Here is a 57671-nt window from a genome sequence, read left to right as displayed (position 1 = left end):
CCGTCCGCATCCTTCTCTCCGTCCAGGTTCTGGATATAAAGAGCACCCGTAGGGCGTACCACATCGGCCTTTTCGTCCAAGAACAGCGGGGCATAGTTATGTCCCTGCACAGTCGCAGGTATGGAACCGGACAGTCCCGCCAATCCCAGCAAGGTGGGCATGATGTCCGGCGAGGAAAGCATCAGGTCGTCCAAACGTGGCTTGATCTTACCGGGGAAGCGGACGATGAAAGGTACATTCATGGACTCGGAGAACGGAGAGTTCTTCGGATCATCCGTATGCTGGCTGCACATCGTTTCACCATGATCGGAAGAGAAAACAACGATTGTATTCTCATCCAGCCCCAGTTCCTCCAAAGCATCGAGTATCTGCCCGAAAGCGCGGTCAACACCCGTAACCGAAGCAAAGTAGTAACGCGCACTCTCCGCCTTTGCCATTTCCGGATCGGCGTTGGGACGGATCAGCAGACTGTCCAATGGCCGGTCTTTGTAGAGGTTGAAGTCCTGCTCCATACAGTCGTCCAACGAACGGTACGGACTATGCGGCGGGTTCATACCTACCATGATGAAAAACGGCTTTTTCGGGTTGCGCACATTACCCTCATTCCTCAGATAGGAGACAACTTTGCCCGCCTCGTGCAGCGGAGACCATTCGTGCGGGTCGTGACGTTTGCCGTCCGTATCCCAGTAATGGGGGTTCTTATGCTCATCGAATGTACCGTAGGAGTACCAGTAATTAAATCCATGACGGCGCTCTTTCGGTGTGTAAGCGTCCCATGCCGGTATGCGGTCTTCCACATATTTCCCCGGCCGCTGGGGGTCGTTGGGAGTAGGAAAGTCGGTGTGCAGCTTGCCGAAGTAGGCACAATCGTAACCCGCACCGCTGAACACGTCGCTCACGCAATCCACATCCGCACGCAATGAACTGATAGGACGGTTGGAGTTGCAGTTCAAAGGGACGCCGCTTTTGTTGGGATACATTCCGGTCAACAACGAGCCCCGGTGCGGGCTACTCAGCGGACAGTTGCTCATGGCGGAAGTCAGCACCATGGACTCCCTCGCAAAATCATTCAGACGAGGGGTATGCACCGGGTCATTCCGGAAGTTCACCCGCTCACGAAAACCTTCCTGACCCCAAAATTCCATTGCCTGGTTACGATACTGGTCGGGAAAGACATAAATCACATTGGGTTGTCGGGCTTGTCCGCCCTGTGGAGCCTTGCAACCCTGCAAGGCGAACAACCCTAAACCACCTAACAATATATTCAACCGGTTTTTCATTTTTCCAAGTCTCTTTTACGCATTAAAGCCTCCAGAAAGTAATAGTCGGCATAGTTCAGAGGCACATCAATTTCCGCACCATGAGGAATACTGCCTACCGAATGCATCAGGATGAAGTTGCCGTTAGTCCCCACCTCGGCACGATAGGCCGGAGAAGCAAGGCTCTCCATAATCTTGTCCGCCTTTTCTTTATATCCCTTGCCCGGAATATAGGTGCTCAACTCATAGAGGGCAGAAGCCGTACATGCAGCGGCGGAAGCATCACGAGGTTCGTCAGGAATCTTGGGAGCATCGAAGTCCCAGTAGGGAACCAGATCTTCCGGAAGATTCTTGTTATTAAAGATAAAGCCGTATATTTTTTCAGCCTGCTCCAAGTACTTGACATCGTGCGTATAGCGGTAACACATCGTGTAGCCGTACAGAGCCCATGCCTGCCCGCGAGCCCAAGCCGACTCATCGGCATAGCCCTGCGCCGTCTGCTTCTTGCGGACTTCACCTGTTTCCGGATCGTAATCCACTACGTGGTAACAACTGTTATCCGCCCGGAAATGATTCGCCATCGTAGTGTCGGCGTGTTTTCTGGCTATATCATAGAAAGTAGAGTCGCCCGATAGTCTGGTGGCCTCAAACATCAGTTCAAGATTCATCATATTATCAATGATGACCGGGCATTTCCAGCCGCGTTTCGCCTGCCAGCCCTTATCGGCATCCCAAGACTGAATGACTCCCGGATTCGGACGGAAACGGGTGGACAATGACCGGGCCGTCTGGATTATTACGGGCTTGTACTCCTCCTTATTGGCAAAACGGTATCCGTTCAGATAACTGGAACCGATCATAAAACCTACGTCGTGATGCCAAGTCAGGTATTGCACAGAGTCCAGCGCTTCCGTATATTTCTCTGCCAGCGGCAACCACTTCTTGTCACCGGTCAGTTCATACGTATACCATATATTACCGGGAAAGAAACCCGAACACCAGTCATCAATGGGAATATAATGAATATTTCCCTCCTCATCAATAGTACGCGGGTTGAGGATTTCACCGGATTTCTCAATAATATCGGTCTGAAGCGTTTCCTGCGCCACCGCATTATCAATATTCTCCTGTATAAAGTCGTTTGCAGACTGCTTTTGTCCTGCACAACCTGCCAAAACAAAAAGGGAAATGCCCAATGTAGTAAGAGCTGTTTTCATAAGTAAGGGATTTATTTATTAATATTGTCGATTTTTCGACTGCAAATGTAGCGCGGCCCTTAGAAAATAACCCGCCTAAATTATCCAATTAAAGGCTAAAATATTACATTTGCGTCCAAAACAACCGGTTTTCCTTTGATAACAATCATAAATTGTAACCATTAATCATCAAAGCAATATGACTCCACAGGAATTTTTCAAGAAAGACCGCTTCGCCGACAATGTTGGCGTGGAATTGATAGAAATAAAAGAAGGGTATGGCAAAGCACGTCTGGTCATTACGGAAGAGCACCTCAATGCCGGCAACCGCACCCAGGGCGGGGCCCTCTTTACGCTGGCCGACCTTGCTTTGGCAGCCGCCGCCAACTCCCATGGCACACTCGCCTTCTCGCTCTCTTCCAACATCACATTCCTGCGCAGCAGCGGTCCCGGAGACACGCTGTATGCCGAAGCCCGCGAACGGTATGCCGGACGCAGCACCGGATATTACCAGATTGACATCACCAACCAAAAAGGAGAGCTGGTAGCCACATTCGAGTCCAGCGTTTTCAGAAAAGGGGATGCACTGCCGTTTGCCGTTCCCCTTTAGGAAGGCCGGGGTTACTTTTCCACTACGGATGTCATCGGGTAGCGGTTTCCCCTCACGCTCTTGAGAAAGGCTTTCGCAGAGCCAAAGTTCAGATACATATCCAAACGTATGGGGAGGTGGTTCTTGTCATCGGAAACAAAGAAAGTGATCACCTCTTTCTCTTTCCCTTTCTTGTATTCCACAAAAGAGAATACAAGACAGCGATAGATGGTGTCGTTATTCGCCTCTATCTCCTCCTTGCCGCGATAAATCAGGGTCTGCTCTTCCACTCTGCGCCCCGTTGCCATGGGAAAAAGTATCTTCTCCCCGACTTTGTAATCGCGGGGATCGTAGGAACGCGCCTGTGCCAAGATGCTCAACATGTCGAAAATGCAACGGCTGTCGCTATATTCCATTTCCTGCGGCTCGCGCACTGGATTGTGCCACGTTCGTTTCTGCTTTACGGTAGCCACACCGTCATTATAGGAAAACCACGCCTCATCCACCGTATAACGCTTCCCCTCCTCGGCAGCCTTACGGAAATAGAGCGGTTCAAGCTTGTCACTGACATAGCAGGTCAACGTATCGCGCATCTTAAAGAAAAAATCAGTTTTCTTGCTGCCCACAGAGAGAAGGTTGAAACGATATGCAGGCTTGGAATGATAGGTAGTGCCATTCGTGGTCAAACTTGCCAGTCCCACTTTCTTCCAGATAAATTTCCAGTTAAAATATAAATCATACATGACATGCTCACCCGACTGGAATGCTTCATTCTTTGCCACACACTGGGCCTGCACAGGCATCGTGCCGCCCAGCCATAAAAGCCCCGCCAGCAAAAGCAGGCCCAATGCCCGCTTCTTTTTAGTAACTGTATCCCCTGCCGCTGTTGCGGTTGCTGTCATTGTTGCGATTATTCCGGCTATTTTTCTTTTTCTTGTCTTCATCTGGTTTTTGTTTTTTTAGTTCATCCGGCTTCTGCTTATCCAGTGGCCTTTCTTTCACATTCCAATCCTGAATCAAATCAAAATTGGCCTTGAACTCCAGCACCTGCGGATAATAATAAACCATTTCCGGCTGGCGTTTGGCAGCATAATCACCGGTATCCCACACGCCGTTTCCGTTTGTATCGTTAATGAGCCGGGCTCCGTATTTTCCCGGATTCAGATAATAAAAGTCAGCCTTGCCCTCTACCACCGGCACTGTCCGTACCACCTTATCCTGAGTATCCAGCAATTCTACAAACGCCAAAGAATCGGCTCCGGTTATATTGAAGAATATCTGTCCGTACTCTTCCAGCTTCTTCACCGTAAACTCTTTCTTCACTTTATCGGTAAACAGGCCATAAAGCCCATGAAAAGCGGTGGAGTCCACTTCAAAGGCGTAGCTTTCACCCGGTTTCCAGTCGGCATACAGATTATACTGTTTCAAATCCAGCGAATCGCGCATAATGTCGAACGGGACATCCTGCCACAACGTATCCACCTTCTGCCTTACGTGCAAAGCAGTATCATTAAAGCTCGCTATCGGCTCTGTAAAACTCAGTGTGATATAGTCGTACACATCCATGGCCGAAGGCGCATACACATCCATCGACAGAAAAGTAGTCGGCTCCGGTTCTTCCTCACCCTTCTTCCTTTTTTTCTTCTTTTCCTTTTCGGCCTTCTCTTTCTCCTCCTGCTTCTTTTCCTGCAGCTTCTTCCAACTTACCTTCGACACGATTCTCAACGTATCCGTCCTGGGAACTAACTGTTCCAACGTATCTGTGTACAAATAAGTCAGGCTCATCCTCAATGTATCCTGCTGATAGAGTAAGGAATCTTTTATCCAATAATGAATCGTATCGTTCCGTCCGGTTGTTTGCTCTATGACAAAAGCATCCTTTTCATCGAAATTCAGTCCCTTCATCAGAGGCAGGCTGTCAGCCGGAGCTGTAAAATAGAAAGAAAACTTCTCCGGTATAAGGCGTTCCGTCTTCATAAGGCGCTGCGAGAAAGACTTCTGCTTGAAACTGCGCAACAGCACATCATCCGGCAAAAAGTGAGTATACCGCCTCTCCATAACCGTATCTATGGTCAGAGAGTCTTTCCACAAAGTATCCTGACGTGTACGCTCCTCCATGGAAGGAATAACGAGAGAGTCATTGAAAGCTATGATCTCCGTAGGTTGGGAGAACTTAAAATTCTGGTCGGCATCCATGAGGGCATACATGCGGTACTTGCCCGGGGCCACCCCGCGTATGGAGAACCGTCCCCGGCTGTCCGTACGTCCTACGCGGTCGAAAGGCTGTGTGGTAAAGGCCGAATCGGCCAGATTGGCATGCAAGCCAACCAACAACCCTTTCACCGGTTCCAGGTTCGATGCATCGAGCAGCGTGCCGGCAATGGCCATTGAGTCAAGCTCCGCCCCGGTGGAAAACGTGTAAGTAAAGCTTTCCATAGGATTGCCTTCATTATTATCTTGGATAGCGTCGGAGAAATCTATGGTATACGTGGTGTTGGCCTTCAGCGTATCTTGCAAATTAACCACCACTCTCTTGCCATTTGCCTTTATCTCCGGTTGTTGCACCTGAGGCGGTGAGATAACAACCTTCTCATTCGCCTTCTCCAACTTGATAAATTCATCGAATTCGATTGATATTTTTTTCTTCTTGTTATGGAGAGTGCCCGGCAATGGAGAACTCGTGACGAAACGCGGCGGTTCCTCGTCTATCGAGCCACCCTCCAGACGCCCCACACTGGCACAAGAATACAAGACAGCCATTCCTGCGACTGCCCCCAACAACCTACGTATAAACGGTCTCTTTTTATTATGACGCTTACAATCTAACATGATGCAAAAATAAAGGTTATCCGGCAATTAGCAGTATGCTTTACAGTATTTTAATCAAAAAACAAAGATTTCTCCCGACTATATATAAAACATAGTTAAAAAACAAGGATGTTCACACCTTATATACCGAGAAAAGAATAATTTTGCGACCGAAAACTAAATAGATACATTCAGTTTTCACGTCTACCTTTTTTCTTCTATGATTGACACACAAAAGCTTCCGATTAACTAGAATAAAATTATACAGAGAATTATAAAAAGTATGAAGAGTAGATTAGTATTATTGGCATGTTGCTTGGCACTGCTCAGCAGTTGTGGACAAGGTGACAAAAGTACGGGTAAAGCACCCGAATTCGCAGTGATTACGGTAGAGACCACCACTGCCAACCTGACAAACAGTTATCCGGCTACTATCAAAGGTAAACAAGATGTGGAAATCCGCCCTATGGTGAGTGGTTTTATCACTAAACTACACGTAGACGAAGGTTCTGTTGTGCGTAAAGGACAAGTTTTGTTCAGTATCGATCCTGTGCAGTACCAGGCTGCCGTAAATTCAGCCAAAGCAGCGGTTGAAACAGCAAAGGCCGCCGTAAATACGCAAGAGCTTACAGTCAGCAACAAGCGTACGCTGAATCAAAAGAACATCATCAGTGACTATGACCTGCAAATGGCCGAAAACCAATTGGCGCAGACCAAAGCGCAATTGGCACAGGCGGAAGCACAACTGGTCAATGCCAAGAACAACTTGTCGTACACCAGCGTAACAAGTCCCAGCGACGGTATTGTTGGCACTATCCCCTATCGTGTGGGTAGCTTGGTAAGCCCCTCTATGAGCACTCCGCTGACTACGGTTGCCGATATCTCCGAGATGTTCGCTTATTTCTCCATGACCGAAAGACAGCTCCTTTCACTGATACGTGAAGGCGGCAGCATCAAAGAAATCCTTGCAAAGATGCCTCAGGTGCAACTGCAACTGATTGACGGAACCATGTATGCCGACAGCGGACGTGTAGAAACCATCAGCGGCGTCATCGACCAGACAACAGGCGCTGTGAACATGCGCGCGCTCTTCCCCAACAAGCACAACATCCTGCGTAGCGGCGGTACAGGAAACGTAGTATTCCCCAACCCGATGGAAAACGTGATTATGATTCCGCAATCGGCCACTACGGAGATACAGGATAAGAAGTTTGTGTTCGTTGCCCAACCGGACAACACGCTGAAAAACACCGAAATCCAGGTATTCAGCCTGAACGACGGTAAATACTTCTATGTTACCGACGGCTTGAAATCCGGCGACAAGATTGTGATAGAAGGTGTGCAGAACCTGAAAGACGGACAAGTCATCACTCCTATCACTCCCGAAGAGAAAGAGGCCGAATATCAGAAAGCCATTAAAGACCAGAAGGAAGGTAATATCCAAACTGCGTTTAACTAACGTTTAACGATTAGTGATAAACAGCCTGCGGTATACCAACGCAAACTGCCAATCGCCAGTCGTTAACTCCTAATCAGTAAAAAGAACATGAAATTAGATAGATTTATTAATCGTCCGGTACTGTCAACGGTAATCTCCATCCTGATAGTGATCTTGGGACTTATTGGTCTGGCCACACTGCCTATCACCCAATATCCGGACATTGCACCTCCGACAGTGTCGGTACGTGCCACCTACCAGGGCGCCAATGCCCAAACGGTGCTGAATTCTGTCATCGCACCGCTGGAAGACCAAATCAACGGTGTGGAGAACATGATGTACATGACCTCCAATGCAGCCAATAACGGTTCTGCCGAAATCTCCATTTACTTCAAACAAGGCACCGACCCTGATATGGCAGCCGTCAACGTGCAGAATCGCGTGTCCATGGCTCAAGGTTTGCTGCCCGCCGAAGTAACCCAAGTGGGCGTTACCACGCAGAAACGGCAGACTTCCATGCTGATGGTATTCTCCATCTATGATGAGAAAGACCAATATGACATTGAATTCCTTGAGAACTATGCCAACATCAACCTCATTCCGGAAATCAAACGTGTGAACGGAGTGGGTGACGCCACCGTCCTCGGTCAGGATTATTCCATGCGCATCTGGCTGAAACCGGACGTAATGGCACAGTATAAACTGATACCCAGCGACGTAGCCGGCGCACTGGCCGAACAAAACATTGAAGCAGCCCCCGGCCAGTTTGGTGAACGCGGTAACCAAAGTTTCCAATACACCATCCGCTACAAAGGCCGTCTCCAACAGCCGGAGGAGTTTGAGAACATCGTTATCAAGGCTCTTGAGAACGGCGAAGTGCTTCGCATGAAAGACATTGCCGACATAGAGCTCGGACGTTTGTCCTATAACTTCAACAATACGGTAAACGGCCATAAGGCTGTGTCCTGTATCGTATACCAGATGGCCGGAACCAATGCAACGCAAACAATCAGCGACTTGGAACAAGTGCTCAGCAAAGCATCCGAAACGCTGCCTTCCGGTTTGAAGATAAATATTGCACAAAGTGCCAATGACTTCCTGTTCGCTTCTATCCACGAGGTTGTCAAGACCTTGATCGAAGCATTTATTCTCGTGTTCATCGTGGTGTATATCTTCCTGCAGGATATGCGTTCTACGTTGATTCCCGCTATTGCCATTCCGGTGGCCCTGATTGCCACCTTCTTCGTACTGAAGCTGATCGGGTTCAGTATCAACCTGCTGACCCTCTCGGCCATGGTGCTTGCCATCGCGATTGTGGTGGACGACGCCATAGTCGTCGTCGAGGGTGTTCACGCCAAGCTCGACCAGGGATATAAATCGGCAAGAACCGCCTCTATCGACGCCATGAGTGAACTGGGCGGCGCCATCGTCTCCATTACACTGGTAATGATGTCTGTGTTCGTGCCGGTAAGTTTTATGGGTGGTACAGCCGGTACGTTCTACCGGCAATTCGGTCTTACAATGGCCATCGCCATCGGTTTCTCCGCGCTGAACGCCTTGACACTGAGTCCGGCTTTGTGCGCCATCTTCTTGAAGCCGCACAACAGTGACGCCGGCATGAAAGAACGGATAGGCGTTGCCACCAAAGAAGCGCGTAAGATTATGATAGCCCGCTATGCCGATTCTATCGGTAAAATGATGCGCCCCGGTCTGACACTGCTCTTCACCACGATTGCCATTTTGGGTATGATCTTCGGTTTATTCAACTTTGAGAATCATCCTGTGCTCTGTCTGGTTATGATTGTAATCAGCGTACTGGCATTGGCCGGTATGACTACCGACAAGTTCAAGCACTCTTTCAACGCCTCCTACGACTCCATTCTGGGCAAATACAAGAAACAGGTGCTCCGCTTCATCCAGAAGAAATGGCTGTCGGGCGGTATTGTTGTGGGTTCCATTGTACTGCTGGTAGTATTTATGAACATCACACCGACGGGTATGGTCCCCAATGAAGACACCGGTACTATCATGGGTGTAGTGACGCTGCCTCCGGGCACTTCACAAGAACGCGCCATGGAGGTGCTGACTCGTGTGGACAGCCTTGTTGCAGCCGATCCGGCAGTAGAATCGCGTACGGTAATCTCCGGTTTCAGCTTCATCGGCGGGCAGGGACCTTCTTACGGCTCGCTCATCATCAAGCTGAAGGATTGGGAAGACCGTTCCACCATGCAGAATTCAACGGTTGTTTATGCCACGCTCTTCATGCGTGCCCAGAAGATCATCAAGGAAGCACAGGTATTGTTCTTTGCGCCGCCTATGATTCCGGGTTACTCGGCATCCAGCGATATCGAATTGAACATGCAGGACAAGACCGGTGGTGACCTCAACCACTTCTTCGAGGTAGTGAACCAATATACCGCCGCTTTGGAGGCACGCCCGGAAATCAACTCCGCAAAGACCAGCTTCAACCCGAACTTCCCGCAATATATGCTGGATATCGACGCGGCTGCCTGTAAGAAAGCAGGCCTCAGCCCAAGCGCCATCCTCAGCACCATGCAGGGATACTTCGGAGGTCTCTACGCCTCCAACTTCAACAGTTTCGGTAAGATGTATCGTGTCATGATCCAGGCCGAGCCGAATGCAACCAAGAATTTGGAATCACTCTCCAGCATCAAGGTGCGCAACGGTAACGAAATGGCTCCCATCACTCAATTCGTGTCAATCAAGAAAGTATATGGCCCGGACATCATCAGCCGTTTCAACCTTTACACATCCATGAAGGTAATGGTGGCTCCCGCCAGCGGTTACACTTCCGGTCAGGCATTGGCTGCCATTGCAGAGGTTGCCAAAGAAAGCCTTCCGACAGGTTTCGCCTACGAACTTGGAGGTATGGCCCGCGAAGAGGCTGAAACCAGCGGCAGCACTACCGGTCTGATTTTTGTGCTCTGCTTCGTATTCGTTTATCTGTTGCTGAGTGCGCAATATGAAAGTTATATCCTTCCGCTTTCCGTATTGCTCTCCGTACCGTTCGGTTTGCTGGGCAGCTTCCTGTTCGTCAGCGGTATAGGCTCATTGGGCAACATTCCTGCACTGAAAATGATTTTGGGTACTATGTCCAACGACATCTATATGCAGATTGCCCTCATCATGCTTATGGGTCTGTTGGCCAAGAACGCTATCTTGATTGTAGAGTTCGCCCTTGACCGCCGCAAAATGGGTATGAGCATCACTTGGGCTGCCGTACTGGGTGCAGGAGCCCGTCTGCGTCCTATCCTGATGACCTCATTGGCCATGATTGTGGGTCTGCTCCCGCTGATGTTCGCCTCCGGTGCAGGAGCCAACGGTAACCGTACACTGGGTACATCGGCCATCGGCGGTATGTTAATCGGTATGATATTGCAGATATTCATTGTGCCTGCCCTGTTCGTAGCCTTCCAATACCTGCAAGAGAAGGTTAAGCCGATGGAGTGGGAAGATGTAGATAACTCGGATGCAGAACCTGAGATTGAACAATATACAAAATAGTGATTACTAATCATTCATCACTAAACACTAATCACTAAAATATAGCTTATCATGAAGAAAATAATCACTCTGATGTGCGCAACTGCCTTACTGAGCAGTTGCCATATCTACAAATCATACGACAGGCCCGAAGATATCACAGTGGAAGGCCTGTATCGCGACACCGTTGCCGGTGGCGATACACTTGCCGCCGACACTGCCAATTTCGGTAATCTGCCTTGGAAGGAAGTGTTTACAGACGCCCGGTTGCAGACGCTTATCGAACAGGCACTGGCCAACAATGCCGACCTGCGCAGCGCAGCACTGACCGTAAAACAAGCTCAGGCAGCATTGATGTCCGCACGTTTGGCCTATGCCCCGATGCTGGCTCTCTCCCCTCAGGGAACAGTGAGCAGTTGGGATAAAGGGAAAGCCACACAGACCTATTCACTCCCAGTGACGGCAAGTTGGCAGATCGACCTGTTCGGCCAGTTGCTGAACCCCAAGCGCAAGGCACAGGTTTCCCTGAAGCAGACACAGTTCTACGAGCAGGCCGTACAGACGCAGGTAATCGCCAACGTAGCCAATATGTACTACACCCTGCTGATGCTCGACCGCCAGTTGCAGATCAGCGAAGCCACCTGCGATATTCTGAAACGCAACCTCGAAACCGTAGAAGCCATGAAAGAAGCTGCTATGGCGAACAGTGCAGCCGTAGAGCAAAGCCGTACTGCTTATGCGCAAGTAATGGCTTCCCTGCCCGACATACGCCAAAGCATCCGCGAAACGGAAAACGCATTATGCCTGATGCTGAACCAGCCGGCGCAAAGCATTGCACGCGGCACGTTGGAAAGCCAGGAGCTGCCTGCCGAATTCTCCACCGGAATTCCTTTGCAGCTATTGTCTAACCGTCCCGACGTGAAAGCCGCCGAGATGTCATTAGCCGCAAGCTACTACGATACCAACAGCGCACGCGCCGCTTTCTATCCTCAGATTACATTAAGCGGTTCTGCCGGCTGGACCAACAGCGCCGGATCCGCCATCGTCAATCCCGGCAAATTGCTGGCCTCCGCTATCGGTTCACTGACGCAGCCTCTGTTCTATCGCGGCGCCAACATAGCCCGTCTGAAACAGGCAAAAGCACAAGAGGAGCAGGCCAAGATCCAGTTCCAGACCACATTGCTCAAAGCCGGAAATGAGGTGAGCAATGCCCTGTATCAATATCAAATGACCTCGGATAAAGCCGTTTCACGCGAAATTCAGGTGAATTCTGCCCGTAAAGCTGCGGAAGATACAAAAGAATTGTTTAACTTAGGCACGTCAACCTATCTGGAAGTCTTGTCGGCCGAGCAATCTTACCTCAGCGCACAACTTTCAGAAGTGGCTGATACCTTCGACCGCATGCAGTCTGTAATCAGTCTGTATCAAGCATTGGGCGGAGGGAGAGAGAAATAATTATAAATGATGAATTCTGAATCATGAATTATGGACAGCCCTATGCTGCCGGTTCATGATTCGAAATTCATAATTCAAAATTAGAAAACATGATTAGTCCATTAGCATCTGTAGATTCAACCGCTAAAATCGGTAAGAATGTGACCATTCAGCCTTTCGCTTACATCGAAAGAGATGTGGAAATCGGTGATGACTGCGTGATTATGTCAAATGCAAGTATCCTCAAGGGTACTCGCTTAGGTAAAGGAAACAAGGTACATCATGGTGCCGTACTGGGTAGTGAGCCACAGGATTTTCATTACACAGGCGAAGAAAGCCGATTGATTATCGGCGACAACAACGACATTCGTGAAAATGTGGTTATCAGTCGTGCGACACACGAAAGCGGCTGCACGCGCATCGGTGACAACAACTATCTAATGGACGGCGTACACCTCTGCCACGACGTACAAATTGGCAATCACTGCGTATTGGGCATCAAGAGCACAGTGGCAGGCGACTGCCGCATAGACGACTGCACGATCCTGAGCAGCAATGTCATCCTGCATCAGAACTGCCACATCGGTAGTTGGGTGCTGATTCAGGCAGGTTGCCGCATTGCAAAAGATGTGCCGCCTTATATCATTATGAATGGCAACCCGGCAGAATACCATGGCATCAATGCAATGGTGCTCCAACACAAGCATCAGGTCACCGACCGTATTCTGCGCCATATCGTAAATGCTTACCGCCTGGTGTATCAAGGAAACTTCAGTGTGCAGGATGCCCTGCAAAAGATTGAAGACCAGGTCCCGATGAGTGACGAGATACACAACATCATCAACTTTATCCGTAACTCCAAAGGTATAGCGAAGTAGTTCCCCGTACGTATAGCATGTCTCCACATTCCAAACTCTCCGTAGCCGCTACGGAGAGTTAGAATGATAGCTTCATTCATAAAAACCAAAGTTTTATTCTTATAAATCAAACCTTCATTTATAAGAATAAAACTTTTATTTTAAGACTGAATGGCAACGGAAGCAACTATCCCCTACGAAGCCGGCAGGTTGCCATAGGATAGTGGTTCCCTCTTACTCGAAATGCAATTCTCCGAAGAATTCCGGACAATGAAAATTCGGTTTTTCCAAATCAATGGGACTCCACGACAAGAAATGGGGAGTCTGCAACTTATCACCGCATTTATAGAAGTTGGCACGAATCGTCTTACCACCCAGTGAGGTGATGTTATGCATGAAGAAAGCCGAATAAGGTATCACCAAAGCTACTTCCCAGCTACACTCTCCTACCCGCTCCTCAAAATCCTCACGCCCTAAAGAAGACCAGCGCTGCACCTTATCGAGCACCTCCTGCGGCGCATGCCTGCGACCGTTCCGCCCTGCTCCCGCACCGATAAGCAAGCGTCCCGCACAGTTACATTCCATATTATAATACACCCCGTCTTCCGCAGGAACGGAGAAGAACTCCACACACGAATCTTCCCAGACAGGCCCGTTGTCCCTGCCCGCTACGGCACGTATGCTGTTTTCTTTCACTTTATAATGAATCAGGATAGCATTATCCGCATAAGCCATGCGGAATTTGACATCCGGACAATACGGATATGCCGCCCAGTTCACTGTATTAACCGGCTGAAAAGCCACTTTTTCTTCATCCAAAAGAGCAGGAACCGATTCCACCGGTATGTTTGCCATGCTCACTTTCTTGACATCCAGTTCTTTCATCATCTTATTTTTGGGGGTTAACGCGAATAAGGGGAAAACACAGCACCCCATTACCGCTGCTATCATATATCTTATCGAATACATGAGGCAATGAACTCTTGCATTTCCGGAGTATGCTCTTCCACGCTTTGCAGCAATTTGAACTGCGCTTTGGTGCGCACCAGGTTGTGTTCCGGATATTGAATCTTATAGTATGTATCACCGTTAATGTAATCGGCAAGGAAACGCACACATTGCATATAGGGGAACAATGCGGCCGCATAAGGCAAATTCTCTATCTCCACCGGCAGCAGGAAAGATTTGGCCGACTCCAGATAGCCCTTTGTGAAAGCCTTGAATATCTCCATATTGAAATTCACGTTGGAGAGGTCTTTGTCATCTTCCAGCCCCGTATTGGCTCCCGAACGCAGAAAATCGCCAAAGTCGGAAAATACAAAACTGGGCATCACCGTATCGAGATCAATGACGCAGAGCACATTGCCGTTTTCATCGAACATCATATTGTTGACTTTCGTATCGCAATGGCAAACACGCTTGGGCAACTTGTTTTCACGATGCAAGCGTTCCGCCTTGCACATTTCATCGGCGCGACGCTCAATTTCATCCAGAAAATACCGCACTTCCCCCACACGTCCGGCAGCATCGGCCGCCACAGCGTCACGAAGCTGTTTCAAACGGAATTCCATATTGTGGAAATTGGGGATTGTCTCACCCAGACGGTCGGGAATATCGGCAAGCATGGCCTGGAAGTTGCCGAAAGCCGCACCGGCATAGTATGAATATTCGGGATTGACCGTTTCGTATGTCCTCGCATTGGGAATAAACGCCATGACACGCCAGTAATTCCCGCCGTCGAACCAATAAGTCTTTCCATTGCCGGCAGGAAGGAAATGGAGCACCTTACGCTCGATATCGCCTTCACCTTTTTCTTCCAGTTTCCTGCGGATATGAGTGGTTACGGCATTGATATTTGCCTGCAACATCTCTACATCTTGGAAAATGGCATGATTGATGCGCTGCAATACGTAATCGGGCGCATCGACTTCGAGTGTGGTTACTTTATACGTGTCATTGATAAGCCCGGCTCCTAAGGGCTTGATTTCTTGCACTGTACCTGTTAATTGGAAATGAGATACGATAGATAAAAGGTCTTTCATGATAATTAAGAGATTAATTTATGGTACAAATATACCTTCTTTATTAGGTATAATCAGTTTATAATTGTTCGATGAAGTTCCAAATTTATACATTTAAGCAGACATAACCTCAAAATCCAAATAATAAATGAGATTCTTTGCCTAAAATATTCATATATTTGTAACTGAAACCTTAAAAATGACTCAACGTGCAGAAGCTTATCATCAGACTACTCTTCATTTTAGCGGGCATGGCTTTCGCAAATGTATATGGCCAGAACATTACTTTCAACCACCTTACCACTGACAACGGGCTATCGCAATTCTCCGTAAACAGTCTGTACATCGACGAAAGCGGTATTCTATGGATTGGCACGCGCGAAGGGCTGAACCGCTACAACGGGGAAGACATAAAGACCTATAAATTACAAAAGAACGATCCTAACAGCCTTTTCTGCAATACAGTACTGCGTATTGTGGGCAACCGCAACGGAAGCATCTATCTGCTCTGCACCGACGGAGTAGCCGAGTTCAACCTTATCACCCAAAAATTCACAACCTTACTGCAAGGGAGCATCAACAGCATCTACTACAATAACGGCCTTTTCATCGGTAAAAAGAACGAAGTCTACCGGTACAATGAAGAGACCGCCAACTTCGATCTCTACTATCAGTTGCCCAACGGCAGTCTGGATATCTTTTGCATGCACATTGACAAAGGTTATTTATGGATAGGCACTACCACCAACGGTGTATACCGCCTGAATATAGACAAAAAAGAACTGGAACACCCCATTCGGAAAGGGAATATCATCAGTTTCTATCGGGACAGCGGAGGAGAATTATGGATTGGTAGCTGGGAAGAGGGACTGTTCCATGTAAAGACAGACGGAAAGATCGAAAACTTCAAGTACGATGCCAAGAACCCGCACAGCCTTTCTTCTAATTTCGTCAGGGCCTGTTGCGAGGACAATCTGGGAAATATATGGATAGGCACCTTCAACGGACTGAACCGTTACAACAAAAGTACCGGTTTGTTCCAAAACCATACCGCCAACGACATACAGAGCGACGGCCTTACACACTCTTCCATCTGGTGCATTGTAAAAGACAATCAAGGCACGCTCTGGCTGGGAACTTACTTTGGCGGTGTCAACTACTTCAATCCGGAATATGAAATCTATACCCGCTACTCTTATTCTTCCAACGAAAAGCAAGGACTGAGCAACCCCGTCGTAGGGCGTACCATCGAAGATAAAAACGGCAACCTATGGATAGGAACCGAAGGCGGCGGCCTGAACTATTTCAACCGCCGTACACGCGAATTCAAATGGTACCGCCCTCAAGAAGGACGCAACAGTATATCGCACAATAATGTGAAAGCACTTTATTACGATGCCGACAAAGAAATTATATGGATAGGCACTCACTTGGGCGGTCTGAACAGACTGGACATACGCTCCGGGCACTTTACCCATTACCGCATGGAAGATAACAACCGGCAAACTCTCCCTTCGGATATTGTCCGCGACATCATTCCTTACAAGGACCTCTTGATTGTAGCGACTCAAAACGGAGTGTGTCTCTTTGAGCCAGACAGCGGAAAGTGCCGGCAACTGTTTAAAGACAGCAAAGAGGGGAAATCCATAAAAATGGTGGCGGATATACTACTCGATTCGGAAAGTACCCTGTGGATTGCCGCCACCGGAGAAGGCGTGTTCAGCTATCGTTTCGACACCCGGAAACTGACCAACTACCGCCATGACTCCGCCAATCCGAACAGCCTTAGTAACAACAACGTAAACAATATAATGCAGGACAGTCAAGGCCACCTGTGGTTCTCCACTTCGGGCAGCGGCCTGGATCTATATCATCCTGCAAACAATGACTTCGAAAACTTCGACAAAGAGAAAAACGGCCTTGCCAGCGACTGCGTCTACGAGACGCAAGAGTCTGCCGCCAGTGGCAAATTACTGCTTATCACCAACCAAGGCTTCTCCATTTTTGACTATCAGAACATGCATATTAAGAATTACAGCGCCGAAAATGGGTTTCCGCTGACAGCCGTCAACGAGAATTCGCTCTGCATCACCCGCGATGGCGAAATTTTCCTGGGTGGCGTACAGGGCATGATTTCTTTTCATGAAATGGAGCTGAACTTTACACCAAAACCCTATAACATCATCCTTTCACGCCTCATCGTCAACGGACAGGAAATACACGCAGGGGACAAAACCGGTATCCTGCAACACTCCTTGTGCCACACCCGGGAGATAACGCTCAATGCAGACCAAAGCATGTTCAGCATAGAGTTTGCCACATCCAACTACATACCTGCCAACAAAGACGATATCATTTATAAACTGGAGGGCTTCTCCGACGAATGGACCAATACGCGTGGACTGCACTCCATAACTTATACCAATCTGAATGCGGGCACTTACACCCTGCTCATCAAACCGGAAGAAAAGGATGAAAGCCTTTGCCCACAAGCGAGGCTCATCATCCATATACTACCTCCGTATTACAGAACAACCTTTGCCTACTTCATCTACCTCATCCTAACGACGGCAGTGTTATGGTACCTGATACGTACCTACAAATCCAGAATCAAACTGCAAGAGTCCCTGAAATATGAGCAAAAACACATTCAGGATGTAGAAGCATTAAACCAGTCCAAACTGCGCTTCTTCACCAACATCTCGCACGAGTTCCGCACTCCGCTGACGCTGATCGTGGGCCAGGTGGAAACCCTTCTGCAATTACAGAACTTCACACCCGCCATTTATAACAAGATATTAGGCATTTATAAGAACAGCATCCAGCTACGCGAACTGATCACCGAATTGCTCGACTTCCGCAAGCAAGAGCAAGGACATATGAAGATAAAGGTCAGCCCGCACAATATCGTGAATTTTCTATATGAAAACTATCTGCTGTTCCTCGAATATGCCAGCGCAAAACGCATCAACTTCAACTTCGAGAAAGAAACCGACGAACTTGAAGTGTGGTACGACCAAAAGCAGATGCAGAAAGTCATCAACAACCTTTTATCCAATGCCATTAAGCATACGGAGGAGGAAGATACCATTACGCTCAGCGTGAAAAAAGAGGAAGACAACGTTGTGATCCGCGTAAAAGATACAGGAAGCGGCATCGATGCAAAAGAAATCGACAAGATATTCGACCGTTTCTATCAGATAGATCCGGTTAACTCCACCGATGCCGGGAAAAGCGGTACGGGCATCGGACTGGCGTTGACCAAGGGCATCATAGAGCTGCATCATGGCACTATCCGCGTAGAAAGCGAACTCGGCAAGGGAACCAGCTTTATTGTCACCCTGCGTTTAGGCAACGGAGTTTTTGACGCAGAGCAAATCAACCCCAACCCGGATTGTGTGCAACAAATAGAAATACCTAAACCGGAAACAGATGCTTTCCTGAAAACGGAACTTGAGGAAAATGCACCCATCAAGCGTATTCCGGATGCTAAAATGCTAATCGTAGAAGACAACGATTCCATCCGGGAAATGCTCGCCAATATCTTCAAACCATTCTACCAGATACTGACAGCTACCAACGGAGAAGAAGGCTGGGAACTGGTGCGCAACGAGATGCCCTGCATTGTGGTAAGCGACGTGGTGATGCCCAAAATGTCGGGAACAGAGTTGTGCAAACTTATAAAAAACGATTTCAACACCTGCCATATTCCCGTAGTATTGTTGACCGCACGTACCGCTATCGAGCAGAATATCGAAGGCTTGCGCATCGGTGCGGACGACTACATTACCAAACCATTCAACACAAGCCTACTGATTTCCCGCTGCAACAACTTGGTGAACTCCCGTATCCTCTTACAGGAGAAATTCAGCAAACAGCCGCAGGCAGCCGCCCAAATGCTCGCTACAAACCCGATTGACAAAGATATTCTGGACCGCGCCATGGCTATCATCGAACAACATCTGGATGATACGGAATTCAACGTCAATGTCTTTGCCAGGGAAATGGCAATGGCACGCACCAACCTGTTCACCAAGTTAAAAGCAATCACCGGACAGACTCCCAATGACTTTATTCTGACTATCCGCTTAAAAAAGGGCGCCCTGATGCTACGCAATAACCCGGAACTAAACATCACAGAGATCTCCGACAGGATAGGATTCAGCTCTTCACGCTATTTCAGCAAGTGCTTCAAAGATGTCTATCATGTCAGTCCGCTGGCGTACCGCAAGGGAGAGGAAGACGACAAGGAAAAGGAAGAGGAAGGGAGCGAAGAATAGGTTTTACATGTTTTGGACTTTTCATGCCTCTGTGTGTACTATTCTATACACAGAGGTTGGAAAAGAGCACATACCTTTGGAGCGGAAATCAAACTTTAAAGCCCAAAGACTATGAAACATTTATCTAACCTCCTACCATATCTCCCAAGCGCAATCCTCTTGGCGGGATGTGGCAATCATTCCAAACAGACAGCTCCAAGCAGCCAATTGCAAAAGCCAAATGTCATCTATCTTATTTCGGATGATCTGGGCATTGGCGACCTTAGCTGCTATGGCGCCACAAAAGTAAGCACTCCGAATATCGACCGCCTTGCCGGTCAAGGTATGCAGTTTACCAACGCTTATGCCACTTCCTCCACAAGCACTCCCTCCCGTTTCGGCCTGTTGACAGGTATGTACCCCTGGAGACAAGAAAATACCGGCATCGCTCCGGGTAACTCCGAACTGATCATCGACACAGCCTGCGTTACAATGGCTGATATGTTCAAAGAAGAAGGCTATTGCACAGGAGCTGTTGGCAAATGGCACCTGGGATTGGGGCCTAAGGGCGGAACGGACTTCAACCATGAAATCAAGCCGAATACGCAAGACATCGGTTTCGACTACGAATTTATAATTCCTGCTACTGTGGACCGCGTACCCTGTGTTTTCGTAGAAAACGCCCATGTTGTAGGACTCGATCCCAAAGATCCTATCACCGTCAATTATAATCACAAAGTAGGCGACTGGCCCACCGGGCTTGAAAATCCAGAATCAGTAAAAATGAAGCCCAGTCAGGGACACAATAATACCATTATTAACGGTATTCCCCGCATTGGCTGGATGACCGGCGGCAAATCGGCCCTCTGGGTAGATGAGGACATTGCAGACATTATTACCGGCAAAGCTAAAGATTTCATCATTTCACATAAGAATGAACCTTTCTTCCTGTATATGGGCACACAAGACGTACATGTTCCCCGCGTTCCTCACCCACGCTTTGCAGGGAAAAGCGGTTTAGGACCGCGCGGTGACGTCATTCTGCAATTGGACTGGACAGTTGGTGAAATTATGCGTACCCTCGACAGCTTGAACATTGCCGACAATACAATCTTCGTATTTTGCAGCGACAACGGGCCTGTCATTGACGACGGTTATCAGGACCAAGCTCTCGAATTGCTGAACGGACACACGCCCATGAAACATTATCGTGGCGGCAAGTACAGCTCGTTCGATGCCGGCACCCGTATTCCATTCATTGTCCGCTGGCCCAATGGGATCAAACCGGGCAAACAACAGGCCCTATTCTCCATGATTGATGTATATGCTTCATTCGCAGCCCTGCTGGATCATCAGCTTCCCACAGGTGTCGCCCCCGACAGCCGCGACCAGCTTGATAGCTTCCTCGGTACGGATACCGCCGGGTGCAACTACATAGTGCAACAAAACCTGAACAATACCCTATCCATCATCCAGCATAACTGGAAGTATATCGAGCCAAGCAACAAACCGGCCTTGGAATACTGGACAAAAATAGAAATGGGAAACAATCCCGAACCCCAACTTTATAACCTGTCCATTGATCCTTCCGAGAAAAACAACGTGGCTAAGGACCATCCGGATAAAGTAAAAACACTCTCCGCCCTATTGGAAGAAGTGAAAAGCGCAAAGAACCAACAATATCGACAGACACAAAACTTCTAACCTAATCTCTATGTCGATAATCAATTAAAAGACTTTAATTGATTACACTTGAATGAGAGAGAAGGATCGTGAGATTCTTCTCTCTTTTTAGAATATCGCCCTCTTCATAAAAGATACGGAATAAAAACGTATCTTTGCAGCCATGAACAATAATTTATTACCTATACATTTCGCTCCGCTCCAAGGCTATACAGACGCGGTATATAGGCTGGCACACGCCCGTATATTCGGTGGCATCGACACTTACTATTCCCCTTTTGTACGTGTGGAACATGGTGAGATCCGTCGTAAAGACGCACGCGATATAAGTTCGAAGAATAACCGGGAAGGAATACACCTGATTCCCCAGCTGATTGCATCACAGCCCGACAAGCTGGAACAGATAATCACTCTTTTCATCGAGAACAATTATCAGGAAGCAGATATCAACTTGGGATGCCCTTTCCCAATGTTGGCCAAACGTCACAATGGCGCCGGAATGTTGCCGTATCCGGACGAGGTAAAAGATCTGCTGACCGCCGCAATAGAAAAATACCCTCAAATCCATTTCTCCGTCAAACTCCGGCTGGGTTGGGAAAATGCAGAAGAATGCCTCGCACTGCTGCCATTGTTCAATGCCCTTCCTTTGACACATATCATCCTACATCCGCGTTTAGGGAAACAACAATACAAGGGAGAGGTGGATTTAAGTGGATTTGAGGCTTTTTATAACGGGTGCGAAAAGCCTTTATTATACAATGGAGACCTGCATACAGTGGAAGATATACAAACGATTACAGAACGCTTTCCAAAATTGGCAGGAGTAGTCATAGGACGTGGCCTGCTCGCCAATCCTGCCCTGGCATGGGAATACCGACAAGGGAAAAAGCTCTCTCCCGATGAGATAATTGAGAAAGTAGGACAGTTGCATGCAGAAGTTTACAGCACCTATGAAGAGTTACTGCAAGGCGGAGAAACACAGTTGCTAATGAAAATGAAAAGTTTTTGGGAGTACCTGATGCCCGACGGAAACCGTAAAGCAAAAAAAGCCATACACAAAACCAGTAAATTAGCCAATTACCGGATAGCAGTAAATAATTTACTTTCTTCATATAAATGAAACGGGAACTACAATCCTAAAAGCACCGGTTTTCTCACATGAAAATGAAAAACAATCTATGAATAACCTTCTATCCACAGATTGTTTTTTTATTATACTGTAATTATAGGCCAAACCTCCTCCCAGAGCCCCTATAACACTACTATCATGTACAAAATTAGACTATTTCCGAACGATTACCTTATATATCTGCCCTATCATATTAATATTTTTGCACTGTGATTTTGTACTCACAGAAATGGAATTATAACCTTATTAATCAATTAAACCAATATTTATGAAAAAGAAGCTGATCTTTTTGAGGGCATTAAGTACAGTATTGCTTTTTGTCTTTTTCGTAACACAAACCAATGCACAGGCATTGACCGTTACAGGTACTGTAAATGATAACTTCGGTCCTGTCATCGGCGCATCTGTCTTTGTAAAAGGAACCAACAACGGTTGTATAACCGACCTTGATGGCAACTTCACCCTATCCAATGTACCTTCCAAAGCGGTATTGGTAGTTTCATTTATCGGCTATCAGACACAGGAAATCCCCGTAAACAACCAAAAGAAATTCACTGTCAATTTAACAGAAGACGCCCAACAACTGCAAGAAGTCGTTGTCGTTGCTGTGGGATATGGCGATGTCCGCCGCAAGGACCTGACAGGTTCCATCGCCAAAGCAGACATCAAAGAATTGACTAAAACCCCTGTCAACAACGTCGCCGAATCCTTAGGCGGACGTATTGCCGGTGTACAGGTTTCATCGACAGACGGCGGTCTGGGGGATAACTTCAATATTGTTATCCGCGGTGCCGGTTCATTGACCCAAAGTACGGCTCCTTTATACGTCATTGACGGTTTTCCACAGGAAACATCCAACATGGGCTCTTTGAACCCCAACGACATTGAATCGATTGATGTTTTAAAGGACGCTTCAGCTACTGCCATTTACGGTTCGCGCGGTGCCAATGGTGTGGTCATCATCACAACGAAGAAGGGAAAAGCAGGCAAACCGACTATCTCCTACAATGGAAGTTTCACAGTAGGTTTGGTAAACAATACCCCCGAAATGATGAATGGATATGAATTCGTCAAGCTCCAACAAGAAATCATGGGTACAGAAGATTTCACCAACATGTATCTGAAAGACGGGCTTACATTGGAAGATTACCGTAATTTCAAATCCTACGATTGGCAGAAAGAAATCTATCGTACCGCTTTAAGCCACAACCACCACGTACTCCTGAATGGCAATGCTGGAGATTTGAAATATTCCACATCAGTCTCTTACAACAACCAGCAGGGTGTTATTATCAATTCAGACCTGAGCAGATACCAGGCACGTGTCAATTTGAGCCAACAATTCAATAAAAGATTGAAGGTAGACGCTAACGCAAACTTTGCCAGCACAGTGCAAAACGGTCCCAATCCTTCTACCAATACTTCATCCATGTCTACAGCCTTCATGTACAGTGTATGGGCATATCGTCCCGTATCACCCTCAGGAGCCGATTTAATGGAGGAGATCTATGACACAGACATTGATATGGCGGAGGATTATCGTTTTAATCCCGTATTATCAGCAAAAAATGAATACCGGAAAAATACCACTAATACATTGCAGGCAAACCTCAGTGCAGAGTATGAAATCATTAAAAACTTAAAGTTCAAGGTTTCGGCAGGCTATTCAAGCCGCGACCTCAAGAAAGAAGAATTCAACGGTCCCAATACCCGTACGGGAAACTCCCATCCCTCCAATACGCAAAGTAAAGGCATCAATGCCAAATTGTACCAGTATGAATTCAGAAGCTATCTAAACGAGAACACCTTGACCTATCAGTTCAATAAGAACCGTCACAGCATGAACGCATTGGCAGGTTTGAGTTTACAAAAGAACAGTGACTACGCCCATTCTGTGGCAACCGAACACATCAGTAATGAATCTTTTGGAATGGCAGGCCTGGACAAAGGAACTAACCAGACAATCGAAAGCAATCAGGGAGAAAACAAGATGATGTCCTATTTTGGCCGTATCAATTACAATTTTGACTCAAGATACTACATCACTGCTTCCATGCGTGCTGACGGTTCTTCCAAATTCCCGAAAAACAACCGTTGGGGATATTTCCCTTCCGGATCCGTAGCATGGGCGTTTGGTCGTGAAGCCTTTATTTCGGAAAACGCCTCTTGGCTATCCAACGGAAAATTACGTATCAGCTACGGCCAGACCGGTAATAATCGTGTAGGCGACTTTGATTATATGGCTAAACTGATAACCAGCGATGATGTCTACAAATATCCATGGAACAGTTCCTTTACCCCTGGTTTCCATATTTCCAATAAGGCCAACTCACAACTCAAATGGGAAACAACCGAACAGTTCGACTTCGGTTTGGATTTAGGCTTCCTCAACGGACGCATCAATCTGACTGCCGATTATTATATAAAGACAACCAAAGACTTGCTCCTTCAGGCCGACGTTCCGGGAAGCTCCGGGTTCACAAGCGCGACACTCAACGTAGGAAAACTCGAAAATAAAGGTCTTGAAGTTACTTTAGAAACCATTAATATGAAGAACAAGAAATTCTCTTGGACTTCCAACTTCAATATAGCATTCAACTCCAATAAGATCACCGCACTGACAGAAGGCAAAGGCGAAATTACCAGCTATGTGAGTTGGGATAACAAATATAAAACCATGCCCGCATATGTCAGCCGTATAGGAGAATCGGCAGGCAAAATGTATGGTTTCATCTATGAAGGTACGTATAAAGAATCCGACTTCAATGTTACCACAGGAGCAAACGGAAAGACAGTATACACCCTTAAAGAAGGAATCCCGGCTTATGTGAAGGACTGCCAGCCCGGCGATCCTAAATACAAAGACATGCCGACCATAGATACCAATGGTGACGGTATTCCCGACACAGGCGACGGTGTTATTACAGATGACGACCGTACAACCATCGGTGACGGCCTTCCCAAATGTACAGGCGGTTTCACAAACAGTTTTACGTATAAGAATTGGGACCTCAGCATCTTTTTGCAATGGAGCTTAGGAAACGATATCTTGAATGCCAACCGTATGGTTTTCGAGAACCCTGCCAAAAAGAAGAACACCAACATGTTTGCATCTTATGCCGGACGTTGGACTCCTGAAAACTCCGGCAGCGACATGCCGCGTGCAAACGCCCTCGGTTCCAATGAATACAGTTCCCTTTATGTGGAAGACGGTTCATTCCTAAAACTGAAAACAATCTCCTTAGGTTATAATTTCTCCGCAGCCATGTTGAAGAAAGCGCATATCAGTTCTGCCAGAGTATTCGTTTCTGCAGAAAACATTGCGACTATTACAGGATATTCAGGTTCCGACCCGGAAGTTTCTACACGTAACTCCGTTTTGACCCCGGGCTTTGACTGGTCGGCATACCCTCGTTCATTCAACGCTTCTATCGGAGTAAACCTTACTTTCTAATTACAAACGTATAAAACAAAAGCAATTATGGAAAAATTCTATAATATCCTCAGAAAAGCCCTTGTCATCATTGGAGTATTCTCTATGACTTCATGCGACTTCCTCGAAACCGAACCTTTCGACTTTGTTTCTCCCACTACATTCTACAGAAACGAGTCTGAATGTACAATGGCACTTGCTGCCGTATACTATCCAATGGCCACCAATATCCTTTATGGAAATTTCTATTCAACAGAAATGACGAATATTGATGACCTAAGCTACTACACCCGTAACTCCAATTTTTCCGGAAAACTATGGGCAAATGACTATACCAGCAGCACCAAAGAGATCTGGGATATCTGGGCGCAATTATATACCGGAATTAAAAATGCCAACGGCCTGCTTGAAAATATCGATAAAGCAGAGATGGATGAACCTATAAAAAACAGGATTAAAGGTGAAGCAAAATTCCTCCGAGCCTATTATCATTTCCTGCTGGTACAAGCTTTCTATGAAGTTCCTATCCGCAAGCAGTCTTTAGACGACATTAATGCTGCCAGCATACCGGCCACCCCCCACGCTGAAGCCTTAGACTGGATTATTGAGGAAATGGAAGACTGCCTTTCTTTAGTTGACAATAAAGAATATGATAAAAGTCCTTCTCACGTAAAAGAGAACACCGTATATGGTATTCTGGCACGTGTGTGCTTATGGCGGGCAGGAGCACCGTCCAATGGCGGAGAGGCTTTCTACAAAAAAGCAGCCCAATATGCCAACGAAGTCTATAAATCCAAAAAACATGATTTGAATCCCGATGTATATGCCATGTGGAAATGTATGGCTACGGATAAGTATGACACCCAGTATAACGAATCCATCTGGGAAGTGGAATTTATAGGAACCCGTCTGGACAATAACTATACAGAAAGCCGTATTGGCAATACCATCGGTAACGCGCAAAGAAACGGTGAAGCGTCAGGTAAAGGTTATACCTACGCTTTCTACGCAGGCACACTGGTACTTTGGGACTTATTCGAGAAAAATAGCACAGATAAACGTCGTGACCTTTCCATGGCACCTTATTACCTGAATGCAAAAGATGCACAAGTGAAATGGAAAAAACATGAAATTACCATGCGCCGTTGCGGAAAGTTCCGCCGCGAATGGGAAACAGCCGAAGCCAAAAATAAAAACTGGACTCCCGAAAACTATCCGATTCTACGCTATGCTGACGTCTTGCTGATGCTGGCAGAGGCTGAGAACGAAGTAAACAAACAACCCACAGACTTGGCTTATACAGCCCTAAATCTTGTACGCAAACGTGCAGGCATCCCCGAAGTGAAAAACCTCTCTTATGATCAGTTCCAACAGGAGGTGCGCGATGAACGTGCACGCGAACTCTGTTTTGAGTCTATCCGCAAGTTCGATTTGGTGCGCTGGGGCATATACACTGACAGAATGCAGAACGTATTAGGAGCAGCAGCGGCCGACAAACGCTGGAACTCACAGTCTCAAAGTGATGTCAAAGCAGATAAGACCGGTGGTAAATACAACTTTGCCGGTACTGTTGCGGCCAAAACAGAAGAAAAACATCAGTTCTATCCTATCCCCAATAAGGAACTGTCTGTAAACACCAAACTGGAACAAAACAAATGGTGGAAATAAAGCCGCAAGACTTCTAACCTTACCGTCTCTTATCAATAGTAAAATAGACCTTAATCAATTTTATTTTAAAGAGGAGAGTAACCCGCAAGGTTCCTCTCCTCTTTTTCTGCCCGAATGAATGATTTATCTACCTGTTTTGTACAATCTGCACACATAATAAGAGCAATATTCCGTAGTTTTGCAATATATAAATTAATCACCTTAAATTATTTTGATAGCTATGACGCAGAAAAACGTTCTACTATTTCTAATCTTACTCTACTTCAGTTCGCCTGCTGTTGCACAACTTACAGGCTTTGAAAAAGAAGTTCCCCAAAACTTCAAGAGTTCCAATGGACAAGAGTTAGCTTTATCTTCATTATACTATAAGGAGGGTAATAAAAGCCTGGAATGGAACTTCTCCCCAAACAGTATATTAAACATTCCGTCCGAATCTGTCTTTACCTTGAATGACGACAATGGAATTACTTTATGGATTTACAATGAAGAGCCTCAGCAAGACACCTTGCGTTTTGAGTTTTATTCTCCTACGGGACACGTTTCCTACCATTTTGGCTTCCGGCTGTATTCTGCCGGATGGCGTGCCTGCTGGATAAGCTTCAAATACATGCAGGGAGATAAAAAAGAAAAAGAAATAGCCGGATATCGCATCGTTGCTCCCAACCGCACAGGACGTATCTTTTTAGACCGTCTGACCTTCCCGGTACAGAAAATTAATGACCGCACTACTCCGGATTTACAAATGCCGACCAACAACTCGCTTACTTATCGCGATCTATGGCATTGGTGTCGTGTCTGGCAGTGGGAACAATACCGATACGACCTACCTTTGAGCAAAGCACTGACCACAACCGAAAAACAAGAGCTGGCTACCATAGAAGCGCGACTTACCGAGGCGCTTGACATTAAAAAAGCGCCTCGAAAAGATGTGTCAAAAGCCTATAATACATTCAAAACAGCTGCTATCCGCCCATCCGGAAATGGTTTCACCGGCGCTCCTATTGTCGCCCCCGATGAGCTAAACCGCCAAAAAGGAGAAATCTCCTTAAATGATCTGGAAGATATGCTATCAGGATTTGCATACGACGCCTGCTACAATCACTCCGCCCAATCCATGAAGAATTACTTCCTTGTCTGGGATTATGCCATCAATCAAGGTTTTGCCTTTGGCAGCGGCATGGGGACCAACCATCACTATGGTTATCAGATCAGGAAAATATATACCACAGCATGGCTGATGCGTGATGCCATTTGGAAAGCTCCCAATAGGGACAACATTCTTTCTGCACTCATTTTCTGGTCTGCACTGCAAGAAACAAGAATACCTTATCAATATGGTCGGGACGAGCTTTTAGACAGCTGGCATACTTTGCTAATGCCCAAAACCATATCTGCTCTTATGTTTGTGGACGAAAGAGAAAGGGCACGCGCCCTAACAGGACTTTCAAGATGGTTGAGCGGCTCTTTGCAATACAGCCCGGGCACAATAGGAGGAATCAAAGTGGACGGAACAACTTTCCATCATGGAGGATTCTACCCGGCCTATACTACCGGAGTGCTTGCCATGGTGGGACAGTTCATCGCACTCACCAGCCACACCCAATACGTTCCTACTCAGGAAGCACGCCAAGTCTTAAAATCCGCTTTTATATCTATGCGCAACTACTCCAACAGTCGCGAATGGGGCATCGGCATCAGTGGAAGACACCCTTTCGGAGGTGGCATGAAAGATGATGACGTAAAAGCATTTGCCTACCTTGCCCTTTCCGGCGATTTATCGGGAGAAGGCAATACATTCGACCACCATTTGGCAGCCGACTATCTGAGACTTTGCGACAAGGATACTCCGGAAGCAGAATATTTTAAAAAGAAAGGTATTACCCCTGCAAAAGCTCCACAAGGCTTTTTTGTATACAATTACGGTTCGACAGGAATCTTCCGTCGTAACGACTGGATGGTGACCTTAAAAGGATATACTACCGACGTATGGGGAGCCGAGATCTATAAAAAAGACAACCGGTACGGACGTTACCAAAGTTATGGTTCCGTCCAAATCATGGGATATCCCTCGCGCATAGCCAGCGGCTATGATGAAAACGGGTGGGATTGGAATCGTCTGCCTGGAACAACCACCATACATTTACCATTCGAACTATTGGACAGCCCGCTACCCGGAACCACAATGGCCCACTCCAAAGAAAACTTCTCCGGCAGCAGTGCATTGGAAGGGAAAAACGGTATGTTCGCCATGAAGCTAATGGAACGCAACCTGAAAAACTTTACTCCGGATTTCGTTGCCCGCAAATCAGTCTTTTGCTTTGATAACCGTATGATATGCCTAGGCACAGGTATCAGTAACAGCAATGCATCTTTTCCAACCGAAACAACTCTTTTTCAAAGTACATTCCAAAAAGGGAAAACCGACATTCATGTGGACGGAAAGCTGAGAAACGAGGCCTTTCACCAGACATTAGATGACAAAAAACGCCATTATATTCAGGACGGATATAATAATTATTATTTTATCAACGGCAACGACGTGCAGATACAAATTGCTCACCAAGTATCGCGACACGAAAAAAACCGCACTGAAACACAGGGAACCTTTGCCTCTGCCTATATCAATCATGGAGTATCACCGCAAAATGCCCAATACGAATACATGGTACTGGTACAGCCCACACCTAAAGAGTTGAAAGCAGTCCGTCGGAAAGCACCCTACCGGATCCTCCATAAAGATGATACTGCCCACGTGGTCGCCGACAATCAAACCGGTATTACCGCCTATGCAGCTTTTGAGGCTTACTCTCCTGCAAAAGATGAGATATTCCTCTCCATCCCGGCAGAAACAATGGTAATGCAAAAGCAGGCAGGCTCCAAACTTTTACTCAGTGTATGCGATCCGAACTTGAATATATCCGAGAAAACCTACACGACCAAAGAGCCCAGCCGTCCGATTGAAAAGAAATTAATTCTTAAAGGGAAATGGAGAAGTACAGCTCCCAATAACAAAATAACCGTACATTCCAATCAGACAGAAACTGTTCTCATTGTAACTTGCCAACATGGGCAACCCGTAGAATTCACATTATCACGTGAATAAATCTTTAATGGATGAATTTACATACCTGGAATCAGGTGCACCTCAGGACGTATCTGAACTACATGATGTAATTTCATCCATTCACTCAGATAAGCACGATGCTGTGCAAGTATCTCCTGATACTTCTTCTCTATGGCCAAATTCCGCATCTCGCCACGATCCTTTTCCATGTCATAAAGCTGTTCACGATAAAGCCCCTTATCATATAATACATACTTATAATGCGGGGTACGCAAAGCCCAGCCACGTGTAACACCTTTGTCAAATGTCGTTTCAGTAACGACATAAGGCTGGTGCATCTGTTCCGGATCCGCATTTTCCACCAAAGCCTTAAAAGAAACGCCATGCAAGCCTCCGGGAAGGGGAATACCTGCCCAGTCACATACGGAAGCGAAAAAATCAACACCTGCGTTAATGAGCTGAGGCATTTCCTTACCGGCATTCTTCTTTCTGGGAAGGGTTACTATCAGAGGAACATTCACTACTTCTTCGTATAGGGCCGATTTCTGATTCCAATGGTGCGCTCCTACTCCGTCACCATGGTCGCTCGTAAAGATAACAACTGTATTCCTCCATAAATTCCGCCTGTCAATGGCATCGACAATCTTACCGATTTCGGCATCCACCTTCTCTACTAACCGAAAATAAAGACTACGGTAACGACGCCAGTCATCAGGTGAATAATGGCGGGTGGGATAAGCCGAGTAATTCAAAGCCTGCTCATAGTCTATCACATCGGCATCATAAGGATTACGGGCAAAGTTGGAAGGCAGTCCGGGCCACTCATCTTGAGAGAGTTCGGGCAGATTGCCAAACGGCAGATTCTGGCTACGGGCATATTCGCATATATTGTGAGGATTGTCAAAGCCCACCACAAGAAAGAAAGGTTTGGAATGTTTCCGGTCAAGGAAAGCGACAGAAACCTCCGCCAGTCCGTTGTCATTATGCGGATAAATGGCAGAAAATCCAAATTCCTTATCAGGCATGGACGGCGTATGCACATGCCACTTCCCGGCGTAGGCACATTCATAGCCAGCATTTTGCACCAACCAGCCCAAACTAGCAGTGCGCAACGAATCGGCCATAGGCACATTATTGCGTGCAAGGCCAACCTCGTGGGAGGTATATCCCGTAAACATGGACGCCCTGGAAGGTCCGCTCAAAGGAGCAGAACAATAGGCATTCCTAAACAAGACACCCGACTGTGCCAGACGGTCCATATTGGGTGTATGCAAATCCGCATTCCCCATGCAACTCATGGCAGAAGCAGTCTGCTGGTCGGTTACGATATAAATGATATTCGGCAACTCCTTTGCCCCCGTCAATGAAGGGGCAAAAGCTGTTGCAAACAACATGATATTCTTTAATTCTATCATAGTAAAAATCTCCTATAAAAGTTTATTTACGTAATTCCACATCAAAACTAGCCGCATCCCTGCATGTAAAACGCAGTACGGTCTGTTTCTTATCTGCTGAAACAAGCTTGCAATAGGGAGTCTCCGCCACTTGCCACAAGCCTTTCAAAGTAACGGTTACGGGTATTTCCCCACTATCATTATCAATCCATGGCCGAGAATAGATACTCCGTTCAATCCGCTTGCCATCCTTGTCAAAAGCCTCATCGCTCGAACCGCGGTACAATGCCAGATCCGGTTGGGAAACTGTCAGCAACAGCTTGCCGTTATTTTCACGCACCATTACCAAACAGGAAGTGTCCGCCTTCTGCAACAAACCATCTGCCGGAAGCGACCGGGGAGTTTCAAACAATACGTAAGAAGTGATATTATCCGTCAGAGAATGGACAATATGGGCGTTACGATCCTGCTGGAGAACTCTATAAGCGGGGTTCTTTGCAAATGTTTTCAAGGAAGCCGCATCGGTATGAGGCAATACGGCATATTCATAAGAAGCAGCTTCCGGAGCCTTTCCATGTTGCAGTGTCAAGGAGACCCAATCACCCGAGGTGGGCTTCGCACTCCGCTCGCCTACTGTGACTTGCGGGAAATTCCTTTCATATTTCGCATCCGCCATAGAGTGCTTGGAAAGGTAATACCCCACCCCGTTCGGATCAATATAAGTCTGTCCGCCGCCTTTGCAGGCATTCCAATATTGACGGGCTTCAGGAGTTACGGCTGCCAACTGAAAAACGGTTGTCTCCGTAGGAAATTCCGAATTCGTATTTTCAATGTCTGTGCCCAGACATACTATCATGTCGCCAAAGAAGTGAAAAGACTTGCGGGCCCGATGCGAACCGTTGTACTTGTCATGTTCATGCAGCTTCATGCCGAAGTTGCCATTCAGACGCGCCTGTGACAACCCGCCGGCAAAAGCCTCGTCGGAATAAAGCATTTCCTCCATGCCGGAGAAAGTATCCACGTTCAGCACTTTGGCACGCAACTGTTCAAAAGGCAGATGAATACTGGTCACGCCCGGAATACGGTTCCAGTCAAAACCATTCTCCTGCCAACCGCTTGTAGTAAAAGTCACCATTTCACCGGGTTTTCCTGTCAGAATCTGCATACTGCCATGTGCCAGATAACGACCGTAGAAATTGGCGGGCAGATAATGTTCGGCAGCCCACAAATAGCGGGAATGTCCACGTACTACCGCCATCCAATTATCCCGGCGCTGCACAGAAACACAGCCGTAACCCAATGCAAGATTACCTTGCGGATCGGGCTCAGGACGGAAACCCTGCGCTTCAAGCAGCTCCTTCATCTTCAACTCCTGCCGGGCAGAAGCCTTCGGCAGATAATCAGGGGCATCCTTATCGGGCATTCCGGTATAAGCCGCTAAACGCAGGTAGGCGGCTGCCATATCGGCATCATATGCCTGCTTGCCATCCGGAGTGCCGGCAACAGCCATAGTGGCATATTGGATAGGAACCAACTCCCCCTTGCCATTGGGATGACGACCTGACATGGAAAGCGGCCACTGTTTCAGGTTGCAATAGAAACGCATGGTGAGCAACACGTTCTTTACTGTCTCATGCGCCAGTTCGGATAGTTTAAATTCCGTTCCGCTCAACAAATAAATCATGCTCGTAGCTCCGTCCAGACCTCCCACCGCATAGGCGGGATAATTATTGCGGTGATGGAAACAAGCGCCGTCCGTCTTGAAAGACCCCGCCAATCCCGGCGCCGGACGACAGCCGTAATCCAGCCAGCGTGAGAAAGAGCGCAGGTATTGCAGCTTCTCCGGGCTGTTCTCCATAATCAGGATACTGGCAATACGGCCTTGCAATTTAGTATTGAAAGTATCTATATCAATACCGTTTTCCGTAGGCTTGGGATACACCTCGTTGGTAATGGCATACCAGTTCAGTGTACGTTCGGCATCCTTCAGCTTTCCTGCCTCACGCAGGACATCCTTCATCAGGAAGTAAGAAACGAAAAGCCCGCGCATGCTGTAACCGTAGTGGTGGATATTGCCCCAGCAGCTGCCATAGGCAACGCCCTGGTCGGTAATATGGTCGTACATGGCAAGAAACTTCTGTTTCAGTTCATCCCTCACGCCGGTATCCGAAGCATTGTTATAGGCTATGGCGATGCGCTTCATCAGGTTGAAGTATTCGTTCATCTCCATGCCCAACCGGGTAAACATATCTTTATTCCAATCAGGTATCATACGTTCATAAGCCTCCGCCTGCCTGACCATAAAAATAGGTAAGCCGGTAACCTTCCCATTTTTATACGTGATCTTATAGGTATCGTATTTCTTGCGGATGCCGCCCAGCTCTTTATCCGTAAATTTGGAAGGTGTATAGAGCATATCCCTGAAACGTTTCTCTATCTCCTGTACCTCCCGCTTCTGCTGCTCGCTGACAGGAGTCAAGGCCATATCGGGTTTCCACAAAGAATGTTCGTAAATGACAAGCCAGTGGTTGGTGGTTCCTTTGTTGACAAAAGGCACTTGCACATCGGCTGCTTGCTGGCGAGCATCCACCTTGCTGGCAAGTATGATATGATCCAAGTATAGCTTACCTTTGACATCGGGAGCAATCACACGCATCTCGTTCATTCCCTCTTCGGGCACGCCTTCCATATCGCGTTCATAGCATACCCATGCCGCACGCCAACCGGTAAAGTTGATACCAAACGGGAAAGAAGTACATTTCTTTCCGTCCTTCAGAAATTCAAATCGGATTTTTTTGTCTTGAGCCTCCTCATTATACACCCATACGATGAAAGCGGAAAGATACGTATCTTTTCCGGTAGGATCTTTCTTCTCGAATTTCAGGTCTTTCTTGACAGACAACACAGCACCCGGATCAAATGTCCAACTCAGACTATGCAAACCATCTTTATAATGTTCTCCACTGATACCTAGTCGGGAGCCTGTTCCCGAAATAAAGGCCGGCACTTGCGGTTCTTCAAAAGAAAGCAGTCTTTCACTCTTCACCACCTGCGCTTCCGCATTTACCGGCAGTAAAGTTCCGAGAAGCATTCCTGCTCCCATTGTCCATTTACTAAATTGCATCATGTTTATTTCTTTAAGGTTATCTATATCTTTTGCATTGTACAAAGGAAGCCCTCTTTCACCAAAAACAGGGGCATAAATCGTACAGAAGAGGTCTAAAAAATGTCATAACCCCTTCCTGCAAAGTACAGAACAGCGGTCACCATTCTGCAAGAAAGCAATTTTAAATCAAGGATGAAGTTCTTCGAAGGCCTTATTTTCTTCCTGCATCGTACGGACGGTTTCTTCCAGCTCGCTCACTGGCAAATCGGAGTTGTACCAATCGTTATAGCAATCGGTGACGTACCATTTACCGCCTATCAAGTCGAAAACGACACGCAAAGAAGGCTCCGACTCATCATATCCGGCCTCGAACTCTTTATGGGCAGGTCCATCCTGCGTAAAGCGGGATATGTAAGTTCCTCCCTCCTCCTCCGTAATACGTCCTTCCCGCAACGTCTCACTATCCAGCAACGCCCATTTATCGCGGGTAAAAGGGAACGTCTGCTCCGTCTCTCCGTCATCTTTCAGCAAGATAATGGGAGACTTCAAAGGGAACTTGATGCGTGAATACTGAAATGAAGCGCTGGATGTGAATTTCTGGAGAAATATCTTGAAATCCTCTTCGGCAGCCAGACTACTGAAGGTGGAGAGCACGACAGCCGTACACAGACAAAAAACAAAGTGAATTGCCTTCATAATAGATGCGAGTTATTTCGATTCAGACCACAAAGATACAACAAGCCAGTAATTTGCAATAAAAAAAAGCGAGAATTTACAGTATGCTGCCTCTATTCTTCTTCACCTAACAGCTAATGTCCTGTTTTTTTAATTTCACCCGTTCATTTTCTTTTCAGATATTCATATCCGAACCGGCAGCGCAAACAGTCCTTCCGGTCACAATATTCCTTTTGGAGCTGGAGCAACGCTTGCGAGTCCGCCGCCGTAGAAACAGGCAGCCCTGCCCCACTCCACATACGGATGATATGATTGTCCTCCGCCTTCAATGCTTCGAGAAAACATGTGGCGCGGTCGCAAAGTCGTTCATCCGCCTTGTGTATTCCATAAGCATAAAGAAAAGGAATGACGGTATTGATGAGAAGCAAGTTCAAGGTATTCTCGCCCATACGCTTTTTCCGGCGTGGCGAAGTCTTTGCAAAAGAAAAATGCTCTTCCCAATAGGGGGAGAGTTGCACAGTCAATATTTGCTTCACGTCTTCCGGTGTTTCCACCGCCATAATGCGGGAAAATAGTAGCTGCTCCTTATGATACAGATCGGCAAGCTGTGCCAGCCGCACATGAGGGAAGTTATCGGGACGCAGACGAAGAAAACGCCACTGTCCGGCAGCCATAGGCGCAGGAAGGTCGAACTTATGCTGCAAATAATAAAATTCCTTCCGGAGCTTTTGATAGTAGCTGTCTTGGATGGAATCTTCCTCCAGCAATCCTGCCTGTCCAAAAAAGAATGCTTCCACCTGAAACAAGCTGTCCCGATGCTTATCTACTGCACGCAAAGGCAGATGAACGGCCCATGCTTCAAAAGCGTCGCCGTTCAGTCCGAAACCGAAATTACGGGCAAGGGTGATAAAGAACACGTCTTCCCAATGGTTATTGCATCGTTCCAGACGTACGGCGATATCCTGAGCCTTTCGTTCAAAACGCTCCACCTGCAAGGCCGACAACCAGGAATGGACGGTCAGCTTCGGTAAGGAACTAAGGATGGAATGACAAGGAGGATACGCTTCCGCCTGCCGTAATTCGGCATAACGGCAGCGGACGCTTTCCGGACAACACAGTTGCAACTGAGCGATTACATCACCGTTGGTACGATGCACCTCACAGTCGGAAACACCCACAACATGCAGGATTACATTATCATAGGCCGTATTCCGGTCGTGTCCATGACGAAACCAGTCTGAAGCCTGTGCATGCAACTCCACGTTACCCACCCAAAGCATATTATCTATTTTCAGTTTTGCGTTAAAGAAGTCGGGGCCTGCATTGGGATTCGGCAAACCGGGATCTATCACTTCAACCGGCTGTCCGGAAGTCGTCCGGAGAGGCATCAGAGGGAATATCTTATGCTTCCAGACGTAATGCAGCAATTGTTCCATTGTTAACTTATCGTTAATGTTGTGCGCAAATGTAAGAAAAAGATTACCTTTGCGACATATAGTTGGTTGATAAACTGAATAAAAACTAAAGAAACAATGAAAATAGCATTAATCGGTTACGGAAAAATGGGCAAGGAAATTGAGAAGATTGCCTTGAACCGCGGACACGAGATTGTCAGCATCATCGACATTAATAATCAGGAGGATTTTGAATCGGATGCATTCAAAAGCGCCGACGTCGCCATAGAGTTTACGAACCCAATGGTAGCCTACAACAATTATATGAAAGCTTTCAAAGCCGGCGTGAAATTGGTTTCAGGCAGTACAGGCTGGCTGGAAGAACATGGTGAAGAGGTCAAGAGGCTCTGTACTGAAGGTGGCAAAACATTATTCTGGTCTTCCAACTTCAGTCTGGGAGTAGCCATATTCTCCGCCGTCAACAAATACCTGGCAAAGATTATGAACCGCTTCCCCGCTTACGACGTAACGATGAGCGAAACGCACCATATACATAAGCTGGACGCTCCAAGCGGCACTGCCATCACCCTTGCCGAAGGTATTCTGGACAACCTCGACCGAAAAGAGCGTTGGGTAAAAGGTACGCTGCAAGCACCGGACGGAACAATATCGGGTTCTACCGACTGTGCCACCAACGAACTGCCTGTCAGCTCCATCCGCGAAGGAGAAGTACCGGGTATCCACAGCATCCGCTACGACTCCGAAGCAGACAGCATCACCATCACCCACGACGCCAAAAACCGCCGCGGGTTTGCCTTGGGAGCCGTATTGGCCGCAGAGTACACCGCCGGCAAACAAGGATTCTTAGGCATGAGCGATTTATTTCCATTTTTAAAAGACTAAAACATTATGAGAAAAGCAACACGCGCCCAATGGATTAAGTTCGGTATAATTACCCTGCTCTACCTCATTTTCCTTGTTTGGGTAAGAAGCTGGCTGGGGCTGATTGTCGTTCCTTTCATATTCGACATCTATATCAGTAAGAAGATACCCTGGAGTTTTTGGAAAAACTCCAAAAATCCGGCAGTACGCAGCATCATGAGTTGGGTGGATGCCATTGTATTTGCTCTGGTAGCCGTTTATTTTGTGAATATCTACATATTCCAAAACTATCAGATACCTTCGTCTTCGCTGGAGAAATCATTGCTGGTGGGCGATTTCCTCTACGTCAGTAAAATGAGCTACGGCCCGCGTGTTCCGAATACACCGCTTTCCATGCCGTTGGCACAACACACCTTGCCGGTATTCAACACTAAATCATACATTGAATGGCCGCAGTGGAAATACAAACGCGTACCGGGTTTCGGAAAAGTGAAACTGAATGATATTGTCGTGTTCAACTTCCCTGCAGGGGATACAGTGGCGCTCAACAGGCAGCAGGAGGACTTTTACAGTCTGGCTTATAGGGAAGGACAACGTATATATCCCAATAAAATCAATATGGACAGTCTGACACACGACCAACAACGCACTGTTTATGACCTCTACTACAATGCCGGACGCAACCTAATCCGTACCAACCCGCAAATGTATGGCGATATTGTGGTACGTCCTGTGGACCGTCGCGAGAATTATGTAAAACGCTGTGTCGGTCTACCGGGAGATACGCTGGAAATCAAAGACACACAAGTCTATATCGACGGGAAAGCCATTGAGAATCCGGAAGACATGCAACTCAACTATTTCGTACAGACCACCGGACCGTACATCCCTGAAAATATGTTCCGCGAGCTCGGCATCAGCAATGACGACCAGATACTGATGACAGACGACTTCAACTATGAGGAGGGACTTATCCAAATGGGTTTGGACCGTCGTGATGCCCAAGGCAGGCTGACTCCTGTCTATCATCTGCCCCTCACCAAGAAAATGTACGATACGCTTACCGGCAATAAGAAATTAATCAGTCGCATCGTCATGGAACCGGAGGACCTTTCAGGACAAATGTACCCGCAAAACCTCTACACCAAATGGACGCGGGATAACTACGGCCCTATCTGGATACCGGAAAAAGGTGCCACCATTACTTTGACCAAAGACAACCTACCTATCTACGAACGTTGCATCGTAGCTTATGAAGGCAACACATTGGAACAAAAACCGGACGGCATCTACATCAACGGGCAAAAGACAGACACTTACACCTTCAATCTGGACTACTACTGGATGATGGGTGACAACCGTCACAACTCTCTCGATTCCCGCTATTGGGGCTTCGTTCCCGAGGACCATGTAGTAGGTAAGCCCATCGTTGTCTGGTTATCACTGGATAAAGACCGCAGCTGGTTTGACGGAAAAATCCGTTGGAACCGGATATTCAAATGGGTACATTAAGCAGCAGTTGGCTATTGATGTTCGATACACACTATGCAGAGAAGGAACCGGAAGATTGCAGCCACTATGACAGGAGTGATACTCGCGGTAGTATTACTTCGGGGTTGTGTTGCGACTTCCTATTCCATCCCTTCCTCAGGCATGGAAAACTCCTTGTACCGCGGCGAGCGTATTCTGGTAAATAAATGGAGCTATGGGTTGCGGCTTCCTTTCATGGGCTTATGGGGATATCACCGCTGGGCGGAAAGGCCCGTACACAAGGAAGATATTCTTGTATTCAACAACCCTGCCAATCTTCTCCAAGCTACAATCGACAGGAAGGAAGTATTTATCAGCCGTTGTTTAGGAGTACCGGGAGACACGCTGTTAGTCGATTCCCTTTTCTCCGTAATCCCCTCGGAGAAAAATGCCCCCGACCAAAAGTTCCTTTATACCTACCCTCAAAAAAAAGAAAAACAGTTGGATTCGTTGCTTACTATTCTTTCCATCCGTCCCAACGCATTGTTAGGACAAGATACGGTGAATAACGTACGCAGTTTCAGCAGGTATGAATATTATTTATTAGAACAGGCTTTAGGTAACAACAACTGGATAAAGCCAATCGACAAGGAAGACTCCGTAGAAGTGCTGAAACCGCTCATCATCCCCGGTAAGGGGAAAGCGGTACGCGTGTATCCCTGGAACATGACGTTGCTGCGCAACACATTGGTATTGCACGAAAAAAAACGGGCTGAAATCAAAAACGATACGTTGTACATAGAAGGGAAGCCCGCACAGCACTGCTATTTCACAAAAGACTACTACTGGGTGGGAGCCAACAACCCCATTAACCTGTCGGACTCACGCTTGTTCGGCCTTGTACCCAAAGACCACGTCATTGGAAAAGCAACCGTAATCTGGTTTTCCAAGGAGCAAGGGACAGGGCTTTTCGGCGGCTACCGCTGGAACAGGATGTGGAAAGAGGTCAAATAATGCCGTCTCCTCAAGTTTATGATTTTATAACCCATAATTTATAATTTAGAATGACCGTCTATCTTTCTTCTGCTTACTTGGCCCCGGTTGAATATTACACCAAACTATTGGCATACGACCGGGTATGTATCGAACAGCACGACCATTATATCAAACAAACCTACCGCAATCGCTGCACCATTGCCGCACCTGACGGAGAGCTTGCCCTTTCCATTCCGACAGTCAAACCCGCCTCCTTAAAATGTCCGATGTGCGACATCCGCATCTCCGATCATGGCAACTGGCGGCATTTGCACTGGAATGCCATTGAGTCCGCATACAACCACACTCCTTTCTTTGAATATTACAAGGATGACTTCCGCCCTTTCTATGAAAAGAAATATGAGTTTTTAGCCGATTTCAACGAAGAACTTTGCCACTTGGTTTGTTCCCTGATAGATATACAGCCTGTTATGGAACGCACCTCGGAATATAAAACCGGATTCGCCCCCGGCGAGGCGGATTTTCGGGAGCGTATTCATCCCAAGAAAGATTTCTCCCTGGAAGATCCCGATTTCTCTCCGCAACCTTACTACCAGGTTTTCCAAGAGAGGCTCGGCTTCCTACCCAACCTCAGCATTATCGACTTATTATTCAACATGGGACCGGAAAGCCTGCTGGTATTGCAACAAAGCAATAAGCCGGAACATCGGTAACTTGGCATAAATTATATAATTTTAGACATATCGCAAGGTAAAGAAGACATTTATTCCTATTTTTGCAATGCGAACCCGAAGAAATATATATTCATATCACTAAATAAAAAAATCATGAAGAACTTATTTGACATTAAAGGCAAAGTAATCGTCATCACAGGCGGTTGCGGCATTCTCGGAAAAAACATCGCTAACTACCTTGCAGAACAAGGCGCTAAAATTGTGGTTTTGGATCGTGCAGCAGAAATAGGTAAAGAACTGGAAGCCGAACTCAACCAGAAGTCTGAAGCCCTGTTCCTTGTAACCGACGTACTGAACAAGGAAGTACTGGAAGAAAATAAGAAAGCTATCCTCGAACGCTTCGGCACTATCGACGTGTTGCTGAATGCTGCAGGTGGCAATATGCCGGGCGCCACCATTGCTCCGGACAAGACTGTACTCGACTTGGATGTAGAGGCATTCCGCAAAGTGGTAGACCTGAACCTTTTCGGTACAGTACTTCCCACTATGGTCTTCGTGGATGTCATGGCAAAGAACAAGAAAGGTGCTATCGTCAACTTCTGTTCCGAGTCTGCCCTCCGTCCGTTGACACGCGTGGTAGGTTATGGTTCAGCCAAAGCCGCTATCGGCAATTATACCCGCTATATGGCAACCGAACTGGCTACCAAGTTCAGCCCCGAGCTCCGCGTAAACGCTATCGTTCCCGGTTTCCTGCTGACCAACCAGAATCGTGCGTTGCTGACTAATCCCGATGGCTCCTATACAGACCGCGCCAAAACCATCATAGCCCATACTCCCTGCGGACGCTTTGCCGAGCCGGAAGAACTGTTCGGAACCATTCACTACCTCATCAGTGACGCTTCCAGCTTCGTTACCGGAGCCCTTTCGGTAGTGGACGGCGGTTTCGATGCATTCTCCATTTAAACCATAAAAAAATAAATTGTAAATCGTAAAATAATAAATGCCATGATACTTTGTGAACAAACCTGGCGCTGGTACGGTCCTAACGATCCGGTCAGCCTGTGGGACATCAAACAAGCCGGAGCCACCGGCATCGTAAACGCTCTGCACCACATTCCCAACGGTGAAGTATGGACAGTGGAGGAAATCATGAAACGCAAGGAAATGATTGAAGCCGTCGGCCTACGTTGGTCCGTCGTAGAAAGCGTGCCCGTACACGAGCATATCAAGACCCAGACCGGAGATTTCCAGCGATATATAGACAACTACAAAGAAAGCCTGCGCAACCTCGGCAAATGCGGCGTGAACATCGTTACGTACAACTTCATGCCCGTATTGGACTGGACCCGTACCGACCTTGCCTACGAACTTCCCGACGGCAGCCGCGCCCTGCGCTTTGAACGTGCAGCTTTCATCGCTTTCGACCTCTTCCTGCTGAAACGCCCCGGTGCGGAAGCCGATTACACCGACGAAGAAAAGGCGAAAGCCAAAGCGCGTTTCGAGCAAATGACGGAAGATGACAAACAACTACTCGTACGCAACATGATTGCCGGTCTGCCCGGTTCGGAGGAGAGCTTCACACTGGAACAATTCCAAAAAGAGCTTGACCGCTACAAGGACATCACTCCTGAGAAACTACGCTCCAACCTGATTTATTTCCTCAGTGAAATCTGTCCTGTTGCCGATGAAGCCGGCGTAGAGCTGGTTATCCACCCGGACGATCCTCCTTGCTCAATCCTTGGCCTGCCGCGTATCATGAGTTGTGGAGCCGACTTCCAGACTCTGATCAATGCTGTTCCCAACAAGAGCAACGGCCTGTGTCTGTGCACCGGTTCCCTGGGTGTAAGCAGCGCAAACGACTGCGCCGCCTTGATGGAACAATTCGGCGACCGTATCAACTTCGTTCACCTCCGCAGCACACAACGCGATGCGGAAGGCAACTTCTACGAAGCCAACCACCTGGAAGGCAACGTCGACATGTATCACGTAATGAAAGCCTTCCTCGAATTGCAACAACGCCGCAAAGTCTCCATTCCGATGCGCCCCGACCATGGACATCAGATGGTGGATGATTTGAAGAAGAAAACCAATCCGGGATACTCCTGCATCGGCCGTTTGAGAGGACTGGCAGAACTGAGAGGCCTGGAAATGGGAATCGCCAAGTCATTGTTCGAGTAAGAAAGATCCTTTAGAAATACATACTGAAAAGAAGCCATTCAATTGCAATCATATTGCAGGCGAGTGGCTTTCTTTGAATACCCCAATCGATATGCTGAAAATTCAAACTCCCAACGGTGAGAACAGGGTTCTACTACATTCCTGCTGCGCTCCCTGTTCCTCTGCCATCATCGAATGTATGCTGGCAAACGGCATCCGCCCTACTGTGTTTTACTGTAATCCCAACATCTATCCGCAAGAAGAATATGAAATAAGAAAGCAGGAAGCCATTCGCTTTGTAACGTCTCAAAACCTCGATTTCATCGATGCTGATTATGATTATGACCATTGGCGAAATGCCATGTCGGGACTGGAAAACGAACCGGAACGAGGCAGCCGCTGCCTGAAATGCTTCACCTTACGGCTGACGGAAACAGCACGCTATGCTTCCGAACACGACTTCCAGGTCTTTACCACCACCCTTGCGTCTTCGCGCTGGAAAAACCTTGAGCAGATAAACGAAGCAGGCCGGAGGGCAGCTTCCTTTTATCCCGGTACAATCTTTTGGGAACAAAACTGGCGGAAAGGCGGGCTGCAAGACCGCCGCAACCAGCTTCTTAAAGAATATGATTTCTATAACCAGCTATACTGCGGTTGCGAATTCAGTATGAAACGACTGGAACAACAAAAAGAAAATAAGGCTGAATAAGGCATTCAAAGGAACCTTCCAAAGACAAGCAGCAAGGGAAACATCTGTCTGACGAATTAAACTCAATGAGAACCGGCACAATGTTCCTTATTCCAGCACTCAGTTCCAGCAGCAGGAAAAGCTGTCAATCGTAAATAAGCGTTGATAGGTAGTCCTCAGCAAACATCTCGTTTGCCACTTCCAATAAAATTTCAGGGGTAAGTTGCTCAATACGCCGGAATACAGCCTCGGACGCTTCATATTTATTGTAGTGCAGGAAAGTCTTCGCCATGCCGAGGGCATTGTTCTCGTTGTTGTCCGAAGCCACACCTATCTGCCCGATAAGCTGTTTTTTGGCCGCGGCAAGCTGAGATGAAGTCATTTTTGCATCACGCAGGCGTTTCAGTTCTTTATACACAAGGCGGGTGCACAGGTCAGCATCCTTAGGATCGCAACCGAAATAAATGCAGAAAGTTCCGGTATCGGTATAAGAAGTCAAGTTAGACTCCACATTATAGACCAAACCGCGGCGTTCGCGCAAAGCCACGTTCAACCGGCTGTTCATGCCCGGACCGCCGAGGATGTTGTTCAACAGATAGAGTGCCGTACGTTTGTCCTCATAAGCATTGTATCCCCGACTGCCGATCATGACGTGCGCCTGATGGGTGTCTTTATGCAAAATCTGGGTTTTCGGAACATACAAAAGCGGCGGCGTGCGACGGTTATCGACAGCCACAGCCGGGATACCGGCCAGCAGCTTCTCCGCCCAACGCACCACTTGCCTGAAATCCATGTTGCCTAAAACAAAGAATACCATATTGCCGGGATGATAAAAACGGGAAGTAAAAGCGGCGGCATCCTCACTGCGGAACTTTTTCAATTGTTCCGGATTACCGAGAATATTACGTCCTAAAGGGTGCTCCCGAAAGATCAAGTCTTCAAAATCATCGAAAATCAGCTCAGAAGGGTTGTCTTCATAAGACTGTATCTCGTCTATAATAACCTCTGTCTCCTTCTCGATCTCCCGCTGCGGAAAAGTAGAATGGAATACAATATCCGTCAGCAATTCGAAAGCACGCCCGAAGTGCTCAGTAAGGAATGCAGAATAAATCACCGTCTCTTCCTTATTGGTGTAAGCGTTCAAATCGCCACCTACATTCTCCATGCGGTTCAGAATATGCCACGCCTTGCGTTTCTTGGTACCCTTAAAAATAAGATGTTCCACAAAATGCGCCATACCCTGTTCATTTTCAAGTTCATCGCGCGTTCCGGCATCTACTGCAAAACCACAATAAGCCACCTTCGACAGGGAGGGCTCATGGATGATGCGCAAGCCGTTCGACAATGTGTGCAGACGGTAGCGAGGAGATATTTCTTCTGTTAAATTCTTCATTCTTACGTTCCAAACGATTTGTGGGCACAAAAATACAATAAAACTTATTGCCGTTTATGGAAAATTGCGGATATTTGCACATATAATCATATTAATCTAATCGCATCAGACAATGACAGCATCCATTCAAGAGCTTTTGCAGAAAGAGGCGCAAGCCGTATTGAATATTCCCGTAACAGACGCATACGAAAAAGCGGTAGAGCTTATCGTAGAACAGGTGCACCACAAAAAAGGGAAACTGGTAACTTCCGGTATGGGTAAAGCAGGGCAAATAGCTATGAATATTGCTACCACTTTTTGCTCAACGGGGATTCCGTCGGTATTTCTTCACCCCAGTGAAGCACAACATGGGGATTTAGGCATCCTGCAGGAAAACGACCTGCTGCTGCTCATTTCCAATTCTGGCAAAACGCGTGAAATTGTCGAGTTGACCCAATTAGCACACAACCTGAATCCCAATCTGAAATTCATCGTCATCACAGGCAATCCGGACAGTCCGCTGGCACAGGAATCCGATGTATGCCTCAGCACAGGAAGTCCCAAAGAGGTCTGCATATTAGGCATGACGCCCACCACCTCCACAACGGTCATGACCGTAATCGGTGATATTCTGGTTGTACAGACCATGCAGAGAACCGGGTTCACGATTGAAGACTACTCCAAACGTCATCATGGCGGCTATCTGGGAGAAAAATCAAGATCATTATGCGTAAAGTAATCGGTATTGGAGAGACGATATTGGATATCATCTTTCGTAATGAACAGCCTTCTGCCGCTGTACCGGGCGGTTCTGTATTCAACGGAATCGTCTCATTAAGCCGTACAGGCGTTCCTGTCTGTTTCATCAGTGAAACAGGCAACGACCATGTAGGCGACACCATCCTACGGTTCATGCGTGACAACCATATTTCGACAGAACACGTCAACGTGTTTCCCGACGGGAAATCTCCTGTATCACTCGCTTTCCTGAATGATAACAGCGATGCCGAATATATATTCTACAAAGACTACCCCAAACAACGCTTGGATATTATCTATCCCGAACTGAAAGAAGACGACATAGTCGTCATCGGTTCTTATTATGCATTAAATCCGGTGTTGCGCGAGAAAGTGCTGGAACTACTTGACCGGGCGCGTGAAAAGAAAGCCATCATCTATTACGACCCCAATTTCCGTTCTTCCCACAAGGAAGAAGCCATAAAACTGGCGCCAACCATCATTGAGAACCTGGAATATGCCGATATCGTACGCGGCTCGCAGGAAGACTTCTTCCACATGTATAACCTGCGTGACGCAGATAAAATATACAGGGATAAGATAAAATTCTATTGTCCTAACTTCTTGTGTACGGCAGGGGCGGAAAAGATTACACTCCGCACAGGTTCCGTCTCCAAAGAATATGACATACCGCCGTTAGAGGCAGTCAGCACCATTGGAGCCGGTGATAACTTCAATGCAGGCATTATCTACGGTTTACTGAAACATGACATTCGTTATGACGACCTGAATGGAATCAGTGAAGCCAAGTGGGACGAGATTATACGCTACGGCATGGAATTTGCCGCAGAGGTCTGCAAAAGTTACAGCAATTCGGTATCAAATGAGTTTGCAGAGAGATACAGGTATTAATGCGCCTCTCCAATCCGCACCTAAAAATAAATTATCATTTAAAAATTATAAAACCTTCATATCTGCTGCATAATCTGAAACGAAAAACTATATATTTGCTGTAAACGACATTTAGAGAGTTTACGAACCATGATGTATAAGAATCTGTTGAACCTGCTTGCTTTGGTAGTGCTATTTCCTTCCTGTAGCGGCACAGCTCCACACATATCTGTTGTATGCGAAGAAAACAACGTAGGGAACTGTATCGTCAAATGGGAAATGGCTCCCCTCATCAAGGGAAACGTAAAAGTATATGCTTCAACCGATCCTGATGCCATTCCGGAGGATGTTCCCGTTGCTATGGCCGATATCTCGGATCTGAAAATGACTATCATCACAAACGATCCCGCCAAGCGTTATTATTACACCCTGCTATTCGGAGACAAATATCGCGTGAAAATCGCTACGCGCAATGTCAATATCCCCGGCATACAAAACTTCCGCGATTTGGGCGGCTACCCCTCTTACTCTACTAAAAAACAGGTACGTTGGGGAATGATTTACCGCTCGGCGGAAATAGACAGCCTTGAATGTTACTCACGCAGGGAACTTAGAAACCTCGGCATCAAGACACTCATCGACCTGCGGGCTTCTTCGGAGACAGGCAGGCAATCTCCGCTGCAAAAAGAATTCAACGTTGTACATATTCCCCTTGCCACCGGAGATATGGAAAATATACTGAAAGGCATACGGGAAGAAAAAATAAAAAGTGATACCGTCTATCGCATGGTAGAGCAGATGAACCGCGATTTAATAGACAAATATACAACGGAATACCGGCAGATCTTCGATATTCTGTTGGATAAGAACAGCTATCCGGTAGTGATCCACTGCTCTTCCGGCAAAGGGCGTACAGGCATCGTTTCTGCTTTGGTGCTCGCCGCATTGGGCATAAATGAAGACATAATCATGGAAGATTACCGGCTGAGCAATGATTACTTCAACATCCCAAGCGCCTCTAAAGACGCCTATCAGTTGCCTGCCCGTTCACAAGAAGCTATTACCACCCTATTCTCGGCACGCGAGGATTTCCTAAACGCCGCCAAAGAGGAAGCGGAACGCAGATACGGCGACATTGACTCTTATTTGCAGAAAGGTATCGGGCTGAACAAAGACGAAATAAAAAGGTTGCGGAGTATCTTGCTCAGTGATTAATAAGTTATTTATCAGAAATATAACATGTAAACGTCAACAAATCACTAATTTCTAATCACTAATCACCAAAAAACTCTTATCTTTGCGGCCGAAATATAAAGATATACAAAGATTTAATGAAGACATTTGAAGAGCTCGGTGTGTCGCCGGAGATACGCCGCGCCATTGAAGAAATGGGATATGCGTGTCCCATGCCGGTACAAGAAGAAGTAATCCCTTACCTTTTGGGAGAAAATAATGATGTAGTAGCACTGGCACAAACAGGAACAGGAAAGACCGCAGCGTTTGGTCTGCCGCTTATACAGCAAATTAACGTTAACAACAGAATTCCCCAATCACTTATTCTTTGTCCTACCCGCGAACTCTGCTTGCAGATTGCAGGTGACTTGAATGACTATTCCAAATACATTGACGGCCTGCGGGTATTGCCCGTATATGGCGGTTCGTCCATTGAAAGCCAAATACGTGCCCTGAAACGCGGTGTGCATATCATAGTGGCCACTCCAGGACGCCTACTCGACCTCATGGAGCGCAAAACCGTTTCCCTCTCCACCATCCAGAATGTAGTGATGGACGAGGCGGATGAAATGCTGAACATGGGATTTACGGACAGCATCAACGCTATTCTTGCAGACGTTCCTCAAGAACGTAACACGCTTTTGTTCTCCGCTACCATGAGCCCCGAAATAGCGCGCATCTCCAAAAAATACCTGCACAACGCAAAGGAAATCACTATCGGGCGTAAGAATGAAAGCACAAGCAACGTGAAGCATGTGGTTTTCACCGTTCATGCCAAAGACAAATACGCTGCCCTGAAACGCATTGTTGACTATTATCCGCAGATATACGGCATCATTTTCTGCCGCACCCGCAAGGAAACACAGGAAATTGCCGACAAGTTGATGCAGGAAGGATATAATGCCGACTCTTTGCATGGCGAACTGAGCCAGGCGCAACGCGACACCGTCATGCAGAAATTCCGTATCCGCAACTTGCAACTACTGGTAGCCACTGACGTTGCCGCACGTGGACTGGACGTCGACGACCTCACCCATGTCATCAACTATGGTTTGCCCGATGATACGGAAAGCTATACCCATCGCAGCGGACGTACGGGACGTGCCGGAAAAACAGGTACATCCATTGCCATCATCAACCTGAGAGAAAAAGGAAAAATGCGTGAAATTGAACGTATTATCGGCAAGAAATTCATTCAGGGAGAAATGCCCACCGGGAAGCAAATTTGTGAGAAACAGCTGCTGAAAGTAATTGACGAGCTTGAGAAAGTAAAAGTAAATGAAGATGAAATCTGTGACTTCATGCCTGACATTTACCGTAAACTGGACTGGTTGAGCAAAGAGGATCTGATTAAACGTATGGTTTCCCATGAATTCAATCGATTCTTGGATTACTACCGCAATCGTGAAGAAATAGAGATAGCTACCGGCAGCGAACGCAACACCAAAGGCAGTGAACGGGGTGGAAGCACCCGTCAGGCAGCTCCGGGCTTCAAGCGTCTGTTCATCAATCTCGGTAAAATGGACAATTTCTTCCCCAATGAGTTGATCAGCCTCCTGAACAGCAATACCCGCGGACGCATTGAGTTAGGACGCATCGACCTAATGCAGAAATTCTCTTTCTTTGAAGTGGAGGAAAAGGAAGTCGGTAACGTCGTAAAAGCCCTGAACCGCGCCAATTGGAATGGCCGTAAGGTCTCCGTAGAAATCGCAGGAGAAGAAGGAAAAGATACGCCCAAAGGAAAACGCAGAAGTGAAGGCGGCAGCTATGGCAAAAAGGAATTTGACGGCAAAAAGCGCAGTAACAAGGACGATCGCCGCAGCGAATCCACCGGCAAGCGTAACAATAAATCCGAATACCCTGCCACCGACAAGAAAAAGAGCAAGCCCAGTCGTGAAGAGCGCGGTTACACCAAAGCACGTGGTAAAAAAGACGACTGGAAACAATTCTTCCAGGGGAACAACGAGTTTAAGGATTCAGAACCCGACTTCAGCGAAGAAGGCTGGGCAAGACGGACACCTAAAAAGAAATAAATAAAGGGACACGACAATTTGCCTATCCCATTTTTGTGGTACTCTCCATTCAATTGTGTAAATTGAATGGAGAGTGCCATTTTTAACACAACTTTTACTTCTTCTTGGTACTTTATTGAGAATCTACAACTTCATAAGACTTGATCTCTTCAAAATGAATAATTTCTTTTTTTCCGTTCTTACGTTTTATTAGCATATCAAAAGTGGTATTACCAGTATCGCTATTCCAAACTATATCTCCCACATACTTTACAAACTCATCTCCTATCCCTATTCCAACCTTTTCTGCAGGTGAGTCTTTCAGAACATGATAAATCCTCTTAGTTTTCTTCTTCTCAAAAAGAAGACCTATCGGGCATAAATATGTTTTCTTAAATATAAGCTTATCACCAGTATAATGGACAATTGGAAATTGGCAAAACATAAAATTAACTGCATCATCACAAAATGGCTTAAGTGCCGGTACAGATGACAAGCCGGAAGCTTCAAAGTCAGCATTCCAGATAATAGGAGTAACTTTACTACCGTTCCTCACCTTATCCGCGTCAAGCATTGTTATGGTAAACTTCAATAAATACTGGGCTTGAGTATAGCCACTTTTTGTTTGTGATTCTACATATTGACGAGTTCCCCATCCGGAACCTATTTCATAACCATACTTATAACGAGTTACAATCTCTTGCGTGGGTGGAGTATAGTTTTCTCGTTTATCCGAATAATAATTAATATAAATAAGGATATCGGGGGTTTCTCTATCCCGCTTTAGATTTTTCTTATTCAGTTCCTTTTCTATAATTCCCGAAATCTCTTTCTGCTGAATCACATTATTCTCTGTAAATTCAAAATCAAAAGTGGAATAATCATATAACGAAACATCAGGATCCGAATAAATCTGTGTATTATTGTGAAAAGAAAGAGGCCACTCTAATGTGGAAATGCTTCCATATTTTCCTAAATCCATTGTTTCTAACTCCGTTAGGTATCTTCCCTTTTCAAGTTTGATAAAATCACCTATTGCCACATGTTTTTTATTACCCCCGACGTAATATAGATTATTAACCGTATCTGAAGGAACTACCAATGTTCCGACGCTAATCCCTGCCAAATCAATCTGAGAGTAAGGTTCTACTTTTGTAGTATACCAACACCTTTCTTTCTCCCCATTCACAACATTAGTGACCATATAGCCATAACTTCTTTCAAAGTCCTCCATTTCCTGTGCCCCCACATTCAAGGACATAAGCATCACAATCATTAACAACACCTGCTTTTTCATACTATTAAATTGTTAATGCACCCCGTCCCCTACTGATGCGATTATAAACAAGTAGCGTGGGAACTATTGAATATTACTGTATTGGGGCCCTGAACTGCCTTCATCGAATAATAAACAATAACCCACGCCAAACGATATATAAATCACCTCATAAAATGAGGTAATTATATAACTCTGACATGAGCATTTTTGTCTACTATCTTCGATGAGTGAAATTGTTCAGGTTTCAATACAAGATAATATCCTTAACGCTCTTTCTTTACTAATAAAAACACCTTTCAAGACCTTAACTCATTAAGCGTCTGAAATCATTGCAAAGTTATAAAAACAAGTTTCACTTGCAAGAGCTATCTGCTGAAAGTTTTTTTATCGGAGATTTAGCGAGTACCTTCTTATAGCCTAAGGGATCGCTTGGAGTATCTCTATGACAGATTCATTGCTATTCCTCTTTTCATTTTTGCAAATCGAAAAGAGGGCTGAATACTTACAAACAATTAGGGTGATAAAGTGGAGAAAACTCCATTTTATCACCCTAATTGTTTTACCGGACTGTCAGACGATAACATGATCTCCCGACAAACCTTTCTGCCATAGCTATGAGTGTCTTTTACTTCTTCTCACAACTCCTAGTGCTGAAAGCCACGAGCATCCACACCATTTTTTCCTGTTCTTTCAGATAGCCGGTCATCAAATCGGCGGTTGCATCATCACCGGCTTCATTAGCCAGCTCAATCACCTTTCTTTCCTCACCGATGAGGTAACTGTAGGTTTCGAGGATATGGTCAACAGCCTCGCCCCCGCAAGTGATACCGGAGATTTCTTTCACTTTCGCAACCTTGAGGTAGCTGCTGAATTTATTTTCGGGCGAACCGCCTAACATCAGGATACGTTCTGCGATTTCATCCACTTTCTCCGCAGCATCGTTGTACATATCTTCGAATTTGCTATGCAAAACGAAGAATCCATATCCTTTGATATCCCAGTGGAAGCCGCGGAGATTGGTATAGTGTACTTGGAAGTCTGCCAACAATTGGTGCAAGGCAGATACTACGCTGTTTACTTTGTTCTCATTCAAATGCAAATAATCTAAAGTCTTCATAATCTTTCTATTTTAAAAGTTTGTACTATTTTTCTTTGTTTCTGTTGCAAAGATAACCGGTAAATAAATGCTTGTCAAACAGATAATTTCTATCTTTGCATAGAACGATTCTATATATAACATTCAAAAACCCTGTTTACTATGACTCTGCAACAACTGGAATACATACTTGCCGTCAATCAGTTCCGCCATTTCGCCAAAGCCGCCGAATATTGCCATGTCACGCAACCCACCCTGAGTGCCATGATTCAGAAATTGGAAGAAGAGCTGGACACCAAGATTTTCGACCGCAGCCAACAGCCCGTATGCCCTACTCCTATCGGTATCCACATCATAGAACAAGCTCAAAATGTGTTAGTTCAGGCAAACCGTATAAAAAACATTATAGAAGAAGAAAAACATTCCCTTTGCGGAGTATTCAAGCTGGGCATCCTTCCCACGATAGCCCCTTACCTATTGCCCCGTTTCTTTCCTCAATTAATGAAGAAATATCCCCAGCTCGATATCAGGGTGGTCGAAATGAAGACAAATGACATCAAAAAAGCCCTGCAAACGGAAGAGATAGACGCCGGAATCGTAGCCAGCCTGGCAGGTATGGAAGAGTTCCGGCAGATACCTTTATTCTATGAACAGTTCTACACATATATCGCAAGAGAAAACAGGCTGTTTGCCAATGAAATCATACGCACAGCCGATTTGACAGGAGAACAGCTTTGGATGCTGGATGAAGGCCATTGTTTCCGCGACCAGTTGGAACGCTTCTGCCAGCTAAAGGCAGCTCGTGCCAGCCAGTTGGCCTATCATTTGGGCAGCATGGAAACCTTTATGCGCATGGTGGAGGGCGGTAAAGGAATCACTTTCATTCCAGAGTTGGCAACGTTGCAACTGGATGATAGGCAGAAAGAACTGGTGCGTCCCTTTGCCATTCCCTGTCCTACCCGACAAATCATCCTGCTGACCAACCGGAGCTTTATCCGTAATACACTCCTGAAAACAATCACCGAAGAAATTACGGCCGCAGTGCCTAAGGAAATGCTTTCCCTGAAAGCAACCCAGGCTCTTGTATAGATTCTGTCTATCGGCCCATAAAACTTTTCAATCGTTTTTTTTGTTCTACCGGGAAAAATTGCTATATTTTTGCATCGGTAAAACAAAAAACAAATCTTTTAAAAAGTATAATTATGGAACCGATTATCAACTCTCAACTCCCTGAATTCAAAGTTCAGGCTTTCCAAAACGGAAGTTTCAAGACAGTAACCAACGAAGACGTAAAAGGCAAATGGGCTATTTTCTTCTTCTATCCGGCAGACTTTACGTTTGTATGTCCTACCGAATTGGTTGATGTTGCAGAAAAATACGACCAATTTCAGGCAATGGGTGTAGAGGTTTACTCCGTAAGCACAGACTCCCACTTCGTACACAAGGCATGGCATGATGCTTCCGAAAGCATCCGCAAGATTAAATATCCGATGTTGGCAGACCCCACAGGCGCATTGAGCCGTTCATTTGGTGTAATGATTGAGGAAGAAGGCATGGCCTACCGCGGTACATTCCTCGTAAACCCCGAAGGCAAAATCAAACTTGCCGAAATACAAGACAACAGCATCGGACGTAATGCAGACGAACTACTCCGCAAGGTAGAAGCTGCACAATTCGTAGCCACCCATGACGGTGAGGTTTGCCCCGCCAAATGGAAAAAGGGTGCTGCCACTTTGAAGCCGAGTATCGACCTAGTCGGTAAGATTTAGCCGTACCCCCATACGGTAAATGTTACTATGTAGAGACTATCCCTATCTCTTCCTTGCAAGAGCAAAAGAAAGGAGATAGTCTCTTTTTATACCTCAACATTAAAGACCCGCATCATCATGTTAGAAACAAATATATTAGACCAAGTGCGGAGCATATTCCAACCATTGGAAGCCCGCTATACTTTCCACATCACTTGTAATCCGAAGCATGAACAGGCTCGCGAGCTGATTGATTTTCTAAATGAAATAACGAGTTGTTCCGACAAACTCTCCTGCCGGCTAACCGAAACCGAGACGTCCGGACCGGAGTTCACCCTCCTGAAAGAGGAGCAGGAAACCGGAATAAAATTTCGCGCAATCCCGGGTGGACACGAATTCAGCTCCCTGCTTCTCGCTGTACTAAATGCCGATGGAAAGGGGAAAAACCTGCCGGATGAAAGTATCGGCCGCCGCATCAGAGCACTGAAAGGAACAATCCGCCTGCAAACCTATGTGTCACTGACCTGCACCAATTGTCCTGACATAGTGCAAGCATTGAATATCATGGCGCTGCTGAATCCCCACATCACCCATGAGATGATAGACGGGGCTCTCTTTCAGGAAGAAGCAGATGCACTGAAAATACAAGCCGTACCGTCCGTTTATGCCAATGGAAAGCAGTTCCATGTGGGACGCGGCTCTTTAGGAGAACTTCTTCAAAAGTTGGAAGACACTTTCGGAAGCCTGCCACAAGAAGATGCAGCGCCTGTCCCAAGGAAATTCGATCTGCTTGTCCTCGGTGGAGGACCTGCCGGAACTTCAGCAGCCATTTATTCTGCCCGCAAAGGGTTGCGCGTCGCTATTATCGCCGAAAGAATAGGCGGACAGGTAAAAGAAACCGTAGGCATCGAAAACCTGATTTCCATACCTCAAACAACCGGCTCGCAACTTGCCGACGCACTCAAGAACCATATAGGACATTACCCCGTTGAAGTCTTTGAAAACCGGAGAATAGAGAAAGCGGAGCTCCAAGGCAAAGAGAAAAAGGTCTTTTCCGGTGGTGGAGAAACGTTTACGGCTCCTGCCGTAATCATTGCCACAGGTGCAAGCTGGCGCAAACTGAATGTAGAGGGAGAGACCGAATATATCGGACGCGGCGTAGCCTTTTGCCCGCATTGCGACGGTCCTTTCTATCAAGGCAAGCATGTGGCTGTCATCGGCGGCGGGAACTCCGGCATAGAAGCCGCCATTGATCTGGCAGGCATCTGCAAGGAAGTAACCGTCTTTGAGTTTGCCGACACACTGAAAGCCGACCGTATCCTGCAGGAGAAAGCCCAAAGCCTTCCCAACGTGGAGATATTCACCTCTTCACAAACCATCCGGGTGGAAGGCAACGGCGAAAAAGTAACCGGTATCCGCATCAAGAACCGTATTACCAATGAAGAGCGTGACTATCCATTGGACGGCATCTTCGTACAAATAGGCCTGGCAGCCAACAGTGCGCTTTTCCGCGATGTACTGGAAACAACGACGTCCGGTGAAATCAAGACGGACACATTCTGCCGTACCACGATTCCGGGAGTATATGCGGCAGGAGACGTATCCAACGTGCCCTACAAGCAGATTGTCATAGCTATGGGAGAAGGCGCCAAGGCAGCGTTGTCCGCTTTTGACGACCGTATCAGGGGAATAATATAACCCGTTTATCTGCCGGAAGCTATCTTCAGTTCCCGTATCAGGTTTCCGGCCTTGCCATATCTTTCTATCATGAACAAGATGTAGCGTACATCCACCCCGATGCAACGCTGCATCTTCGGTTCATAGAGGATGTCACTGCCCATCGCTTCCCAATTGCCGTCAAAAGCCAATCCGAGAAGTTCTCCTTTTGCATTAAACATGGCGCTTCCCGAATTGCCGCCCGTTATGTCATTATTAGAGATAAAGCAAACGTTCATTTCCCCCTTTTCATCGGCATACCTGCCAAAGTCACGATTGGAGAACAAAGAAAGAATCTCCGGCTGCACCTCAAAATCCACATCACCTGCGTGGGCTTTCACCTTTTCGAGGATGCCTTTAGTCGTTGTATGATAATCGTATTCAGCACCGTCAAACGGAGTATATCCGCATACCGTACCAAAACTCAAACGCATGGTAGAATTTGCGTCGGGATAGAAATTACGGGACGAATACATCCTGCGTACGGCACCATTCAACAAACGCTCATTACGGGCAATATTCATGGCAGGCTCCCTCGTCTGCATATTGATTTCAAACATCTTGCCAATCAGATCAATCCCCAGGTTTATGGCAGGATCATCATAGATGTGATACGTAGTATCCTGCTCCAAAAAGCGTTTCAAACCGCGTGGAGTAGTCAATTCCGAACTTGCATACAGGCTGTCCACATAAGCCTTGTCATTGCCGCCATACCGGGTGGCAATCGTACCATAAAATTCCGGTAGATAGGTAGAATCCACTTTGGAACGATACTCCTTCAGCATAGCTGTAAAGACCTCCTTGTCAATCTCCAGATCCAAATTGGCGTATTTCTCTACAATCGCTTTCAGATTAGCCACAACAGCCTTCTGTTCCCCCTCAAAATCGAAATTCAAAATGGACAAAGCCAATTGCACCAACTCCGGCCCATTCAGAAATGCTTCGGCAAAATAGGCCAATGCATGATTGGCTTCACGCACATTTTTATAATCCAGTTCCAAATCAGGAAACAGCTGCAATAACGTCTCACGTTCTCCGGGCGTCTGTTGTATCCAACGGCGAAGTTCCTGCTCCATCGCACGCTTCTTCTCCAGAATATGCGACTTCCGGATGGCCCTGTTCACTCCGATACTGTTTTTCCAGTAATTGGAGCTTTCATCATATTTGGAGGCATACTTTATGCGGATACTGTCCCGCCTGTCCATTTCACGCTTCCAGATAGCCTGCTTAATACCCCGGACATCTATTTGCGCCTGGTTGTCGTTATTCATCATCTCTTCGATGCCAAACGAAGAGAGATAGCGTTCCGTTCTGCCCGGATACCCCAATGTCATGCAGAAAGAACCTTCTTTATATCCGTCAAGCGAAACCGGAGCCACATATTCGGGATGATAAGGGACGTTTTCCGGCGAATAATCCGCCGGGCGGTTGTTCCTATCGGCATAGATACGAAATACGCAGAAATCGCCCGTATGGCGCGGCCACACCCAATTATCCGTATCCCAACCAAACTTTCCAACCGAAGAGGGCGGCGCAAACACCAGCCGGACATCGTTATAATCGCGATAGACGGACAGCCAAAACTCATTGCCGCCATAATAGGCATCTACAATTCCTACCAAAGTCGAATCTTTATGAGCCACTTCTTCACTAACGGCAAACATCACCGAGTCGATCGTAGCGGAGCGTTCCGCTTCGGCCATCCCCGGTTTCACCGCGCCGAGCACCCGTTTTGTAACATCCTCCGTCCGCAACAGGAAACGGACGTAAAGCTCCGGATTCGGCAACTCCTCGCTGCGGCTATGCGC

The 57671-nt window shown here is 46.8% G+C and carries 39 protein-coding genes (2 of these 39 running past the window's edge); 25 read left to right on the top strand and 14 right to left on the bottom strand.

The genetic code is table 11. The annotated features are described in order from the left end of the window. Both NQ546_RS03315 and NQ546_RS03310 read right to left on the bottom strand, forming a co-directional pair. On the bottom strand, positions 1 to 1280 hold the 5' portion of the coding sequence (locus NQ546_RS03315; RefSeq protein ID WP_004291930.1) for a sulfatase family protein. 271 nt of this gene lie to the left of the window's left edge; only the first 1280 of its 1551 coding nucleotides appear in the window; the start codon lies at positions 1278 to 1280; the stop codon falls past the left edge of the window. Then, on the bottom strand, positions 1277 to 2476 hold the full coding sequence (locus NQ546_RS03310) for a glycoside hydrolase family 88 protein (protein WP_004291929.1): 1200 nt from the start codon (positions 2474 to 2476) through the stop codon (positions 1277 to 1279). Before NQ546_RS03310 ends, NQ546_RS03315 begins: the two co-directional genes overlap by 4 nt. A 178-nt stretch (positions 2477 to 2654) precedes the next feature. On the opposite strand from NQ546_RS03310, the gene NQ546_RS03305 reads away from it, so the two are divergent. Beyond that, positions 2655 to 3065, top strand: coding sequence for a PaaI family thioesterase (locus tag NQ546_RS03305; RefSeq protein WP_004291928.1), 411 nt, complete (start codon positions 2655 to 2657; stop codon positions 3063 to 3065). A gap of 11 nt (positions 3066 to 3076) precedes the next feature. Here NQ546_RS03305 and NQ546_RS03300 read toward each other — a convergent pair whose 3' ends face one another. Then, positions 3077 to 3946 carry a DUF3108 domain-containing protein gene (locus NQ546_RS03300; RefSeq protein ID WP_004291927.1) on the bottom strand — a complete coding sequence of 290 codons (870 nt, stop codon included), beginning with the start codon at positions 3944 to 3946 and terminating at the stop codon, positions 3077 to 3079. Beyond that, positions 3906 to 5873: an Ig-like domain-containing protein gene (locus NQ546_RS03295; RefSeq protein WP_004291926.1), complete on the bottom strand. Its 1968-nt coding sequence runs from the start codon at positions 5871 to 5873 to the stop codon at positions 3906 to 3908. Before NQ546_RS03295 ends, NQ546_RS03300 begins: the two co-directional genes overlap by 41 nt. Positions 5874 to 6135: 262 nt before the next feature. On the opposite strand from NQ546_RS03295, the gene NQ546_RS03290 reads away from it, so the two are divergent. From NQ546_RS03290 to lpxA, 4 genes are all read left to right on the top strand, one after another. After that, positions 6136 to 7311: an efflux RND transporter periplasmic adaptor subunit gene (locus NQ546_RS03290; protein WP_004291925.1), complete on the top strand. Its 1176-nt coding sequence runs from the start codon at positions 6136 to 6138 to the stop codon at positions 7309 to 7311. Positions 7312 to 7398: 87 nt separating this feature from the next. Continuing rightward, the gene (locus NQ546_RS03285) at positions 7399 to 10815 is read left to right on the top strand and encodes an efflux RND transporter permease subunit (RefSeq protein WP_004291924.1); all 3417 of its coding nucleotides are present in this window, start codon (positions 7399 to 7401) and stop codon (positions 10813 to 10815) included. A 51-nt stretch (positions 10816 to 10866) separates the two neighbouring features. Further along, the gene (locus NQ546_RS03280; protein ID WP_004291923.1) at positions 10867 to 12249 is read left to right on the top strand and encodes a TolC family protein; all 1383 of its coding nucleotides are present in this window, start codon (positions 10867 to 10869) and stop codon (positions 12247 to 12249) included. An 89-nt stretch (positions 12250 to 12338) separates the two neighbouring features. Beyond that, the gene (lpxA, locus tag NQ546_RS03275) at positions 12339 to 13106 is read left to right on the top strand and encodes an acyl-ACP--UDP-N-acetylglucosamine O-acyltransferase (protein WP_004291922.1); all 768 of its coding nucleotides are present in this window, start codon (positions 12339 to 12341) and stop codon (positions 13104 to 13106) included. Positions 13107 to 13319: 213 nt separating this feature from the next. Here the strand turns inward: lpxA and NQ546_RS03270 are convergent, their stop codons facing one another. Both NQ546_RS03270 and NQ546_RS03265 read right to left on the bottom strand, forming a co-directional pair. Then, positions 13320 to 14054 carry a carbohydrate-binding family 9-like protein gene (locus NQ546_RS03270; protein WP_004291921.1) on the bottom strand — a complete coding sequence of 245 codons (735 nt, stop codon included), beginning with the start codon at positions 14052 to 14054 and terminating at the stop codon, positions 13320 to 13322. Next, a complete protein-coding gene (locus NQ546_RS03265) occupies positions 14042 to 15127 on the bottom strand; it encodes a phosphotransferase enzyme family protein (RefSeq protein ID WP_004291920.1) in 1086 nt (361 codons plus the stop codon). Before NQ546_RS03265 ends, NQ546_RS03270 begins: the two co-directional genes overlap by 13 nt. A gap of 188 nt (positions 15128 to 15315) precedes the next feature. Between NQ546_RS03265 and NQ546_RS03260 the strand changes: the two genes are divergently transcribed. From NQ546_RS03260 to NQ546_RS03235, 6 genes are all read left to right on the top strand, one after another. After that, on the top strand, positions 15316 to 19386 hold the full coding sequence (locus NQ546_RS03260) for a hybrid sensor histidine kinase/response regulator transcription factor (RefSeq protein ID WP_004291919.1): 4071 nt from the start codon (positions 15316 to 15318) through the stop codon (positions 19384 to 19386). Positions 19387 to 19497: 111 nt separating this feature from the next. Continuing rightward, positions 19498 to 21069: a sulfatase-like hydrolase/transferase gene (locus NQ546_RS03255; protein ID WP_004291918.1), complete on the top strand. Its 1572-nt coding sequence runs from the start codon at positions 19498 to 19500 to the stop codon at positions 21067 to 21069. A 142-nt stretch (positions 21070 to 21211) separates the two neighbouring features. After that, complete coding sequence (locus NQ546_RS03250) at positions 21212 to 22168, top strand: tRNA-dihydrouridine synthase family protein (RefSeq protein WP_004291917.1); 957 nt, start codon at positions 21212 to 21214, stop codon at positions 22166 to 22168. A gap of 277 nt (positions 22169 to 22445) precedes the next feature. After that, positions 22446 to 25631, top strand: a complete 3186-nt coding sequence (locus tag NQ546_RS03245; protein ID WP_004291916.1) for a SusC/RagA family TonB-linked outer membrane protein — start codon at positions 22446 to 22448, stop codon at positions 25629 to 25631. 27 nt (positions 25632 to 25658) lie between these two features. Continuing rightward, positions 25659 to 27278: a RagB/SusD family nutrient uptake outer membrane protein gene (locus tag NQ546_RS03240; protein ID WP_004291915.1), complete on the top strand. Its 1620-nt coding sequence runs from the start codon at positions 25659 to 25661 to the stop codon at positions 27276 to 27278. Between the two features lie 220 nt (positions 27279 to 27498). Continuing rightward, positions 27499 to 30381, top strand: a complete 2883-nt coding sequence (locus NQ546_RS03235) for a chondroitinase family polysaccharide lyase (RefSeq protein ID WP_004291913.1) — start codon at positions 27499 to 27501, stop codon at positions 30379 to 30381. 17 nt (positions 30382 to 30398) lie between these two features. On the opposite strand, the gene NQ546_RS03230 is transcribed toward NQ546_RS03235, so the two are convergent. The 4 genes from NQ546_RS03230 to NQ546_RS03215 form a co-directional block, all read right to left on the bottom strand. Beyond that, the gene (locus tag NQ546_RS03230) at positions 30399 to 31757 is read right to left on the bottom strand and encodes a sulfatase family protein (RefSeq protein WP_004291912.1); all 1359 of its coding nucleotides are present in this window, start codon (positions 31755 to 31757) and stop codon (positions 30399 to 30401) included. A 22-nt stretch (positions 31758 to 31779) separates the two neighbouring features. Beyond that, positions 31780 to 34863: a chondroitinase family polysaccharide lyase gene (locus NQ546_RS03225; protein WP_039953544.1), complete on the bottom strand. Its 3084-nt coding sequence runs from the start codon at positions 34861 to 34863 to the stop codon at positions 31780 to 31782. A gap of 165 nt (positions 34864 to 35028) precedes the next feature. Further along, a complete protein-coding gene (locus NQ546_RS03220) occupies positions 35029 to 35538 on the bottom strand; it encodes a hypothetical protein (protein ID WP_004291910.1) in 510 nt (169 codons plus the stop codon). 143 nt (positions 35539 to 35681) lie between these two features. Continuing rightward, positions 35682 to 36953, bottom strand: a complete 1272-nt coding sequence (locus NQ546_RS03215; RefSeq protein ID WP_004291909.1) for a DUF2851 family protein — start codon at positions 36951 to 36953, stop codon at positions 35682 to 35684. Between the two features lie 96 nt (positions 36954 to 37049). Between NQ546_RS03215 and dapB the strand changes: the two genes are divergently transcribed. The 7 genes from dapB to NQ546_RS03180 all read left to right on the top strand — a co-directional run bounded on the left by dapB (position 37050) and on the right by NQ546_RS03180 (position 43799). After that, complete coding sequence (dapB, locus tag NQ546_RS03210; protein WP_004291908.1) at positions 37050 to 37814, top strand: 4-hydroxy-tetrahydrodipicolinate reductase; 765 nt, start codon at positions 37050 to 37052, stop codon at positions 37812 to 37814. A gap of 6 nt (positions 37815 to 37820) precedes the next feature. Further along, complete coding sequence (locus tag NQ546_RS03205) at positions 37821 to 39305, top strand: S26 family signal peptidase (protein WP_004291907.1); 1485 nt, start codon at positions 37821 to 37823, stop codon at positions 39303 to 39305. 33 nt (positions 39306 to 39338) lie between these two features. Continuing rightward, complete coding sequence (gene lepB / locus NQ546_RS03200) at positions 39339 to 40277, top strand: signal peptidase I (RefSeq protein ID WP_004291906.1); 939 nt, start codon at positions 39339 to 39341, stop codon at positions 40275 to 40277. 50 nt (positions 40278 to 40327) lie between these two features. Beyond that, positions 40328 to 40972 (top strand): WbqC family protein, encoded by a 645-nt coding sequence (locus tag NQ546_RS03195; protein ID WP_004291905.1) that lies wholly within the window; start codon positions 40328 to 40330, stop codon positions 40970 to 40972. Between the two features lie 114 nt (positions 40973 to 41086). Then, entirely contained in the window at positions 41087 to 41896 is an 810-nt protein-coding gene (locus NQ546_RS03190) for an SDR family oxidoreductase (RefSeq protein ID WP_004291904.1), read from the top strand. A 42-nt stretch (positions 41897 to 41938) separates the two neighbouring features. Next, the gene (uxuA, locus tag NQ546_RS03185; RefSeq protein WP_004291903.1) at positions 41939 to 43111 is read left to right on the top strand and encodes a mannonate dehydratase; all 1173 of its coding nucleotides are present in this window, start codon (positions 41939 to 41941) and stop codon (positions 43109 to 43111) included. A 91-nt stretch (positions 43112 to 43202) separates the two neighbouring features. Then, positions 43203 to 43799, top strand: coding sequence for an epoxyqueuosine reductase QueH (locus NQ546_RS03180; RefSeq protein WP_039953469.1), 597 nt, complete (start codon positions 43203 to 43205; stop codon positions 43797 to 43799). Between the two features lie 124 nt (positions 43800 to 43923). On the opposite strand, the gene NQ546_RS03175 is transcribed toward NQ546_RS03180, so the two are convergent. Further along, positions 43924 to 45171: a M16 family metallopeptidase gene (locus NQ546_RS03175; RefSeq protein ID WP_004291901.1), complete on the bottom strand. Its 1248-nt coding sequence runs from the start codon at positions 45169 to 45171 to the stop codon at positions 43924 to 43926. Positions 45172 to 45283: 112 nt separating this feature from the next. Between NQ546_RS03175 and NQ546_RS03170 the strand changes: the two genes are divergently transcribed. From NQ546_RS03170 to NQ546_RS03155, 4 genes are all read left to right on the top strand, one after another. Continuing rightward, on the top strand, positions 45284 to 45889 hold the full coding sequence (locus NQ546_RS03170; protein WP_004291900.1) for an SIS domain-containing protein: 606 nt from the start codon (positions 45284 to 45286) through the stop codon (positions 45887 to 45889). Then, positions 45877 to 46800, top strand: coding sequence for a carbohydrate kinase family protein (locus NQ546_RS03165; protein WP_004291899.1), 924 nt, complete (start codon positions 45877 to 45879; stop codon positions 46798 to 46800). Before NQ546_RS03170 ends, NQ546_RS03165 begins: the two co-directional genes overlap by 13 nt. A gap of 132 nt (positions 46801 to 46932) precedes the next feature. Continuing rightward, a complete protein-coding gene (locus NQ546_RS03160) occupies positions 46933 to 47994 on the top strand; it encodes a tyrosine-protein phosphatase (RefSeq protein ID WP_017140996.1) in 1062 nt (353 codons plus the stop codon). Between the two features lie 116 nt (positions 47995 to 48110). Beyond that, the gene (locus tag NQ546_RS03155) at positions 48111 to 50045 is read left to right on the top strand and encodes a DEAD/DEAH box helicase (protein ID WP_004291897.1); all 1935 of its coding nucleotides are present in this window, start codon (positions 48111 to 48113) and stop codon (positions 50043 to 50045) included. A 112-nt stretch (positions 50046 to 50157) separates the two neighbouring features. Here NQ546_RS03155 and NQ546_RS03150 read toward each other — a convergent pair whose 3' ends face one another. Both NQ546_RS03150 and NQ546_RS03145 read right to left on the bottom strand, forming a co-directional pair. Next, positions 50158 to 51321 carry a DUF4136 domain-containing protein gene (locus NQ546_RS03150; RefSeq protein ID WP_004291896.1) on the bottom strand — a complete coding sequence of 388 codons (1164 nt, stop codon included), beginning with the start codon at positions 51319 to 51321 and terminating at the stop codon, positions 50158 to 50160. A gap of 607 nt (positions 51322 to 51928) precedes the next feature. Next, positions 51929 to 52420: a Dps family protein gene (locus NQ546_RS03145; RefSeq protein WP_004291895.1), complete on the bottom strand. Its 492-nt coding sequence runs from the start codon at positions 52418 to 52420 to the stop codon at positions 51929 to 51931. A 141-nt stretch (positions 52421 to 52561) separates the two neighbouring features. Here NQ546_RS03145 and NQ546_RS03140 point away from each other — a divergent pair, with 141 nt between their 5' ends. The 3 genes from NQ546_RS03140 to ahpF all read left to right on the top strand — a co-directional run bounded on the left by NQ546_RS03140 (position 52562) and on the right by ahpF (position 55845). Beyond that, positions 52562 to 53488, top strand: a complete 927-nt coding sequence (locus NQ546_RS03140) for a hydrogen peroxide-inducible genes activator (protein ID WP_004291894.1) — start codon at positions 52562 to 52564, stop codon at positions 53486 to 53488. A gap of 113 nt (positions 53489 to 53601) precedes the next feature. Further along, on the top strand, positions 53602 to 54168 hold the full coding sequence (gene ahpC / locus NQ546_RS03135; RefSeq protein ID WP_004291893.1) for an alkyl hydroperoxide reductase subunit C: 567 nt from the start codon (positions 53602 to 53604) through the stop codon (positions 54166 to 54168). 117 nt (positions 54169 to 54285) lie between these two features. Continuing rightward, positions 54286 to 55845: an alkyl hydroperoxide reductase subunit F gene (ahpF, locus tag NQ546_RS03130; RefSeq protein WP_004291892.1), complete on the top strand. Its 1560-nt coding sequence runs from the start codon at positions 54286 to 54288 to the stop codon at positions 55843 to 55845. A gap of 5 nt (positions 55846 to 55850) precedes the next feature. Here ahpF and NQ546_RS03125 read toward each other — a convergent pair whose 3' ends face one another. Beyond that, positions 55851 to 57671: the 3' portion of a S46 family peptidase gene (locus tag NQ546_RS03125; RefSeq protein WP_004291891.1), read on the bottom strand. 321 nt of this gene lie beyond the right edge of the window; only the last 1821 of its 2142 coding nucleotides appear in the window; its start codon lies beyond the right edge, outside the window; it ends in the stop codon at positions 55851 to 55853.

The sequence above is a fragment of the Bacteroides eggerthii genome, from assembly GCF_025146565.1.
Classification (GTDB): domain Bacteria; phylum Bacteroidota; class Bacteroidia; order Bacteroidales; family Bacteroidaceae; genus Bacteroides; species Bacteroides eggerthii.
Note: the sequence above shows the minus strand (reverse complement) of the source record. Positions and strands in the feature narration are given on the sequence as shown.

What these genes read in the sequence shown, in the direction of transcription:
- NQ546_RS03310 (WP_004291929.1), bottom strand. Translation starts at nt 2,476, where the DNA reads ATGAAAACAGCTCTTACTACATTGGGCATTTCCCTTTTTGTTTTGGCA.
- NQ546_RS03305 (WP_004291928.1), top strand. Translation starts at nt 2,655, where the DNA reads ATGACTCCACAGGAATTTTTCAAGAAAGACCGCTTCGCCGACAATGTT.
- NQ546_RS03300 (WP_004291927.1), bottom strand. Translation starts at nt 3,946, where the DNA reads ATGACAGCAACCGCAACAGCGGCAGGGGATACAGTTACTAAAAAGAAG.
- NQ546_RS03295 (WP_004291926.1), bottom strand. Translation starts at nt 5,873, where the DNA reads ATGTTAGATTGTAAGCGTCATAATAAAAAGAGACCGTTTATACGTAGG.
- NQ546_RS03290 (WP_004291925.1), top strand. Translation starts at nt 6,136, where the DNA reads ATGAAGAGTAGATTAGTATTATTGGCATGTTGCTTGGCACTGCTCAGC.
- NQ546_RS03285 (WP_004291924.1), top strand. Translation starts at nt 7,399, where the DNA reads ATGAAATTAGATAGATTTATTAATCGTCCGGTACTGTCAACGGTAATC.
- NQ546_RS03280 (WP_004291923.1), top strand. Translation starts at nt 10,867, where the DNA reads ATGAAGAAAATAATCACTCTGATGTGCGCAACTGCCTTACTGAGCAGT.
- lpxA (WP_004291922.1), top strand. Translation starts at nt 12,339, where the DNA reads ATGATTAGTCCATTAGCATCTGTAGATTCAACCGCTAAAATCGGTAAG.
- NQ546_RS03270 (WP_004291921.1), bottom strand. Translation starts at nt 14,054, where the DNA reads ATGTATTCGATAAGATATATGATAGCAGCGGTAATGGGGTGCTGTGTT.
- NQ546_RS03265 (WP_004291920.1), bottom strand. Translation starts at nt 15,127, where the DNA reads ATGAAAGACCTTTTATCTATCGTATCTCATTTCCAATTAACAGGTACA.
- NQ546_RS03255 (WP_004291918.1), top strand. Translation starts at nt 19,498, where the DNA reads ATGAAACATTTATCTAACCTCCTACCATATCTCCCAAGCGCAATCCTC.
- NQ546_RS03250 (WP_004291917.1), top strand. Translation starts at nt 21,212, where the DNA reads ATGAACAATAATTTATTACCTATACATTTCGCTCCGCTCCAAGGCTAT.
- NQ546_RS03245 (WP_004291916.1), top strand. Translation starts at nt 22,446, where the DNA reads ATGAAAAAGAAGCTGATCTTTTTGAGGGCATTAAGTACAGTATTGCTT.
- NQ546_RS03240 (WP_004291915.1), top strand. Translation starts at nt 25,659, where the DNA reads ATGGAAAAATTCTATAATATCCTCAGAAAAGCCCTTGTCATCATTGGA.
- NQ546_RS03235 (WP_004291913.1), top strand. Translation starts at nt 27,499, where the DNA reads ATGACGCAGAAAAACGTTCTACTATTTCTAATCTTACTCTACTTCAGT.
- NQ546_RS03230 (WP_004291912.1), bottom strand. Translation starts at nt 31,757, where the DNA reads ATGATAGAATTAAAGAATATCATGTTGTTTGCAACAGCTTTTGCCCCT.
- NQ546_RS03225 (WP_039953544.1), bottom strand. Translation starts at nt 34,863, where the DNA reads ATGATGCAATTTAGTAAATGGACAATGGGAGCAGGAATGCTTCTCGGA.
- NQ546_RS03220 (WP_004291910.1), bottom strand. Translation starts at nt 35,538, where the DNA reads ATGAAGGCAATTCACTTTGTTTTTTGTCTGTGTACGGCTGTCGTGCTC.
- NQ546_RS03215 (WP_004291909.1), bottom strand. Translation starts at nt 36,953, where the DNA reads ATGGAACAATTGCTGCATTACGTCTGGAAGCATAAGATATTCCCTCTG.
- dapB (WP_004291908.1), top strand. Translation starts at nt 37,050, where the DNA reads ATGAAAATAGCATTAATCGGTTACGGAAAAATGGGCAAGGAAATTGAG.
- NQ546_RS03205 (WP_004291907.1), top strand. Translation starts at nt 37,821, where the DNA reads ATGAGAAAAGCAACACGCGCCCAATGGATTAAGTTCGGTATAATTACC.
- lepB (WP_004291906.1), top strand. Translation starts at nt 39,339, where the DNA reads ATGCAGAGAAGGAACCGGAAGATTGCAGCCACTATGACAGGAGTGATA.
- NQ546_RS03195 (WP_004291905.1), top strand. Translation starts at nt 40,328, where the DNA reads ATGACCGTCTATCTTTCTTCTGCTTACTTGGCCCCGGTTGAATATTAC.
- NQ546_RS03190 (WP_004291904.1), top strand. Translation starts at nt 41,087, where the DNA reads ATGAAGAACTTATTTGACATTAAAGGCAAAGTAATCGTCATCACAGGC.
- uxuA (WP_004291903.1), top strand. Translation starts at nt 41,939, where the DNA reads ATGATACTTTGTGAACAAACCTGGCGCTGGTACGGTCCTAACGATCCG.
- NQ546_RS03180 (WP_039953469.1), top strand. Translation starts at nt 43,203, where the DNA reads ATGCTGAAAATTCAAACTCCCAACGGTGAGAACAGGGTTCTACTACAT.
- NQ546_RS03175 (WP_004291901.1), bottom strand. Translation starts at nt 45,171, where the DNA reads ATGAAGAATTTAACAGAAGAAATATCTCCTCGCTACCGTCTGCACACA.
- NQ546_RS03170 (WP_004291900.1), top strand. Translation starts at nt 45,284, where the DNA reads ATGACAGCATCCATTCAAGAGCTTTTGCAGAAAGAGGCGCAAGCCGTA.
- NQ546_RS03165 (WP_004291899.1), top strand. Translation starts at nt 45,877, where the DNA reads ATGCGTAAAGTAATCGGTATTGGAGAGACGATATTGGATATCATCTTT.
- NQ546_RS03160 (WP_017140996.1), top strand. Translation starts at nt 46,933, where the DNA reads ATGTATAAGAATCTGTTGAACCTGCTTGCTTTGGTAGTGCTATTTCCT.
- NQ546_RS03155 (WP_004291897.1), top strand. Translation starts at nt 48,111, where the DNA reads ATGAAGACATTTGAAGAGCTCGGTGTGTCGCCGGAGATACGCCGCGCC.
- NQ546_RS03150 (WP_004291896.1), bottom strand. Translation starts at nt 51,321, where the DNA reads ATGAAAAAGCAGGTGTTGTTAATGATTGTGATGCTTATGTCCTTGAAT.
- NQ546_RS03145 (WP_004291895.1), bottom strand. Translation starts at nt 52,420, where the DNA reads ATGAAGACTTTAGATTATTTGCATTTGAATGAGAACAAAGTAAACAGC.
- NQ546_RS03140 (WP_004291894.1), top strand. Translation starts at nt 52,562, where the DNA reads ATGACTCTGCAACAACTGGAATACATACTTGCCGTCAATCAGTTCCGC.
- ahpC (WP_004291893.1), top strand. Translation starts at nt 53,602, where the DNA reads ATGGAACCGATTATCAACTCTCAACTCCCTGAATTCAAAGTTCAGGCT.
- ahpF (WP_004291892.1), top strand. Translation starts at nt 54,286, where the DNA reads ATGTTAGAAACAAATATATTAGACCAAGTGCGGAGCATATTCCAACCA.